34 protein-coding genes (1 of these 34 running past the window's edge) are annotated in these 57,671 nt (G+C 75.4%); 11 read left to right on the forward strand and 23 right to left on the reverse strand.

The window, feature by feature from the left end; genetic code table 11:
* The 8 genes from JE024_RS02705 to JE024_RS02740 form a co-directional block, all read right to left on the reverse strand.
* On the reverse strand, positions 1–151 hold the 5' portion of the coding sequence (locus JE024_RS02705; RefSeq protein WP_205372017.1) for an MFS transporter. 1,139 nt of this gene lie to the left of the window's left edge; only the first 151 of its 1,290 coding nucleotides appear in the window; its start codon is at positions 149–151; its stop codon lies off the left edge, out of view.
* A 391-nt stretch (positions 152–542) separates the two neighbouring features.
* Positions 543–905 (reverse strand): hypothetical protein, encoded by a 363-nt coding sequence (locus JE024_RS02710; protein ID WP_205372018.1) that lies wholly within the window; start codon positions 903–905, stop codon positions 543–545.
* On the reverse strand, positions 902–2,239 hold the full coding sequence (locus JE024_RS02715; RefSeq protein WP_205372019.1) for a glutamate synthase-related protein: 1,338 nt from the start codon (positions 2,237–2,239) through the stop codon (positions 902–904). Before JE024_RS02715 ends, JE024_RS02710 begins: the two co-directional genes overlap by 4 nt.
* A complete protein-coding gene (locus JE024_RS02720) occupies positions 2,236–3,240 on the reverse strand; it encodes an asparagine synthetase A (protein ID WP_205372020.1) in 1,005 nt (334 codons plus the stop codon). The genes JE024_RS02715 and JE024_RS02720 overlap by 4 nt, the downstream gene beginning before the upstream one ends.
* Before the next feature lie 61 nt (positions 3,241–3,301).
* A complete protein-coding gene (locus JE024_RS02725) occupies positions 3,302–4,627 on the reverse strand; it encodes a methylaspartate mutase (protein WP_205372021.1) in 1,326 nt (441 codons plus the stop codon).
* Positions 4,627–5,037, reverse strand: coding sequence for a cobalamin B12-binding domain-containing protein (locus JE024_RS02730; RefSeq protein WP_205372022.1), 411 nt, complete (start codon positions 5,035–5,037; stop codon positions 4,627–4,629). Before JE024_RS02730 ends, JE024_RS02725 begins: the two co-directional genes overlap by 1 nt.
* A 187-nt stretch (positions 5,038–5,224) precedes the next feature.
* Positions 5,225–5,440 carry an MbtH family protein gene (locus JE024_RS02735; RefSeq protein ID WP_205372023.1) on the reverse strand — a complete coding sequence of 72 codons (216 nt, stop codon included), beginning with the start codon at positions 5,438–5,440 and terminating at the stop codon, positions 5,225–5,227.
* The gene (locus JE024_RS02740) at positions 5,437–12,624 is read right to left on the reverse strand and encodes a non-ribosomal peptide synthetase (protein ID WP_205372024.1); all 7,188 of its coding nucleotides are present in this window, start codon (positions 12,622–12,624) and stop codon (positions 5,437–5,439) included. The genes JE024_RS02735 and JE024_RS02740 overlap by 4 nt, the downstream gene beginning before the upstream one ends.
* Before the next feature lie 355 nt (positions 12,625–12,979).
* Between JE024_RS02740 and JE024_RS02745 the strand changes: the two genes are divergently transcribed.
* From JE024_RS02745 to JE024_RS02755, 3 genes are all read left to right on the forward strand, one after another.
* The gene (locus JE024_RS02745) at positions 12,980–14,161 is read left to right on the forward strand and encodes a class I SAM-dependent methyltransferase (RefSeq protein ID WP_205372025.1); all 1,182 of its coding nucleotides are present in this window, start codon (positions 12,980–12,982) and stop codon (positions 14,159–14,161) included.
* Between the two features lie 192 nt (positions 14,162–14,353).
* Positions 14,354–15,007 (forward strand): DUF1796 family putative cysteine peptidase, encoded by a 654-nt coding sequence (locus tag JE024_RS02750; RefSeq protein WP_205372026.1) that lies wholly within the window; start codon positions 14,354–14,356, stop codon positions 15,005–15,007.
* Complete coding sequence (locus tag JE024_RS02755; RefSeq protein ID WP_205372027.1) at positions 15,004–15,753, forward strand: PIG-L deacetylase family protein; 750 nt, start codon at positions 15,004–15,006, stop codon at positions 15,751–15,753. The genes JE024_RS02750 and JE024_RS02755 overlap by 4 nt, the downstream gene beginning before the upstream one ends.
* A gap of 471 nt (positions 15,754–16,224) precedes the next feature.
* On the opposite strand, the gene JE024_RS02760 is transcribed toward JE024_RS02755, so the two are convergent.
* The 6 genes from JE024_RS02760 to JE024_RS02790 all read right to left on the reverse strand — a co-directional run bounded on the left by JE024_RS02760 (position 16,225) and on the right by JE024_RS02790 (position 36,814).
* Positions 16,225–21,708 (reverse strand): condensation domain-containing protein, encoded by a 5,484-nt coding sequence (locus tag JE024_RS02760; protein WP_244882549.1) that lies wholly within the window; start codon positions 21,706–21,708, stop codon positions 16,225–16,227.
* Positions 21,709–21,785: 77 nt separating this feature from the next.
* Positions 21,786–23,762: a non-ribosomal peptide synthetase gene (locus JE024_RS02770; protein WP_244882550.1), complete on the reverse strand. Its 1,977-nt coding sequence runs from the start codon at positions 23,760–23,762 to the stop codon at positions 21,786–21,788.
* A gap of 7 nt (positions 23,763–23,769) precedes the next feature.
* Complete coding sequence (locus tag JE024_RS02775; protein WP_205372028.1) at positions 23,770–24,804, reverse strand: TauD/TfdA family dioxygenase; 1,035 nt, start codon at positions 24,802–24,804, stop codon at positions 23,770–23,772.
* 123 nt (positions 24,805–24,927) lie between these two features.
* Positions 24,928–25,725 carry a thioesterase II family protein gene (locus JE024_RS02780; RefSeq protein WP_205372029.1) on the reverse strand — a complete coding sequence of 266 codons (798 nt, stop codon included), beginning with the start codon at positions 25,723–25,725 and terminating at the stop codon, positions 24,928–24,930.
* Complete coding sequence (locus JE024_RS02785) at positions 25,722–35,333, reverse strand: non-ribosomal peptide synthetase (protein WP_205372030.1); 9,612 nt, start codon at positions 35,331–35,333, stop codon at positions 25,722–25,724. Before JE024_RS02785 ends, JE024_RS02780 begins: the two co-directional genes overlap by 4 nt.
* Before the next feature lie 131 nt (positions 35,334–35,464).
* Positions 35,465–36,814, reverse strand: coding sequence for a helix-turn-helix domain-containing protein (locus tag JE024_RS02790; protein ID WP_205372031.1), 1,350 nt, complete (start codon positions 36,812–36,814; stop codon positions 35,465–35,467).
* Between the two features lie 329 nt (positions 36,815–37,143).
* Here JE024_RS02790 and JE024_RS02795 point away from each other — a divergent pair, with 329 nt between their 5' ends.
* Complete coding sequence (locus JE024_RS02795) at positions 37,144–37,437, forward strand: hypothetical protein (RefSeq protein ID WP_205372032.1); 294 nt, start codon at positions 37,144–37,146, stop codon at positions 37,435–37,437.
* A gap of 30 nt (positions 37,438–37,467) precedes the next feature.
* On the opposite strand, the gene JE024_RS02800 is transcribed toward JE024_RS02795, so the two are convergent.
* Positions 37,468–40,449 (reverse strand): AfsR/SARP family transcriptional regulator, encoded by a 2,982-nt coding sequence (locus JE024_RS02800; RefSeq protein ID WP_244883115.1) that lies wholly within the window; start codon positions 40,447–40,449, stop codon positions 37,468–37,470.
* A gap of 326 nt (positions 40,450–40,775) precedes the next feature.
* Here JE024_RS02800 and JE024_RS02805 point away from each other — a divergent pair, with 326 nt between their 5' ends.
* From JE024_RS02805 to JE024_RS02815, 3 genes are all read left to right on the forward strand, one after another.
* Positions 40,776–41,213, forward strand: a complete 438-nt coding sequence (locus tag JE024_RS02805) for a nuclear transport factor 2 family protein (protein ID WP_244882552.1) — start codon at positions 40,776–40,778, stop codon at positions 41,211–41,213.
* 315 nt (positions 41,214–41,528) lie between these two features.
* Positions 41,529–42,422 (forward strand): SigB/SigF/SigG family RNA polymerase sigma factor, encoded by an 894-nt coding sequence (locus tag JE024_RS02810; RefSeq protein ID WP_372449757.1) that lies wholly within the window; start codon positions 41,529–41,531, stop codon positions 42,420–42,422.
* A 135-nt stretch (positions 42,423–42,557) separates the two neighbouring features.
* Entirely contained in the window at positions 42,558–43,505 is a 948-nt protein-coding gene (locus tag JE024_RS02815; RefSeq protein WP_205372035.1) for a helix-turn-helix transcriptional regulator, read from the forward strand.
* Positions 43,506–43,530: 25 nt separating this feature from the next.
* Here the strand turns inward: JE024_RS02815 and JE024_RS02820 are convergent, their stop codons facing one another.
* On the reverse strand, positions 43,531–43,881 hold the full coding sequence (locus JE024_RS02820; protein WP_205372036.1) for an STAS domain-containing protein: 351 nt from the start codon (positions 43,879–43,881) through the stop codon (positions 43,531–43,533).
* 331 nt (positions 43,882–44,212) lie between these two features.
* On the opposite strand from JE024_RS02820, the gene JE024_RS02825 reads away from it, so the two are divergent.
* The 3 genes from JE024_RS02825 to JE024_RS02835 all read left to right on the forward strand — a co-directional run bounded on the left by JE024_RS02825 (position 44,213) and on the right by JE024_RS02835 (position 48,382).
* Complete coding sequence (locus JE024_RS02825) at positions 44,213–45,847, forward strand: ABC-F family ATP-binding cassette domain-containing protein (protein WP_205372037.1); 1,635 nt, start codon at positions 44,213–44,215, stop codon at positions 45,845–45,847.
* Between the two features lie 77 nt (positions 45,848–45,924).
* Complete coding sequence (locus JE024_RS02830) at positions 45,925–47,625, forward strand: ATP-binding cassette domain-containing protein (protein ID WP_244882554.1); 1,701 nt, start codon at positions 45,925–45,927, stop codon at positions 47,623–47,625.
* 490 nt (positions 47,626–48,115) lie between these two features.
* Entirely contained in the window at positions 48,116–48,382 is a 267-nt protein-coding gene (locus JE024_RS02835; RefSeq protein WP_205372038.1) for a GlsB/YeaQ/YmgE family stress response membrane protein, read from the forward strand.
* A gap of 5 nt (positions 48,383–48,387) precedes the next feature.
* Here JE024_RS02835 and JE024_RS02840 read toward each other — a convergent pair whose 3' ends face one another.
* The 7 genes from JE024_RS02840 to JE024_RS02870 all read right to left on the reverse strand — a co-directional run bounded on the left by JE024_RS02840 (position 48,388) and on the right by JE024_RS02870 (position 56,916).
* A complete protein-coding gene (locus JE024_RS02840; protein ID WP_205372039.1) occupies positions 48,388–50,400 on the reverse strand; it encodes an alpha/beta fold hydrolase in 2,013 nt (670 codons plus the stop codon).
* On the reverse strand, positions 50,397–52,181 hold the full coding sequence (locus JE024_RS02845) for an N-acetylglutaminylglutamine amidotransferase (RefSeq protein WP_205372040.1): 1,785 nt from the start codon (positions 52,179–52,181) through the stop codon (positions 50,397–50,399). The genes JE024_RS02840 and JE024_RS02845 overlap by 4 nt, the downstream gene beginning before the upstream one ends.
* 465 nt (positions 52,182–52,646) lie before the next feature.
* Positions 52,647–52,871: a DUF6479 family protein gene (locus JE024_RS02850; RefSeq protein WP_205372041.1), complete on the reverse strand. Its 225-nt coding sequence runs from the start codon at positions 52,869–52,871 to the stop codon at positions 52,647–52,649.
* 477 nt (positions 52,872–53,348) lie between these two features.
* Positions 53,349–53,723, reverse strand: a complete 375-nt coding sequence (locus tag JE024_RS02855; protein ID WP_205372042.1) for an STAS domain-containing protein — start codon at positions 53,721–53,723, stop codon at positions 53,349–53,351.
* A 159-nt stretch (positions 53,724–53,882) separates the two neighbouring features.
* Positions 53,883–54,161, reverse strand: a complete 279-nt coding sequence (locus JE024_RS02860) for a hypothetical protein (protein ID WP_205372043.1) — start codon at positions 54,159–54,161, stop codon at positions 53,883–53,885.
* A gap of 310 nt (positions 54,162–54,471) precedes the next feature.
* Entirely contained in the window at positions 54,472–55,023 is a 552-nt protein-coding gene (locus tag JE024_RS02865; protein ID WP_244882556.1) for a DUF6328 family protein, read from the reverse strand.
* A 219-nt stretch (positions 55,024–55,242) separates the two neighbouring features.
* A complete protein-coding gene (locus JE024_RS02870) occupies positions 55,243–56,916 on the reverse strand; it encodes an FAD-binding oxidoreductase (protein ID WP_205372044.1) in 1,674 nt (557 codons plus the stop codon).
* Positions 56,917–56,957: 41 nt separating this feature from the next.
* Here JE024_RS02870 and JE024_RS02875 point away from each other — a divergent pair, with 41 nt between their 5' ends.
* Complete coding sequence (locus tag JE024_RS02875; RefSeq protein WP_205372045.1) at positions 56,958–57,611, forward strand: TetR/AcrR family transcriptional regulator; 654 nt, start codon at positions 56,958–56,960, stop codon at positions 57,609–57,611.
* The last annotated feature ends 60 nt before the right edge of the window (positions 57,612–57,671 follow it).

A 57,671-nucleotide genomic window follows, 5' to 3' on the forward strand; every position in this document is an offset into this window, starting at 1 on the left:
CGAGCTGGACGGCCGTCCAGCTCATGGCGATCAGCAGGGCGAAGCTGCCCGCCTGTACGGCGGCCTGCCCGACGACGAGGCTGCTGACACGGCGCCAGTCGACGGCGGACTCTGAGCCGCCCGGTGTGCCGGCGGCGGGGTTCGATCCCATGGGTTCGGCTTTCTGTGCTCGAAGGACGGGGGGCGCGCCCGGGGGCGCGGGTTCGGGAGCTGCACGCCCGCGTGCGGGGCGCGGGTGCCCCTGGCGGGGCGGCGGGGCGGGTGTCCCGCGCCCCGGGGGCGGGACACAGCGGTGGTCCGTTGCAAGTGCCGTGCCGGGCGGGTCCGGTGGTCCGGTCAAGTGCCTCGGCGGGCGCGGGAGTCGGGGGTGGGCAGGTGGGGTGGGTGCGGGAGTCGGGCGGGTGCCCCTGGCGGGGCGGCGGGGCGGGTGTCCCACGCCCCGGGGGCGGGAGCCGTATAGGGCAGGGAACAACGGCGGCCGGGGCAAGTGCCGGGCGCGGGAGTCGGGGGCGGGCAGGTGGGGTGGGTGGGCAGGGGCGGGGTCAGGGGGTGCGGAGGTGGACGCGGGCGGTGCCCGGGTCGCCGCGGAGGGTGGCGGCCACCGCGAGGGCGACCGCGCGGTGGGCGGCGCGGCGGACCGCGCGTTCGGTGGCGCGGTGGCCGGTTCCGGGGTGGAGCGGGTGCCGGGCCGGGGGCCGGGGCGTGCGCAGTTCGACCCGGCCCCCGAGGTAGCCGCGCCCCGCGTCGGCGAGGGCGCGCTGTGCCGTGCGGCGGACCGCGGCGGCGAGTTCGCCGCCGACCGCGGCCCCGTCGTCGGGGGCCGTCACGGTGATCCCGGGGATCTCCCGCACCCGGAAGCGGGCGTGGACCGTGCGGCCGGTGCCGGGCCGGCGGTGGGCGCTCATACGGCGCCCCCCGCCGGCCGGGCGGCCTCCCCCGGTGCGGTGGTGACCGCCGCCGGGTGGCCGGTGCCGTCGTCCGCCGGGTGGGCGGGCGCGGCGAAGGATCCGTCGGGCCACCACAGGTCCTCGGGGCCGAGGGCGGTGGTGGCGTACTTGCCGAGCGCGCTGACGAGCAGGCGCAGTTCGAGGGCGAGGGCCTCCGCGAGGCGCTCCAGGCCGTGGTCGGGGTCCTCGTCGACGGCGACGAGGGCGGCCCGGCCGAGGCCGACCGCGCGGGCGCCGAGGGCGAGGGCGCGCAGCGCGCGGCCGCCCTCCCAGATGCCTCCGGTGGCGAGCAGACAGCCGTCCGGGCGGCCGATGCGGCGCAGGCACTCGGCGAGGGGCAGGCCGACCTGGTCGAGGAAGACGCCGGGTGCCCAGCCGGTGCCGCCCTCGGCGCCGTCGACGGTGACGGCGTCCGCGCCGGCGGCCCAGGCCGCGCGGGCGGCGCGGTCGACGTCGCGTCCGGGGTGGAACTTCACCCAGGTGCGCGCCTTGGGGAAGTTGTTGCGCATGAAGCGGAGCTGCTGGCGCAGGATCTCGTCGGTGAACGTGCCGGGGGTGGCGCAGCGCAGCCGGTGGGCGCTGTCCTCGCCGAACACGTCGCGCACGGTGAAGCGGCGGGCGAGCTGCTCGGCCTCGGCCCGGTCGACGACGGTCATCCCGCCGAGGCCGGGTTTGGCGCCCTGACCGGTCTTCAGCTCGAAGGCGAGGCGTCCGGTCTCCAGCAGCGGGCGGAAGGCGGGGTCGCTGTAGAGGAGGTTCCACACCTCGGAGTCGGCGTCCTCGGTGGACTGCTGGACGACGATCCCGCCGCAGCCGTCGGGGACTTCCGCCAGGTAGGCGTCGATGCGGGCGCTCAGTGCGGAGCGCACCGCGTCGCCGGCGCGGCGGTAGCCGTGGACGGGGACCATGTTCTCGCCGATGACCATGGGGATGCCGAGCCGGGCGGCCTGGCGGGCGGCGTGCACGGCGAGGTCGCCGCTGCCGGCGCGGGTGGAGCCGAAGGCGGAGAGGTAGAGCGGGAGGCGGGCGGTGAAGCCGCCGACGGAGGTGGTGAGGCCGACGTCGGAGAACTCGGGCTCGCGGGCGAGGTCGATCAGCTTCCCGAGGCGTTCGGGCATGAAGACGGGCGGGACGATCCGGGCGCGGTCGAGGGCGTCGGCGGGCGCGGCGGGGGCGGGTCCGTAGAGGCGGGTGCCGTATCCGGCGGGGTCGGGGAAGACGGCGGCGGTGCCGCCGCGGGCCCGGGCGCGGACGTGCTCCTCGGGGAAGCCGGGGGCGCTCAGCGAGCTCACGGGGCCACCACCCCGGGGAGCTTCGGGTAGGCGGAGACCTGCCAGAGGGCGTCGAGGCCGGTGAGGAAGCGCACCAGGCGCTGGAGGCCCATGCCGAAGCCGGCGCTGGCGGGGATGCCGTCGCGGGCCTCCTTGAGGTACCAGGCGTACTTGGCGGGGTTCTCGCCGCTCTCGCGCATGCGGGTGACGATGGTGGCGTAGTCGGCCTCGCGTTCGCTGCCGGAGACGAGCTCGCCGAAGCCGTGGGGGGCGATGAGGTCGAAGTTGCGCAGGACGCCGGGGTTGTCGGGGTCCTCGCGGTCGTAGAAGCCGCGGGAGCCCTTGGGGTAGTCGTTGACGAAGAAGGCGCGGTCGCTCTCCAGGGAGAGGAGGCGTTCGCCGGCCCAGTCGATCTCGCCGTCGGGGTTCTGCGGGTGGCCGGCCGCGAGGAGCCGGGCGACGGCCTCCTCGTGGGTGTGGACGTCGTACTTGCCGGCCCGGACGTCGGCGAAGTCGGTCTCGGCGCGGCCGAGTCCGGTGAGGATCCCGGGGACGGCGGTCCACACGTGCTCGGTGACGTGGGTGAGCAGTCCGGCGGCGATCTCCTGGGCGTCCTCGCGGCTCGCGTCGGCGATCTCCACGTCGATCTGGTGGAACTCGACGAGGTGGCGGCCGGTGCCGGCGGTCTCCTCGGGCTCCACGCGGACGTTGGGGGCGATGTAGAACAGCCGGGGGAAGCCGTGCAGGGACGCCTGCTTGTAGAGGATGGCGCTGGTCATCAGTTTGTAGGGGTGGCCGTAGTAGTCGACGTCCAGGGCCTTGGCGCCGCGGCCGCCGGGGTCGGTGACGGGGCCGACGAGCGGGGGCAGCAGTTCGGTGAAGCCCTCGCCGCGCAGATAGGCGCGGGCCGCGTACAGGGCCTCCTGCTGGACGAGCATGGCGGCGCGCAGCCGGGGCGAGCGCAGGTGTTCGCCGAGCGGGGGCGGGGTGGCCGGTGCGCCGGGGGCGGGGTGCTGGTCCATGGCGGGGCTCCTGTTCGGGTGGTCGCGTCCGGGGTGCGGTGGGGCGCGGGAGGTCGGTTCGTCAGACGGGGAGCGGGGTGGCGGGCGGGCGGTCGTGGCGGCCGTCGCCGTGTTCGGTGCCGGTGTCGTCGCGGCGCGGGCTGTCGTAGCGGTCGGCGACGTGGTTCAGGGCTCCGAGCAGGCCGGACGAGGTGAGCGGCGCGGCGCCGGCCGCGGCGTCGGCGCGCAGCGGCATGGCGCCGGTGCGGGCCCAGCGCAGCCGTCCGCCGGAGTCGATGCAGCCGAGCGAGCGGCCGGCGTTGTCGGGGTGGAGGCAGAAGGGCACGTCCAGCAGTCCGCGGGCGAAGGCCGCGGTGAGGGCGCGGGACAGGTCGGGGTGGAGGCCGAGGACGGTCTCCACGAGGGTCCGGGCCTCCTGGTAGATCTCGCCGTCCTCTCCGGTGCCCGTGCCGGGGGCGGCCGGTCCGGCGAGCGCGGCGGCCGCGGCGGCCGTCTCCAGGGCGCGGACGTTCTCCTCGACGGTGGGGATGCGGTGGGCCTCGGCGGCGGTCTTGACGATGAGGCGGCCCGCGCCGGAGCGCACCGCGAGGCGTGCGGACGCCTCCAGCAGCCGGGTGGCGCCCTGTTCGGTGCGCGGGTAGACGCCCATGTAGGTGTAGAGCACGACGTGGTGGTCGACGTCGCGGGGAAGGAACTCGCCGGCCAGGCGGTGCAGGGCGCGCAGGGCCTCCTCGTCCTGGCCGGCGTCGGTCTGCTGGGCGTAGCTCAGGGAGACGCTGCGCAGTCCGTACCGGGTGAAGAAGAGGCACTCCAGGACGCTCATGGCCACCAGCAGTCCGGGCGGGCAGAGCTGGCCGAGGAGGCAGCCGCCGAAGCTCTCCAGGTGCGGGACGGCACCGGGTCGGGCGCCGGTGGCGAGCAGTTCGCAGGCGCGGGCCCACGCGGCGACGGAGTCGCGCAGCGGGGTGCGGCCGTAGGGGAGGCAGTAGGAGACGGGGCCGCCCTCGGTGGCGTCGAGGCCGGCGGCGGCGAGGGCGCGGACGATGGGTTCGGGGCGGGCCGAACCGTGCCGAACCTGTACGGGGAAGTCGGGGCCGTGCAGTCCGTCGAGGACGCCCCGGGTGGTGTCCGGGCCGTGGGCGGCGATCGGGTAGCCGTTGAGGCGGGTGCCGTCGGCGACGGCGGCACGGGCGGTGGCCAGGTCGCCGACCCGGGTGTAGCTGTCGACGGTGAGCGTGCCCGCGGTGCGGGCCGTCGCGGCCCGGGTCCGGGCGAGGCCGTCCCGCATCCGGGCGGGGTCGCCGAAGCCCATGCGGGGCTGGACGACGAGGCGGCCGGCGGCGGACGCGGCGGCGACGAAGGTGCCGAAGGCGGGGGGCCGGTCCATCAGGCCGGCACCTCCCTGCGGGCCCGTGCGGCGAGGAAGCCGCGCAGGGCGTCGAGATCCTCCCCGAGCACGGCGTCGCAGCCGGCCTCGGTCAGCGCGCTGACGTCGGCCTCCTGGCGGTGGCCGGCGACGCCGAGTTTGCCTCCGAGGACCACGGGCAGTCCGGCGAGCGCGGGTTCCGCGCGCAGCCGGCGGACCGCGGTGAGACCGTCGCGGTAGCCGTGCCCGTTGACGCTGCTGAGCACCACCGTGTCGGGCGCGTGCCGCAGACAGCCGGCGACGAGCAGCTCGGCGTCGACGCAGGGGCCGAGCCCGACGACCTCGTGCCCCTGCTCCTCGAGGAAGAGACGGAGATACACGAGATTCCATGTGTGGGAATCCGATGCGGTTCCGCTCAGGAGAATCTTCATGCCTGAAGAATAGAATTCGGGGGCGGCAGGGAGGGGAAGTCAGAGCGGCAGCAACGACCGGCACTTTACCTGAGGAAAAAAGGCTCCCGCGCCCGGCGGGCGGAAAAGGGAAAAGGCGCCGCGCCCCGCTGGGTGAGCGGGGCGCGGCGCCTTTCGGGGCGGTGTCCGCCGGGGTGGCGCGGACGGGTCAGGCGTACTGGGCGACGAGGCTGCGCGGGCGGATGTCGGTCCAGTGAACGGTGATGTAGTCGAGGGCCTCGGTGCGCGGGCCCGGTCCCCAGACGCCGTTCCAGCCGGCCGGGACGTCCGCGAAGGCGGGCCACAGGGCGTGCTGGCCCTCGTCGTTCACGACGACGTGGAAAACACCTTCGGCCTGGTCGAACGGGTTGACGGACTCGCTCATGACTGACTCCTCGTTTCTTTCTTCTGCAGGGCGGAGATTTTCTCCGAGACAATTCTTCCGATGATTTCGAGAGGTTCCGGTTCGGCCATTCGCAGATGGCCGCATTCCAGGGTGCGGTTCTCCACCGTGCCCTCGGTGAAGGGGATCCAGGTGGCGGCGAGGGCGCCCTCGGGCTCGCCCTCCCTGCGGGCGGTGAAGAACAGCACGTCGGTGTCGGCGACGCCCGGCACATGGCGGGACATCAGCTCCGCGTGGGTCTCGGAGGCCCGCAGCACGGCGCGGAGTTCCGAGGCGGAGAAGCCGGCGAGGACGGGGTCCTCGCGGCGGACGCGCTCCATCGCCCCGGCGAGGCCGGCCGGCTCGGGGGCCCGCTCCTCGGGCGGCAGGACGCGGACGCTGCCGGGGCCGGTCTGGTGGACGTCCATCAGGGCGAGCAGCTCGACCTGTTCGCCGGCCTCCCGCAGGCGTACGGCCATGGTGTGGGCGACGAGGCCGCCGAAGGACCAGCCGAGCAGCCGGTAGGGGCCCCAGGGCTGGACCTCGCGGATCCGTTCCAGATAGGTGTCGGCCATCTCCTCGACGCTGCGCGGCCGGTGGGCGGGGTCGCCGAGGCTGCGCGCCTGGAGGGCGTAGAGCGGCTGGTCCGCGCCGAGGTGCCGGGCGAGGCCGGCGTAGGCCCAGCCGACGCCGGTGCCGGGGTGGACGCAGAACAGCGGGCGGGCCGTGCCGCGGCTGCTCAGCGGCAGCAGCACCCCGAGGGCTGCGGAGGCGTCGTCGTCCTCGGTGCCGAGCAGGCCGGCGGGGGTGGGCGAGCGGAACAGGTCGCGGACGGTGCGTTCGACGCCGAGGACGCGGCGGATGCGGTTGACCAGACGCACGCCGAGCAGCGAATGGCCGCCCAGGGTGAAGAAGTTGTCGTCGATGCCGACCCGGGGAACGCCGAGGACCTCGGCGAACAGGCCGCACAGCACCTCCTCGCGGGCGTTGCGGGGGGCCCGCCCGGCAGGGTCGGCGGCCGGCCGGCCGGGGGCCGGCAGGGCGGCGCGGTCCGGCTTGCCGTTGACGGTCAGCGGCAGCGCGTCGAGGACCACGACGGCGGCGGGCACCAGGTGCTCGGGGAGGTGGGCGCGGGCCTCGGCGAGGAGTTCGGCCCCGGTGACGGTGTCCTCGGCACGGGGGACGGCGTAGGCGACGAGGGCCTTGTCGCCGGGCCGGTCCTCGCGGACGACGACGAGCGCCTGCCCGACCGCGGGGTGGGCGGCGAGGACGCGTTCGACCTCGCCGGGCTCGATCCGCACACCGCGCAGTTTGACCTGGCCGTCGGCGCGTCCGAGGAAGCGGAGTTCGCCGTCCGGGGTCCACAGGACGCGGTCGCCGGTGCGGTACATCCGGCTGCCGTCGGCCTCGAAGGGGTCGGGGACGAACCGTTCGGCGGTGAGGCCGGGGCGGCCGAGGTAGCCGCGGGCGACATGGGCTCCGGCGACGTACAGCTCGCCGGGGACGCCGGGGGGCACGGGCCGCAGCGCCGTGTCGAGGACATGGCTGCGGGTGTTGTCCATCGGCCGTCCGAGGTGGAGTCCCGCGCCGCCGAGGGTGCGCTCGCCGGTGGTGAACCACTGGTTGTGGGAGGCGAAGGTGGTCTCGGTGGGGCCGTAGGAGTGGACGAGGACGGTGTCCGGGCAGTGGGTGAGGACGCGCTGCACGGCGGCCGGGGCGGCGACGTCGCCGCCGGTCCACACCTCGCGCAGCAGCCGCAGGGTGTCCAGGCCCTCGTCGGCCATGACGTGGAACAGGCCGACGGTGAAGTAGGCGCAGGTGACGCCGTGTTCGCGGACGGTGCGGGCGGTCTCGGCGAGGTCGGTGCCGTCGCCGCGCATCACGACCAGACAGCCGCCGTTCAGCAGGGGCACCCAGATCTCGAAGACGGAGGCGTCGAAGCCGGTGGCGGAGTGCACCAGCATCCGGTGCGGTCCGCCGCGCGCGGTGTCGCCGTCGGCGGCGAGTTCCCGCACGTTGCGGTGGGTGACGCCGACGCCCTTGGGCCGGCCGGTGGAGCCGGAGGTGAACATCACGTACATCAGGTCGTCGGCGTGCGCCGCGGTGTCCGCGGGCTCCGGCACGGGCGCGGAGGCCGGGGTGTCGGTGCCGTCGACGAGGAGCAGGGCGGTGCGGGCCGCGCCGCCGGGGGCGTCCGGGGCGTGGGCCGTGTCGGTGACGAGCAGCGCGGCGTCCGCGTCGGCGGTCATCAGGGCGATCCGGGCGGCGGGGAGCCGGGGGTCGAGCGGCAGGTAGGCGGCGCCGCACTTGAGGACGGCGAGCGCGCCGACCACGAGCGGCACCCCGCGTTCCAGCAGGACGCCGACGGTGTGACCGCGGCGCACACCGGCGGCGCGGAGCCGGGCGGCGAGGGCGTCGGCGCGGGCGTCGAGTTCCCCGTGGGAGACGGTGCCGTCGTCGGTGATCAGCGCGGGGGCGTCCGGGGTGCGGGCGGCACGGCGGGCGAGCAGCTCGTGCACGGTGCCCCGGGGGGTGACGACGGTGGCGGTGTCGTTGTACTCGCCGGTGAGGCGGAACCGGTCGGCGTCGGTGAGCAGGGGCATCTCCCCGATCCGCAGCCGGGGGTCGGCGGCGACGGCGCGCAGGGTGCGTTCCAGGTGGCCGGCGATCAGGGCGGCGGCGGGGGCGTCGAACAGGTCGGTGGCGTACTCCAGTCCGCCGGTGAGGCCGGCCGGTGCGCCGTCGGCGTCGCGCAGGTCGGTCAGGGCGAAGGTGAGGTCGAACTTGGTGGTGACGGTGGTCAGCAGGGCCGGGGCGTCGTCGCGGAACAGGCTCCGGGCGGCGTCCGCGCCGGGCACGCCGCCGGCGTAGTCGTGGTGGAGCTGCACGACGACCTGGGCGAGCGGGTGGTGGGCGGTGGTGCGGACGGGGTTGAGGTGTTCGACGACCCGGTCGAAGGGGAGCTCCTGGTGGGCGTAGGCGGCCAGGTCGGTGCGCCGGACGCGGTCGAGGAGGTCGGCGAAGGCCGGGTCGCCGGAGGTGTCGGTGCGCAGCACCAGGGTGTTGACGAAGAAGCCGACCATGGGGCCGAGGAGTTCGTCGTCGCGTCCCGCCGTCATGGTGGCGAGCGGCAGGTCGGTGCCGGCGCCGTGCCGGGTGAGGACGGTCGCGAGGGCGGCCTGGAGGACCATGAAGAGCGTGGCGCCGTTCTCGCGGGCGAGGGCCTCCAGGGCCCGGTGGGTGGCGGCGTCGAGGGTCAGCGGGGCGTGTCCGCCGCGGTGGGTCGCCTCGGCGGGGCGCGGGCGGGCGGCGGGCAGGTCGAGGACGGCGGGGGCGCCGGCCAGGGTGGTCTCCCAGAACACGCGGTGGGCGTCGGCCTCGGGACCGTCGAGGAGGTCCTGCTGCCAGAGGGCGTAGTCGGCGTACTGGACGGGGAGCGGGTCGAAGCCGGGGGCGCGGCCCTCGGCGCGGGCGAGGTAGGCGGTGGAGAGGTCGGCCAGCAGCGGTCCGGTGGACCAGCCGTCGGCGGCGATGTGGTGGACCAGCAGGACCAGCACCTGGCCGCTGCCGTCGTCCGGTTCGAGGAGCGTGGCCCGCAGCGGTATCTCGCCGGCGAGGTCGAAGACATGGGCCGACGCCTCGGCCGCGGCGGCCGCGAGCCCGGTGGCGGGGACGACGCGGACGTCGAGGACCGGGCGGGCGGCGGGCAGGACCTCCTGGTGGGGCTCGCCGTCGGCGTCGCGGTAGCGGGTGCGCAGCACCTCGTGCCGGGCGCAGAGGTCGGCGAGCGCGTCGGCGAGCGGGGCGGCGGCGAGGGGCGCGGCGGGCCGCAGGACGATCGGGATGTTGTAGGAGGCGCTGGGGCCTTCGAGGGTGTCGATGAACCAGAGCCGGCGCTGGGCGCGGGAGAGCGGGAGGCGCTCGGGCCGGTCGGCGCGCGCGGCGGGCCGGGGCCGGCCGGCGGCGCCCGCGTCGCCGGTGCCGTCGGCGCGGTGTCCGGCTCCGGCGATGCGGCGGGCGAGGGCGTCGGGCGAGGGGGCCAGGAACAGGTCGCGCACCTGGACGTGGACGCCGAGACGGGCCCGGATCCGGTTGGCGAGGCGGACGCCGCTCATGGAGTGGCCGCCGATGGTGAAGAAGTCCTCGTGCGGGCCGACCCGTTCGAGGCCGAGGACCTCGGCGAACATGCCGCACAGCGTGTCGGTGTGGGGGGCGGCCGGTCCGGTGGCGCCGCGGGCCGCCGCGGCGGCGGCCTCGCGGGCGGCGGCGCGCTCGGCGCCGCGGGTCCGCCGGGCGTCGAGGGCGCGCCGCTCGGCGCCGGGCACCAGGTCGGTGTCGCGGACGGGGGCGCCGGCGTCACCGGCGGCAGCGCGAAGGGCGCGTTCCAGTGCGGTGAGCAGGATCCGGGGCACGTCCTCGTCGAGGACGTCGCGGGCGTACTCCAGGGCGATCCGCAGTCCGGCGGGGGCGTCGTCCGCGCCGCGCAGTTCCACGCAGGCGGCGGTGAGGTCGAACTTGGTGGTGGCGGGGCCCTCCCCGGCGAAGCGCCCGGTGATGCCGGCGTCCGCGGCGCCGGTACCGGCGGCACCACCGCCGCCGTCGCCGCCGAAGCGGAAGGTCTCCTCGGCGGTGACGGCCGTGCGCAGGGTGAGCATCACCTGGAACAGCGGGTGCAGACCGGGCGCCCGGGGCGGGCTCAACTGCTCGACCAGCAGGTCGAAGGGGATCCCCTGGTGGGCGAAGGCGGCGAGGTCGCTCTCCCGGACGCGGTCGAGGAGGGCGGCGAAGGCCGGGTCGCCGGAGGTGTCGGTGGGCAGCACCAGGGTGTTGACGAAGAAGCCGACGAGGTCGTCGAGGGCTTCGTCCTCGCGCCCGGCTACGGGGGTGCCGAGGGCGAGCCGGTCACCGGCGCCCGCGGCGCGCAGCGCGAGGCCCAGGGCGGCCTGGAGGACCATGAGGACACTGGCGTCGTGCGCGGCGGCGAGGCGCACCAGGCGTTCGTGGACGTCCGCGCCGAGGTCGGTGTGGACGATCCCGCCCTCGTGGGTCCGGTCGGCGGGACGGGGCCGGTCGAGGGGCAGGGCGGTCTCCGCGGGAAGGCCGTCGAGCGCGGTGCGCCAGTGGCCGAGGCCGCGGGCCACGACGGAGTCCGGGTCGGCCGGGTCGCCGAGGACGTCGTTCTGCCACAGGGTGTAGTCGGCGTACTGGACGGGGAGCGGGTCGAAGCCGGGCGCGTCGCCTCCGGCGCGGGCCCGGTAGGCGGCGGAGAGGTCGTTCATCAGCGGAGCGAGCGACCAGCCGTCGCCGGCGACATGGTGGAGCAGCACGGCGAGGGTGGCGCCGGGGCCGTCGTCGGGGAGGAACAGCGCGACGCGCAGCGGGAGTTCGCGGGAGAGGTCGAAGGTCTCGGCGGTGAACCGGGCGACGCTGCACCGGAGTTCGCCCGCCGGGCACTCGACGGTCCGCAGCCGGACGGTGCCGGGGGCGAGCACGTGCTGGTAGGGCTCGTCGCCGGGTGCGGGGAAGACGGTGCGCAGCACCTCGTGCCGTTCGACGAGGTCGGTCACGGCGGCGGCGAGCGCCGCGCGGTCGGGGGCCGCGTCCAGGTCGAGGACGATGGGCATGTTGTAGGCGGCGGAGGGGCCGTCGAGCTGGTCGACGAGCCACAGCCGGCGCTGGGCGTGCGAGAGCGGGACCCGGTCCTCGGGCGGCAGCGGGTCCTCGTGGACGACGGGCAGGCCAGGGTCGGCGGTGCGCAGCACCTTGCGGTTGATCTTGCCGGAGGTGGTGCGCGGCAGGGAGACGACCAGGGAGACGGCGGGCACGGCGGCGGCCGGCATGCGGTCGCGGACCCAGTCGCGCAGTTCCTCGGGCGCGGTGCCGCCCTCGGTGACGGTGAAGGCGACGAGCCGCTTGACGCCGTCGGCGTCCTGCTGGGCGACGACGGCGGCCTCGCGGACCGCGGGGTGCCCGGCGAGCACGGAGTCGACGGCGGCGGGGTCGATGCGCTGGCCGCCGATCTTCACCTCGTCGTCGAGGCGGCCGTGGTAGAGGATCTGGCGGTCCTCTCCGATGGTCACCAGGTCGCCGGTGCGGTAGGCGCGTTCGCCGTCGAGTGCGGTGAACCGGCGGGAGTTCAGCTCGGGGCGGTGGAGGTAGCCGCGGGTGAGGCCGCCCCCGAGCAGCCACAGTTCACCGGCGACGACGGCGGCCCGGACGCCGGGCAGCGGCCGTCCGATGGGGACGGGGCCGGGCTCGTGGCGGGTGAGGTCGGCGACGGTGGCGACGACGGTGGTCTCGGTCGGGCCGTAGGCGTTGAGCAGCCGGACCCGCTCGCCGGCGAGGGCGCGCCACTGCGCGATCCGCTCGGGCAGCGCGGCCTCGCCGTAGATGATGACGGTGCGCAGCGCCTCGGGGAGGCGGGCGGAGCCGGTGGCCAGGACGTACACGAGCTCGTGCCAGTAGGCGGCGGGCAGGTCGAGCAGGGTGACGCCGTGGCGGGCGCAGCCGTCGAGGAGTTCGCCGACGTCGAGCATGTCGTCGGTGCGCAGCACGAGGGTGCCGCCGGCGCCGAGGGTAGCGAAGATCTCCTGGATGCTGGCGTCGAAGTGGAGCGGGCTGAACTGGAGCACCCGGTCGTCGGGGCCGATGCCGTAGGCGGGGGTGGCCCCGGCGATGAAGTGGGCCAGGGAGTCGTGGGCGACGACGACACCGTTGGGGGTGCCGGTGGAGCCGGAGGTGTAGATGACGTAGGCGGCGCCCTCGCCCGCGCCGGGCCCGTCGAGGACCACCTCGCCGCGGCGGGCGACCTCGGCGGGCGCGGGGGCCGTGTCGCCGCAGGCGTCCCGCAGGATCGCCTCGTTGCGGGCGTCGGGGGCGCGGACGTCGAGCGGCAGGTAGGCGGCGCCGGTGGTGAGGACGGCGAGCAGCCCGACGATCGCGTCGACGCCGCGCGGCCGGTGCAGGGCGACGAGCCGTCCGGGGCCGGCCCCTTCGGCCGCGAGGGCGGCGGCCCGTTCGCGCACGGCGGCGGCGAGGGCCGCGTAGGTGAGGGAGGTGTCGCCGTGCACGAGGGCGGTGGCGCCGGGCCGGGTGCGCACCTGATGGTCCATCAGGTCGAGGACGGGCGGGGCGGGGTCGGGAGAGGGTCCGCCGTCGAGCAGGTCGTCCGTTCCGCTGGGGGGCATGCCGAGTTCCTCCGGTAAGGGGCCGAGAGACCGGGGCGAACGGTTCCTCTCGCCTCCGTGGGCCTCCACGCTAGGGGCGGGTCCCGCGCTCCCGGGGCAGTCCGCCCGGCAGCTCGGGGCGGCAGAACGCGGGCCCCGGGAGCTGCCGGTCGGGGGCGCGGCACTCGGGAGCGCCGGGCGGCCCGGGTGGCCGAATCGCGGTGGGCCATGGCCGAGTTACTGGTCTAGACCATAGGTCGGTGCGGTGACTACCGTCGCTCCCGGGAGCGCGCCGGCCGATTCCCCGTGAACCACCGGGCCGGCGCGCGCCCCTGCCCGCAGACGCCCCACCGCCCTCCCCCGGAAGGACCCGCTCGTGAACGACATCCTCGTGGTGCTCAGAGCCGAGGACGCCGTCGTCGACTTCCTCTCCCTGCTCGCCCCCGCGGGCGGCACGGCCGCCCGTGTCCTGCTCTGCGACACCGGGGAGACCCTGTCGTTCGCCGCCGGAACGGGCAGTGCAGAACGCCTCACCGCGCTCGCCGCCCGCGTCCGCCCGGCGGACGGATCCGCGGCCTCGCCCGGCACCGCCGACCTCACGGAGCGGCTCCGCCGGCTCGGAGCCGACGGCGGCACACGGGTGTGGACCCACTCCCCCGCCGACACCCGGCGCAGCCGCGGGCGCGTCGGACGCGACACCGCGCTCGCCGCCGACACGCTCGGACTGCCGGTCCGGCACGCCGTCGGGCACTCGCCGTACCTCCAGTTCGTCAGCGACCTGGACCACCCGCTCGGCCGCCGGGAGTGCGCGGCCAAGCTCCGCTTCGTCAACACCCACTGCGCGCACCTGCTCGACAGCGACTCGCCGGAGCACCTGCTCACCACCGGCCGGGTGCCGGCCACCGAGCGCTTCTTCGCCTCCGGCGCCGAGGAGCGCGAGCGCCTGTACGCGCTGATGGCGAGCCTCGACGACGAGGCGGCCGCGGTGCCGGACCCCTGGGAGTTCGCCACCTCTCCCTACGAGCAGCGGCGGCTGGACGCCACCACCGCCTGGGTCGCCCGCACGCTCGCCCCCGGCGACGGACGGCTCGTGGAGGTCGGCGCCTGCGAGGGCGCGCTCACCGCCCGCCTGCTCGACAAGGGCTACGGCGTGGCCGCCACCGAACCCAACCCGGCCTTCCGCGAGCGCCTCGCGCGCCAGGTGCGCTCCGACCGCCTGGGCGTCCACGCCCACGGGCTGGAGGACCTCGCCGGGGGCGGGAACGGGGGCGGTGCGGGCGGGGGCGGGCTGCCGGGGGCCGCGTACCTGCTGATCGAGATGCTCTACTACGGCCAGGACCCGGGCCTGCTCGACACCCTGCCCACCGATCTCGTACTCGTCGCCCTCGAACCGGAGGCCCTGGACACCCGGCTGCGTCCCTGGCTCGACGGGAACGGCGTCTGGGAGTGCACCGACGAGACCGTCCTCGTCCGCCCCGCGCTGGAGGCCGTCTGCGGCGGGCGGGCCCATCTGCGCAAGCGCGGCAGCACCGGGCTGGTCCTGCGCCGCCGGGCCTGACCGCCGCCGTCGCCACCACCGCCCCGTCCGCCGTGTCCGCGGTGTCCGCCGTGTCCGCCGTGTCCGCCGCTGTGCGTCACGTTCGCCGCGGGCCGTCGCGACCACCCCGTCCGTCGCGACCGCCGCCGGGCTTCACGGCGCCCGGCGGGCGGGCAGCCCCGCACGATCCCCCACACACCGAGGAACGTTCCCGTGTACGACCTCTGCGTCGGGCTCGGCTACCACTGCGAGTCCACCCACCAACTGCGCCGCCACACCGGAGACGGGCGTGCCCACTTCTTCGACTGGCTCGACCTGGACCTCGCCTCGGTCGTCGACGCCGTCCGCTCCGACTTCCGCGACGTGCTGCGCACCGGCCCCGTCGTCCCCTGCTCCGAAGGCCGCTGCGCCCTCGACCGGCCCTCCGGCATCCGGTTCTTCCACGACTTCCGCGCCGCACCGGGATCACCTCTCACGGCGTCCGACATCGCCGAGCAACTGCCGCGCGTGCAGGCCAAGTTCGCCCACCTGGCGGACCGCTGGCGCACCATGGCCGCCTCGTCCGCCCGGGTGCTCTACGTCCACCACGACGCCTTCGACGAGAGCGGCACGGCCGAGGTGCTGGACCTGCACGCGGCACTCGCCGAGCAGCACCCCGGACACCGCTTCGGCCTCCTCTGGCTGCGGCGCACCCCACCGCCCGGCACCACCGCCCTGCCGCCCCACCTCCACACCGGCACCGTGCCGCTCGTCCCCGGCCGCTGGGAGGGCGACGACGACGCCTGGGACCGCGTCCTGTCCGCCCTGCCGCTGCGCCCGCGGACCGCGCCCGGCCCCCACGACCGAACCGAGGACCCCCGCCCATGACACCCGCCGCCACCGCGAACGCCCCGCGCACCGTCGTCCTCTCGCCCCACTTCGACGACGCCGCCCTCTCCCTCGCCGGTCTCATCGCCGGCCTGCCCGGACCCGTGGACATCGTCACCGTGTACGGCGGCGCCCCCGCGGCCGGCGCCTCCGTCTCCTGGTGGGACAGCAACTGCGGGTTCTCCTCGCCCGAGGAGGCCCACCGCGCCCGGCTCGCCGAGGACGCCGCCGCCTGCGCGCTCCTCGGAGCCCGGCAGGTGGTGCTCGACCACCCCGACGGCCCGTACGCCGCGCCGGGCGCCGAACCGGACCTGCTCGACGGCTACCTTGCGGGCCTGGAACCCGGCACCGAGATCCTCGTCCCGCTCGGCAGCAACCAGCCCGACCACGAAGCCGTCCGCCGCCGCGCGCTGAATGTCCTCACGGACCTCGGCGCCCCGCCGCCCACCGTCTACGCCGACCTGCCCTACACCGGCCACCTGCCCGAATGGGGTCTCCCGGAAGCGAGCGAGGCACTGGCGCGCAGCGCCCGGTGCGGGCTCGCCTACCAGGACCTGCTGCGCGGCTACCGCACCACCGTCCGCGACGCGCTGACCCTCGACGACCGGCAGTGGGCCGCCAAGCGCGCGGCCGTGCTCTGCTACGGCTCCCAACTCGCCCCGGTCTCCGCCGACCACGGCCCGTTCCTCGCCCGCCGGGGGCCACTGGCGTGCGAACTGACCTGGACCATTGCGCCTCTCCTTTAGAGGCTCGGTTCGCCTCCGGGGCGCTCAAGACGGCGCCGACGGTCGACCGTGCCTGTTTTCCTCGGGCTCGGTTCGCCTCCGGGGCGCTCAAGACGGTCCCGACGGTCGACCGTGCTCGATCCCTCGTTCCTCGGGACCTCCGCGCGCTCTCCCTTTCGGCACCGCCCGCGCCCCTTCGGCTCACTCGCCACACGAGGGCCCCGCGCTCTCCCCTTCGGCTCACTCGCCACGGGCGCACCGCCCTCCCTCCTCCAGCCCACCTGCCGAAGGGCGCACCGCCCGCGCCCCTTCGGCCCACCCGCCCCACGGGGCACCGCCGGGCTCCCCGCCCGGGCACCCCGCCCTCCCCGGGAACGCGGCACGGGCGACCGGCCCCGGGGCAACGCGGAAGCCGCGGACGGGCGCACGGAAGCAGCCCCACGCCCCGACCGGCCCCGGGATGCGCGCACCGGGGCCGGTCGGGGTCGTGGGTCAGGTGGCGGAGCGGGCGCCGGCGCGGGTGCGGCGGCGGAGGGTCGGTGCCGGGGACGGGGGACGCGGCGCGGCCGGGGCCTCGGTGCGGGTCTCCGTCTCGGCGAGGCGGCGGGCCAGGGCGCGCGCGGACGGGTTGCGGAACAGGTCCCGGAGGGTGAGGTCCCGGCCGAGCTCGGTCCGGATCCGGTTGAGCAGCCGCACCGCGAGGAGCGAATGCCCGCCCGTGCGGAAGAAGTTGTCCTCCGGGCCGACCTCCCGTCCGCCGAGGACCTCGGCGAAGAGGAGCAGCAGCCGGTCCACCCGGTCGTCGGCGGGCGCGGCCGGGGCCGCTTCCTCCGCGGCCGGGGCGCCGGTGGCGAGGATCCGGGCGGGGGTGAGGTACTCGGGCAGCCGCTCGGCCGCCCAGGCCCGCAGCTCCGCCTCGGTCGCCGTGCCCGGGGCGCGGGTGACCCGGGCGTGCAGCACGCCGTCGTGGACCTCGGCGACCGCCGCCGTCACGGCGGGGTGGGACAGCAGGGCCGCCTCGACGCGGCCGGGTTCCACGGGGTAGCCGCCCGCCGTGAGCGTGGCGACGGGGCGCAGGGTGCCGTCGGCGGCGCGGTAGGCGCGGCGGCCGGTGGGGTGCGGGGTGCCGTCGGCGGTCCGGGTGTGGACCTCGCCCGGGACGCGGACGGCGGCGGGGCGGCCGCGCTCGTCGAGGACGGTCTCCTGCGCCGCCGGGCGGGCGGGGGTGTCCGGGCCGGCGGGGGCGTCGGAGAGCGGCAGGCCGGGGTCGGCGGCGAAGGCCTCCAGCGCGAGGGCCAGACGCCCGGTCAGGAGCCGTGCGGTCTCCTCGTCGTAGAGGGCGGTGGCGTACTCCAGGACCCCCCGCAGCCCGCCGGGCGCCCCGTCGGGGCCGGCCAGTTCGGTGACGGCGAAGGTGAGGTCGCTCTTGGCGCCGGTGCTGCGGAATCCGACCGCCTCGCCGTCGAGGACGGACGGGGTGTCCGGGCCGGTGGCGGCTGCGTGGACCTGGAGCATCACCTGGACGAGCGGGGCGTGGGCGGCGGAGCGGTCGGGGCTGAGGTGCTCGACCAGCCGGTCGAAGGGCAGGTCCTGGTGGCTGTAGGCGGCGAGTCCGGTGGCCCGGACACGGCGCACCAGTTCGCCGAAGGCGGGGTCGCCCGAGGTGTCGGTGCGCAGCACCAGGGTGTTGACGAAGAAGCCGACGAGCGGGTGCAGGGCGTCGTCCGCGCGTCCGGCGACGGTGGTGCCGATCGCCACGTCGGTGCCGGCGCCGTGCCGGGTGAGCACGGCGGCCAGGGCGGCCTGCACCACCATGAACAGGGTGGCGCCGTGGGCACGGGCGCAGCGCAGCAGTTCGCGGTGGACGCCGGCGTCGATCTCGAAGCCGGTGAGGGCGCCCGCGCCGTCGCTCTCCAGGGGGCGGGGCCGGTCGGTGGGGAGGGCGAGGAGCGGCGGCATGCCGTCGAGGGCCGTGCGCCAGTGGGCGAGCTGCTCCGGGGCGATGCCGTTCTCGCCGTCGAGGAGGTCGTGCTGCCAGAGGGTGTAGTCGGTGTACTGGACGGGCAGCGGCGCCCAGCCGGGGGCACGGCCCCGGACGCGGGCCCGGTAGGCGGTGTCGAGGTCGGCGAGGAGGCAGCCGGTGGACCAGCCGTCGCCCGCGATGTGGTGCACGAGCAGGACCAGGGTCTGCCGGCCGTCGTCTTCGGTGACGAGCCGGGCCCGGAACGGGATCTCGGCGGCCAGGTCGAAGACGTGCCCGGCGGCGGTGTCGACGGCGGCGCGTACGGCGTCGGGCCCCTCGGCGCGGACGAGTTCCAGGACGGGCCGCGCGTCCGCGACGACCCGCTGGTACGGCTCCCCGTCGTGTGCCGGGCAGACGGTCCGCAGCACCTCGTGGCGCTCGGCGACGTCGCCGAGCGCGGCGGCGAGGTGGGCCGGGTCGAGCGGCCGGTGGAGCCGGGTGACGACGGGGATGTTGTAGGTGGCGCTCGGGCCCTCCAGACGGTCCATGAACCACAGGCGCTGCTGGGCGGCGGAGAGCGGGATCCGCTCGGGGCGCAGGGCCGGCGGGACGGGCCGCGGGGCGGGGCGTGCGGGGCCGTCGGCCTGTGCGGAGAGGCGGCCGAGGAGCTGCCGCGGGGTGGGGGCGAGGAACACGTCGCGGATGGCCGCCTCGGTGCCGAGCGCGGCCCGGATCCGGTTGGTCAGCTTGCCCGCGAGCAGGGAATGGCCGCCGAGCTTGAAGAAGTTGTCGTCCGGGCCGGCGTCGTCGCGGCGCAGCACCTCGGCGAAGAGGCCGCGCAGGATCTCCTCACGGGGGTCCGCCGCGGCGGAGTTCGGGGTCTGCCGGGTGCCGTCGGTGTCGGCGGCGCTGCTGCCGCGGGCGTTCTCCAGTGCCTCGTGGCGGCGGTCGAGGGCCGCGCGACCGGCGTCGTCGAGCAGGTCGACGGCGCTCAGCGGGGTGTCCCCGGCCTGTTCGGCGAGGGCGAGGAGGGCGCGCCCGAAGAGGCCGAGGAGCAGGTGGGCGGTCTCCTCGTCGTAGAGGTCGGTGGCGTACTGCAGGCCGATGAGCACGGCGGCCGGTTCGCCGTCGGGCGTCCAGGTCTCGGCGCAGTGGAAGCCGAGGTCGAACTTGGCGGCGGCGAGGTCGGCCCCGTCGAGGGTGCCGCCGGTGCCGCCGAGGCGGACGGTGGTGTCCTGGGCGGTCTGGGTGCTGACCATGACCTGGAAGAACGGGTGCCGGCCGAAGGAGCGCTCGGGGTTGAGGTCCTCCACCAGCAGGTCGAACGGCAGGTCGTCATGGGCGAAGGCGGCGAGATCGGCGTCCCGGACCCGGTCCAGCAGCCCGGCCAGTGTGGGGTCGCCCGACAGGTCGGTGCGCAGGGCGAGGGTGTTGACGAAGAAGCCCACCAGATCGTGGAGGCCCTCCTCCGGACGTCCGGCCACCGGGGTGCCGACGACCTGGTCCTCACCCGCCCCCGCGGCCCGCAGCGCCATCGCCAGCGCCGCCCGCACCACCATGAAGAACGTGGCCCGCCGCTCACGCGCCACCCCCAGCAGCGCCCGGTGGACACCGGCCCCGAGGTCCGCCGACACCACCGCCCCCCGGTGGCTCGGCTCCACCGGCCGCGGACGGTCGGCCGGCAGCCGGGTCTCGGCCGGGACGCCGTCCAGCGCCGCGCGCCAGTGGGTGAGCTGGTCCCGGGCGGTCGGGTGGGTGTCGCCCAGAAGTTCGTGCTGCCACAGGGCGTAGTCCGCGTACTGGACGGGCAGCGGTGTCCAGCCCGGGGTGCGGCCGTCGGTGCGGGCCCGGTAGGCGGTGTCGAGGTCGGCGAGGAGGCAGCCGGTGGACCAGCCGTCGGTGGCGATGTGGTGGACGTTGAGCACCAGCGACGCCGTGCCGTCGTCGGCGGCGAACAGGCGTGCGCGCAGCGGCGGTTCGGTGGCGATGTCGATCGGGAGGCGGGCGAAGGCGGTGACGAGGCCGGCCGCCTCGGCGGCCGCGCAGGCGACCCGGTCGACGGTGACCCGCGGGTCGTCCAGGATGTGCTGGCGGGGCTCGCCGTCCGTGGCCGGGTAGACGGTGCGGAGCACCTCGTGGCGTTCCACGACGTCCCGCAGCGCCGCCGCCAGGAGCGCCTGGTCGGGGAGCGCGTCCATGCGGAGCACCACGGGCGCGTTCCAGGCGGCGGAGGGTCCCTCCAGGCGGGTCTGGAACCACAGCCGCCGCTGGGCGTAGGAGAGCGGGATCCGCTCGGGACGCAGCGCGGGCGGTACGGGCCGCAGCACGGGGCGGTCGTCGCCGGCGGCCCGGGTGCCGAGCCGCTGGAGCAGCCGGCGCGGCGTCGGGGCGAGGAACACGTCGCGGATCGCGGCGCGCAGACCGAGCGCGCCGTGGACGCGGTTGGCGAGCCGGCCGGCGAGCAGCGAGTGGCCGCCGAGCTTGAAGAAGTTGTCGTCGGGGCCGTACGTCTCGCGGCCGAGCGTCCCGGCGAACAGGCCGCACAGGATCTCCTCCCGCGGATCGGCGGCCCCGGCGACGGTCCACCGGCCGGGTGCGGGGTCGGGCGCGGCGCCGGGGTCCCGGCGCCGCGCCGCGTCGAGGGCGCGGTGGCGCCCTTCCAGGGCCTCGCGTTCCCCGGCGTCCAGGAGGCCGAGCGTGTCGATCCCGGTGGACTCCGGCTGTGTGGCGACGGCGGTGAGCGCTCGCCCGAACAGCCCGAGGAGCAGGTGCGCGGTCTCCTCGTCGTACAGGTCGGTGGCGTACTGGAGTCCGAGGGTCAGTCCGCCGGGATCGCCGGCGGGTGTGGCCCTTTCCTGGCAGGAGAAGCTGAGGTCGAACTTGGCGGCGGCGAGGTCGGCGTCGTCGAGCTCGCCGGCGACGCCGCCGAGGCGGACGGAGGTCGTCTGCGCCGCCTGGGCGCTGACCATGACCTGGAAGAACGGGTGCCGGCCGAAGGAGCGCTCGGGGTTGAGGTCCTCCACCAGCAGGTCGAACGGCAGGTCCTCATGGGCGAAGGCCGCCAGGTCGGCGTCCCGGACCCGGCCGAGCAGGTCGCCCAGCGTCGGGTCGCCCGACAGGTCGGTGCGCAGGGCGAGGGTGTTGACGAAGAAGCCCACCAGATCGTGGAGGCCCTCCTCCGGACGTCCGGCCACCGGGGTGCCGACGACCTGGTCCTCACCCGCCCCCGCCGCCCGCAGCGCCAGCGCCAGCGCCGCGCGCACCACCATGAAGAACGTGGCCCGCCGCTCACGCGCCACCGCCAGCAGCGCCCGGTGGACACCGGCCCCGAGATCCGCCGACACCACCGCCCCCCGGTGGCTCGGCTCCATCGGCCGCGGACGGTCGGCCGGCAGCCGGGTCTCGGCCGCGACGCCGTCCAGCGCCGCGCGCCAGTGGACGAGTTGTTCGTGCGCGAGGCTCTCGGGATCCTCGGGGTCGCCGAGCATGTCCCGCTGCCAGAGGGCGTAGTCCGCGTACTGGACGGGCAGCGGCTCCCGGTCGGGGGCGCGGCCGTCGGTGCGGGCCCGGTAGGCGGTGTCAAGGTCGGCGAGGAGCAGTCCGACCGACCAGCCGTCGGTGGCGATGTGGTGGACGTTCAGCACCAGCGCCGCCGTGCCGTCGTCGGCGGTGAACAGCGCTGCCCGCAGCGGCGGTTCGGTGGCGATGTCGATCGGTAGGCGGGCGAAGGCGGTGATCCGTGCCGCCAGGTCGTCCCCCGCGGCGCACTCCTGTGCCTCGAACGGCGGCCGCGCGTCCGCCTCGATCCGCTGGTACGGCTCCCCGTCGGCGGCCGGGTAGACGGTGCGGAGCACCTCGTGCCGTTCCACGACGTCCCGGACCGCCGCCCGCAGGGCCGCGGGGTCCGGGTGGGAGGCCAGCCGGAGCACCACGGGCGCGTTGTAGGCGGAGGAGGGTCCCTCCAGGCGGGTCAGGAACCACAGCCGGCGCTGGGCGTAGGACAGGGGGATCACGGTTGCTGCTCCTCGGGAAGGGCGGGGGCGGGTGGGTGAGCCGGTGACGGGGGCCGCGCCGCCGGCGCGGCCTGCGGTCAGGCATCCTGCGCGGCCGTCAGCTCCTCGATGCGGGCCGCGAGGTCGCGCAGGCGCGGGTTGGCGTAGACGGCCTTGACCGGCAGGCTCACGGAGAGCTCGGCGCGCACCCGGGAGACCAGCTTGATGGCGAGCAGCGAATGGCCGCCCAGCTTGAAGAAGTTGTCGTCGGGGCCGATGGAGGCGGCGCCGAGGACCTGGGTCCAGACGCGGGCGATCAGCTCCTCCGCCGGGCCGTTCAGGGCGCCGGCGGCGGGCGCGTGTGCGGTGTCCCGCGCGGGCTCCGGGGCGGTGACGAGGGTGGCGAGCGCCGACCGGTCGAGCTTGCCGCTCGGCGTGGTGGCGAAGCGTTCCGCGGCGACGAACGCGGACGGCACCATGTAGGCCGGCAGGGTCTCGGTGAGGGCGGCGCGCAGGGCCTCGGCGTCGCCGCCGCGGTGGTGGGCGATCAGGCAGGCGGTGCCGGAGGCGTCCTCGCCGAGGACGACGGCGGCCTCCCGGACCCCGTCGGCGCGCAGCAGCGCGGCCTCGATCTCGGGGAGTTCGATGCGGTGCCCGCGCAGCTTGACCTGGCCGTCGGCGCGGCCCAGGTAGGCGAGGCGCCCGCCGGGGAGCAGCCGGCAGCGGTCGCCGGTGCGGTACATCCGGGCGCCCGCCGGGCCGGAAGGGTCGGGGACGAAGCGCTCGGCGGTCAGCGCGGGGCGGCCCCGGTAGCCGCGGCCCACGCGCGGGCCGGCGAGGTAGAGCTCGCCGCTCTCCCCCGGGCCGGCCGGGGCGAGGTTCTCGTCGAGCAGCCGCATGCGCAGGCCGGGCAGCACGGCGCCGATGTGCGGCTCGCCGGGCTCGTCGATCCAGCCGGCGGTGGCGTCGACGGTGCACTCCGTCGGCCCGTAGACGTTGAGGGCGCGCAGCAGTCCGGAGCGGTGGGCGGCGGCCAGCCGGTCCCACAGCGAGGGGCTGATCGCCTCGCCGCCGACGAGCAGGGTCAGCGGGCGGGGCCCGCCGCCGGCGGTGATCAGGTCGAGCAGCGGGTCGGCGTGCGAGGGGGTGATGTCCAGGTCGGTCAGGGCCTGTTCGTCGACGAGGGCGGCCAGCAGCGCGGGGTCGCGGCGGGTCTCCTCGTCGATCATGACGAGGGTGTCGCCGCGGCAGACGCGGACCCACTGCTGCACGGAGGCGTCGAAGGACGGCGAGGCGTTCCAGCCGACCCGGCGGGCCTCGCCGGTGGCGGCGCCGGCCTGCTCCAGCTCGCGCAGGAGCAGCGAGGCGGCGCCCCGGCCGATCTCCACGCCCTTGGGGCGGCCGGTGGAGCCGGAGGTGTAGATGACGTAGGCGAGGGTGCCGGCGGTGACCGGCACGGGGGCGAAGGCGGCCCGGGGCTCCGCGGGTGCCGTCAGTTCGGCGAGGGCGACGGTCCGGACTCCGTCGGCCGGGGGGTTGGCGCCGTCGGTCGTGACGACCAGGTCGGCGCCCGAGTCCTCGATCAGGTAGCGGCGGCGCTCGGCGGGCAGCGCCGGGTCGACGGGCAGGTAGGCGGCCCCGGCAGCGAGGGTGCCGAGGATCGCGGTGACCAGCCCGGCGCAGCGCGGCAGGCCGAGCGCCACGACGCTCTCGGGGCCCGCGCCGAGGGCGGTGAGGCGGGCGGCGATCGCGGCCGCCTCGGTGCGCAGTTCGTCGAAGGTGAGACTGCGGTCACCGGCGACCACCGCGGTGCGGGTGCCGGGGGCGGCCGCCAGGCGGGCGAGCAGGTCGGCGGCACCGGTGCCGGCCGCGCACGCCGTGCAGGTGCAGGCGTCCGGGGCGCCGGCCGCGCAGGCGGCGCAGGCGCAGGCGTCCGGGCGGGCGGTGGTGCCGCCCGGGCCGGCGGGGGCGGTGGCTGCCGCGGCGCGGCAGTCGACGGCCGGTGCGGAGCCGGCGTCGGTGGCGGTGGCCGGTGCGGTGTCGGCGGTCGTGCGCTCGGGGAGTACGGCGGTCATCTCGGGCTCACATTCCGTACGGGGAGGCGGAGGGGGCGGTGGTCGGGGAGCAGTCGGACAGCGGCACCGGCTCGCCCATCGCGACGAGGATCTTGCGGGCGCCGCCGAACGCCTCGCGGCCGTGGGCGCACAGGATGTTGTCGACGAGCATCAGGTCGCCCGCCTGCCAGGTCTCGCGGACGGTGACGGCCTGGTAGGCCTCGTTGACGGCGTCGACCTCGGCGTCGGTGAGGGCGGTGCCGTCGCCGAGGCGGGTGTCGAAGGGCAGGCCGTCGGGGCCGAAGGTCTCCGTCAGCACCTCGCGCACGTCCTCGTCGAGGCTGCGTGCGTTCCAGAAGGCGAAGTGGTTGAACCAGGCGCGCTCGCCAGTGACCGGGTGGGTGATGATCGCCGAGCGGAGCTGACGGGTGCGCAGGGTGTCCTCGTCCAGCCACTCGTAGCCGATGGCGTGCTCGTCGCAGTACTCCTCGGCGCCCGCGGGGTCCTCCGAGGAGAACGCCTTGCGCCAGGGCATGCCGGCCAGGTCGGAGTAGTTGCGCACGAGGAGCCAGCCCGCCTTCTCGAACCGCGCCACGAGCTCCGGCGGGAGGAGGGCGAGCGCCTTGCGCATGTCGCCGACGGTGGTGGCGCCGCCGGTCTCCGGGGCGGTGATGCAGCCGAAGAGCAGGACACCGGGGAAGTCGAGGGTGTAGCTGTTCTCGTTGTGCAGACGGATCGGCTGGGCGGCCGGCAGGTCGGTGGAGGAGAAGACGCCCTCGCCGAAGTCGGTGCGCGGGGTGGCCTTCTCCTTGTAGCCGGCGCGCTCGCTGACGAGCGCGTCACGGGCCTCGGCGAAGGTCGCCGCGTCGGTGACCGGCAGTCCGCGCAGCATCAGCGCGCCCGAGCGGTGCAGTTCGGCCTGGATGGCGGACCGCTGCCCGGTCAGCCAGGCGGTGGCCTCCGCCATGCCGGCGAAGCGCGGCACCTGGACGAGCGCGGGCTTGCCGGGCTCGCGTACGACGGTGATGCCCGCGGCGGCCGGGGTGGGTGCGAAGGTGGTCATCGTGGTTCCTCGTCTTCCGTGTCTTCCGTGGATGTGCGGAGCGGTGGTGTCCGTGGCTGTGCGGAGCGGAGTCCTCCGTGGGTGCGCGGGAGGGGTGGCGCCGCGGCCGTGCGGAGGCCCGGGTCAGGCGGCGGTGGCCGCGCTGCCGTGGAGGGCTTCGAGGACCGGGGTGAGCCGGGCGAAGAAGCCGGGCAGGTCCTGCTGGAAGTAGAAGTGGTCGCCGGGCAGCACCTCGGGCTCGGTCTCCTGACCGGCCACCAGGGACCAGCCGCCGAGCATGTCGACGGGGACGATCGGGTCGGCGTCGCCGCCGAACACCGCGACGGGGCAGTCCAGCCGCACGCCGGGTGCGGTGCAGCGGTAGGCGTCGTCGATGGCGAAGTCGGCGCGGATGGACGGCAGGACGATCTCGCGGAGCTCCGGGTCGTCGAGGATGCCGTCGTCGGTGCCGCCGCGCTCCTTGATGGCGGCGACCAGCTCGTCGTCGTCGAGCCGCTCCGGGTGCACGGGCGCCTGGTTGGGCAGGACGGGGGCGCGGCAGGCGGAGGCGATCAGCCCGCGCGGGGTGCGCCCGGCGGCCTGGAGGGCGCGGGTCACCTCGAAGGCGACCAGGGAGCCCATGCTGTGCCCGAGGACCACCAGGGCGCCGGTGTCGGCGGGCAGGGCGTCGACGACGGGCAGCGCGAGGTCGTCCACCGAGGCCGGCAGGTCCTCGCAGTAGCGGGCGCCGCGGCCCGGGTACTGGCCGATCAGCAGCCGTACGTCGGCCGGCAGGTGGTCGCGCCAGACGCTGTACGCGTGGGCGTTGCCGCCCGCGTGCGGGAGCACCAGCAGCGACAGGCGGTGCGGCGCGTCCCCGGGCAGGTCCCAGACGACGTCCTCGGGTGCGGGCGTCGGGGAGGTCGTGGCGTCGTTGCTCATGAGCTGATCCGATCTGTCTCGGTGCGGCGGCGGAGGGCGGGTCGGGCCTTCCGCGCCGGGGCGGCCTTGAGGGATTCGATGTGTGCGGCGAGCCGGGCCGGGGTCGGGTGCCGGAAGACGTCGCGGACGGTGAGGCGCACGTCGAGGGCGCCGGCGATGTGGTTGGTGAGGCGGGCTCCGAGGAGCGAGTGGCCGCCGTGGTGGAAGAAGTCGTCGTCGACGGTGAGGGGGGCGGTGGTGGCGAGGGTGCCCCGGAAGAGGGCGAGCAGCGTCTCCTCCAGCGGGGTGCGCGGGGCGCGTCCGCCGGTGGCGAGGGGGGCCGGATCGGGCAGGGACCGCTTGTCCACCTTGCCGTTCGGCGTCAGCGGCATCCGCTCCAGCACCGTGAGGTAGGTGGGGACCAGGTGCTCGGGCAGCCGCTCCGCCACATGGCGGCGGATGTCGTCGGGCTCGGTCACCCCCTCGGTGACGAGGTGGGCCGCGAGCCGGTCGCGGTACACGGTGACGACGGCCTGGGTGACGGAGGGGTGGGTGAGCAGGGCGGCCTCGGTCTCGCCGGGCTCGACACGGAAGCCGCGGATCTTGATCTGGTCGTCCGCCCGGCCCTCATAGACGATCCGGCCCCCGGTGTCGAAGCGCGCCAGGTCACCGGTCCGGTAGAGGCGGGCGCCCTTGGTGCCGTACGGGTCGGGCACGAAGCGGGAGGCGGTCAGGTCGGGGCGGCCGAGGTAGCCGTGGGCGAGGCCCTCGCCGGCGAGGTAGAGCTCGCCCGTCACACCGGGCGGGCACAGGTTCAGATACGGATCGAGGATGTAGGCGCCCTTGTTGACCAGCGGCACCCCCACGGGCACCAGGGCGGGCGGGGCGTCGCCGCGCGGGATGGCGTGGGTGGTGGTGAAGCCCATCGACTCGGCCGGACCGTACCCGTTCACCACCTCGACACCGGGCCGCAGGCGCTGGAGCTTGTGGACATGCGCGGGGGACGCTGCCTCGCCGCCGGTGAAGGCGACCGTCACCGACTCGAACGCCTCGGGATGCTCGTCCACCAGGAAGTTGAACAGGCTCGCCGACAGCTGGAGCATCGTCACCCCGTGCCGGCGCGACAGCTCAGCGATCAGCGCCGGCTCCGGACGCTGCCCCGGCTGGAGCACCGACACACCGCCGTGCAGCAACGCGCCCCAGAACTCCAGACTGAACGCGTCCCACGACACCGGCGAGCACTGGAGGAACACCTCCTCCGCACCGAACCGGCCGTAGGACTGACCGCTCACCGTCGACACCAGATTCCGGTGCGACGACAGGATCCCCTTCGGACGCCCCGTCGAGCCCGAGGTGAACATCACGCACGCCGTGTCGTCGCCGGTGACCTCCAGGCCGAGGTCGTCCGCCGCGAGGGCGGTCAGGTCGGCTGCCGAGGCGGTGACCGTGGTCCACGGGCCGTCGACGCGGGGGGCGAGCGCGGTGGTGGTGACGAGGTGGCCGATCCCGGCGTCCCCGGCGGCCGAACGCAGCCGCTCGTCGGGGAAGTCCGGGTCCAGCAGCGTGTAGCCCGCCCCCGTCTTGACCACCGCCACGACCGCCGTCGCGAAGTCCGCACCCCGCTCCAGCAGCACCCCGGCCAGATCACCGCGCCCCAGCCCCTGCGAGCGCAGATGCCGCGCCAACCGGTTGGCAGAAGCGTTCAGTTCGGCATACGACACCTGCCGGTCACCGTCGACCAGCGCGACCCGATCCGGCCCCGCGGCCACCTGCGCCTCGAACCGCCGCACCAGCGACAGCTCCCCCGCCTCCGCCACCGACCCGGCCCACGAACCGGTCAACAGCTCCCGCTCGCCGGACGACAAGGTCTCCAACCGCGACAACCGGACCTCCGGCGCCTCCAGCACCTGCCCCAGCACCCGCCCGAGGACCTCCGCCATCCGCCGCACGGTCACCTCGTCGAAGAGGTCGGCGGCGAAGATCACGGTGGCTCCGAGGGCCGTGCCGTCGTCCGAGCGCAGGAAGAACTCCAGGTCGAACTTGGCCGATCCGCCGGCGACGGTCCTCACCTCGGCGGTGGGCAGCCCGTGCAGGGCGAGCTCCGGCACACCGCCGGTCTCCAGGGTCAGGCAGATCTGGAAGAGGGGGTGGCGGGAGAGGGTCCGGGAGGGGTTGGCCGCTTCCAGGACCAGGTCGAACGGCGCCTCCTGGTGGGCGAAGGCGTCCAGGTCGGCGGACCGGACCCGCGCCAGCAGCTCACGGAAGGTCGGATCACCCGCGCTGTTCGTCCGCAGCACCAGCGTGTTCACGAAGAACCCCACCAGCTCGGCGAGCGCCTCGTCGGTACGGCCCGCGACGGGCGAGCCGATCGCCAGATCCGCCCCCGCCCCCAGCCGCGACAACGCCGCCACCAGCGCCGCGTGCACCACCATGAACGGCGTGCACCCCTCCGCCCGCGCGAACTCCCCGACCCGGGCGAACAACTCCTCCCCCAGGTCCAGTTGCACCTGACCGCCCCGGTGCGACGCCACCGCCGGACGCGGACGGTCGAGGCCGAGACCGTGCTCCTCCGGAAGGCCCTTCAACGCCTCCCGCCAGAAGGCGAGGTCACCGCCGAGCACACTGCCCGCGTCGTCCGCCGACCCCAGCACCCTGCGCTGCCAGGCGGCATAGTCCGCGTAGTCCACCGCCGGAACCTCCAGCACCGACACCGCCGCCCCCGCGACCCGCGCCGCATACGCGCGCTCCAGGTCGGCGAAGAACGCCGCGTTGGACAGACCGTCCGTCGCGATGTGGTGGAGGACGAGGGACAGGACCTGGGCGCGGTCGTCGGCGAGGTCGAGGAGCGTGGCGCGCAGGGGTGTATCGGAGCCGAGGTCGAAGGGCGTGCCGGCCAGTTCGGCGAGGGCGGCGTCGAGATCGGCGGAGTCGATCCGGCGACGTCGTACGACGACCCGGGCCTCGTCCGGCGACAGGATCCGCTGCCGCGGCTCCCCGTCCACCGCCTCGAACACCGTCCGCAGCGGAGCATGCCGCCCCACCACATCACCCAGCGCCGCCGCCAGCACACCGACATCCAGCCCACCCGCACACCGCACCACCAACGGCACGTTGTACGCCGCACTCCCACCCTCCAACTGCGCCAGCAACCACAACCGCCGCTGAGCGAACGACGCCACCGGCAGCACACCCGCCACCGAAGCCCCCTCCCCCGGCACCAACGGCGGCAGCACCACACCACCCGCGCCCTCCCGCCCGGCCACCACCTCCGCCAGACCCGCCACCGTCGGACGCGCGAACACATCCCGGATCGTGAGGCGGACACCCAGCGCCTCGGCCACCCGATTCGTCAGCCGCGCAGCCAGCAGCGAATGACCGCCCAGGTGGAAGAAGTCGTCGTCGACGGTGAGGAGGGCGGTGGTGGCGAGGGTGCCCCGGAAGAGGGCGAGCAGCGTCTCCTCCAGCGGGGTGCGCGGGGCGCGTCCGCCGGTGGCGAGGGGGGCCGGCTCGGGCAGGGACCGCTTGTCCACCTTGCCGTTCGGCGTCAGCGGCATCCGCTCCAGCACCGTGAGGAAGGTGGGCACCAGGTGGTCGGGGAGCCGGTCGGCGGTGTGCCGGCGGATCTCCTCCGGCTCGGCCACCGCGTCCAGCACCACATAGGCGGCCAGCCGCTGCTCATGCACCGTCACCACCGCCTGCGTCACCGCCGGATGACCCAGCAGCACCGCCTCCGTCTCGCCGGGCTCGACGCGGAAGCCGCGGATCTTGATCTGGTCGTCGGCGCGCCCCTCGTAGACGATCCGGCCCCCGGTGTCGAAGCGGGCCAGGTCACCGGTCCGGTAGAGGCGGGCGCCCTTGGTGCCGTACGGGTCGGGCACGAAGCGGGAGGCGGTCAGGTCGGGGCGGCCGAGGTAGCCGTGGGCGAGGCCCTCGCCGGCGAGGTAGAGCTCGCCCGTCACACCGGGCGGGCACAGGTTCAGATACGGATCGAGGATGTAGGCGCCCTTGTTGACCAGCGGCACCCCCACGGGCACCAGGGCGGGCGGGGCGTCGCCGCGCGGGATGGCGTGGGTGGTGGTGAAGCCCATCGACTCGGCCGGACCGTACCCGTTCACCACCTCGACACCGGGCCGCAGGCGCTGGAGCTTGTGGACATGCGCGGGGGACGCTGCCTCGCCGCCGGTGAAGGCGACCGTCACCGACTCGAACGCCTCGGGATGCTCGTCCACCAGGAAGTTGAACAGGCTCGCCGACAGCTGGAGCATCGTCACCCCGTGCCGGCGCGACAGCTCAGCGATCAGCGCCGGCTCCGGACGCTGCCCCGGCTGGAGCACCGACACACCGCCGTGCAGCAACGCGCCCCAGAACTCCAGACTGAACGCGTCCCACGACACCGGCGAGCACTGGAGGAACACCTCCTCCGCACCGAACCGGCCGTAGGACTGACCGCTCACCGTCGACACCAGATTCCGGTGCGACGACAGGATCCCCTTCGGACGCCCCGTCGAGCCCGAGGTGAACATCACGCACGCCGTGTCGTCGCCGGTGACCTCCAGGCCGAGGTCGTCCGCCGCGAGGGCGGTCAGGTCGGCTGCCGAGGCGGTGACCGTGGTCCACGGGCCGTCGACGCGGGGGGCGAGCGCGGTGGTGGTGACGAGGTGGCCGATCCCGGCGTCCCCGGCGGCCGAACGCAGCCGCTCGTCGGGGAAGTCCGGGTCCAGCAGCGTGTAGCCCGCCCCCGTCTTGACCACCGCCACGACCGCCGTCGCGAAGTCCGCACCCCGCTCCAGCAGCACCCCGGCCAGATCACCGCGCCCCAGCCCCTGCGAGCGCAGATGCCGCGCCAACCGGTTGGCAGAAGCGTTCAGTTCGGCATACGACACCTGCCGGTCACCGTCGACCAGCGCGACCCGATCCGGCCCCGCGGCCACCTGCGCCTCGAACCGCCGCACCAGCGACAGCTCCCCCGCCTCCGCCACCGACCCGGCCCACGAACCGGTCAACAGCTCCCGCTCGCCGGACGACAAGGTCTCCAACCGCGACAACCGGACCTCCGGCGCCTCCAGCACCTGCCCCAGCACCCGCCCGAGGACCTCCGCCATCCGCCGCACGGTCACCTCGTCGAAGAGGTCGGCGGCGAAGATCACGGTGGCTCCGAGGGCCGTGCCGTCGTCCGAGCGCAGGAAGAACTCCAGGTCGAACTTGGCCGATCCGCCGGCGACGGTCCTCACCTCGGCGGTGGGCAGCCCGTGCAGGGCGAGCTCCGGCACACCGCCGGTCTCCAGGGTCAGGCAGATCTGGAAGAGGGGGTGGCGGGAGAGGGTCCGGGAGGGGTTGGCCGCTTCCAGGACCAGGTCGAACGGCGCCTCCTGGTGGGCGAAGGCGTCCAGGTCGGCGGACCGGACCCGCGCCAGCAGCTCACGGAAGGTCGGATCACCCGCGCTGTTCGTCCGCAGCACCAGCGTGTTCACGAAGAACCCCACCAGCTCGGCGAGCGCCTCGTCGGTACGGCCCGCGACGGGCGAGCCGATCGCCAGATCCGCCCCCGCCCCCAGCCGCGACAACGCCGCCACCAGCGCCGCGTGCACCACCATGAACGGCGTGCACCCCTCCGCCCGCGCGAACTCCCCGACCCGGGCGAACAACTCCTCCCCCAGGTCCAGTTGCACCTGACCGCCCCGGTGCGACGCCACCGCCGGACGCGGACGGTCGAGGCCGAGACCGTGCTCCTCCGGAAGGCCCTTCAACGCCTCCCGCCAGAAGGCGAGGTCACCGCCGAGCACACTGCCCGCGTCGTCCGCCGACCCCAGCACCCTGCGCTGCCAGGCGGCATAGTCCGCATAGTCCACCGCCGGAACCTCCAGCACCGACACCGCCGCCCCCGCGACCCGCGCCGCATACGCGCGCTCCAAGTCGGCGAAGAACGCCGCGTTGGACAGACCGTCCGTCGCGATGTGGTGGACGACCAGCGAGAGGGTCGTCGCCCCGTCGTCGGTCTCCAGGGCGACCGCACGCACCGGCAGGTCCGTCGCAAGGTCGAAGGGCGTGCCGGCCAGTTCGGCGAGGGCCGCGTCGAGATCGGCAGCGCCGATCCGGCGACGCTCCACGACCACCCGGGCCTCGTCCGGCGACAGGATCCGCTGCCGCGGCTCCCCGTCCACCGCCTCGAACACCGTCCGCAGCGGAGCATGCCGCCCCACCACATCACCCAGCGCCGCCGCCAGCACACCGACATCCAGCCCACCCGCACACCGCACCACCAACGGCACGTTGTACGCCGCACTCCCACCCTCCAACTGCGCCAGCAACCACAACCGCCGCTGAGCGAACGACGCCACCGGCAGCACACCCGCCACCGAAGCCCCCTCCCCCGGCACCAACGGCGGCAGCACCACACCACCCGCGCCCTCCCGCCCGGCCACCACCTCCGCCAGACCCGCCACCGTCGGACGCGCGAACACATCCCGGACGGTGAGGCGGACACCCAGCGCCTCGGCCACCCGATTCGTCAGCCGCGCAGCCAGCAGCGAATGACCGCCCAGGGAGAAGAAGCTGTCGTCGATGCCGACGGGGCCGGTGGCGTCGAGGGTCGTGGTGAACAGGCCGAGCAGGGTCTCCTCGGTCCGGTTGCGCGGGGCGCGGATCGCGGCCCGGAGCGCGACGGGTGCGGGCAGGGCCCGCTTGTCGATCTTTCCGTTGGGGGTGACGGGGAGGCGGTCGAGAACGGTGAGGTAGGTGGGGACCAGGTGGTCGGGGAGCCGGTCGGCGGTGTGCCGGCGGATCTCCTCCGGCTCGGCCACCGCGTCCAGCACCACATAGGCGGCCAGCCGCTGCTCATGCACCGTCACCACCGCCTGCGTCACCGCCGGATGACCCAGCAGCACCGCCTCCGTCTCGCCGGGCTCGACGCGGAAGCCGCGGATCTTGATCTGGTCGTCGGCGCGCCCCTCGTAGACGATCCGGCCCCCGGTGTCGAACCGCGCCAGGTCACCCGTCCGGTACAGACGCCCCCCGCCGGCACCGAACCGGTCCGGCACGAAACGCGAAGCGGTCAGATCGGGACGGCCGAGATAGCCGTGGGCGAGGCCCTCGCCGCCGACGTACAGCTCGCCCGTCACACCGGGCGGGCACAGGTTCAGATACGGATCGAGGATGTAGGCGGGCTTGTTGACCAGGGGCAGGCCGACGGGGACGGCGGCGCGGGCGGTGTCGTCCTCGTCGACGGTGTGGGTGGTGGCGAAGATCATGACCTCGGCGGGGCCGTATCCGTTGAGGACGCGGATGCCCGGCTTCAGGCGGCGGAGCTTGTGGACATGGGCGGGGGACGCCGCCTCGCCGACGGTGAAGGCGGTGGTGACCGACTCGAACGCCTCGGGGTGCTCGTCGACCAGGAAGTTGAACAGGGTGGCGGAGAGCAGGAGCGTGGTGACGCGGTGCCGCCGGGTGAGCTCCGCGACCAGGGCGGGTTCGGGCTTCTGGCCGGGCTGGAGGACCGCCCGCCCGCCGTGCAGCAGCGGCGCCCAGAGCTCCAGGCTGAACGCGTCCCAGGAGACGGGTGAGGACTGGAGCCAGATCTGGTCGGGGCCTTCGGGCAGATAGGGCTGGCCGACGAGGGTGGCGACGAGGTTGCGGTGCGAGGAGAGGATGGCCTTCGGCCGCCCGGTGGAGCCGGAGGTGAACATCAGGCAGGCGGCGTCGTCGGGCGCGATGCGCACCCCCAGGTCGGCGGCTTCGTCGTCCACCGCCGTGCCGTGCGGCCCGAGACCGGCCGCTTCGTCGTCCACCGCCGTGCCGTGCGGCCCGAGACCGGCCGCTTCGTCGTCCTCGGGGCCGGCCGGCCCGGGAGCGTGGACGGTCCAGGGGCCGGTCAGGCGTCCGGCGAGGGCGGGGCGGGTGACGAGATGGCTGATGCCCGCGTCCTCGGCGGCCGAGCGCAGCCGCTCGTCGGGGAAGTCCGGGTCCAGCAGCACGTGTCCCGCGCCGGTCTTGAGGACGGCGAGGAGCGCGGTGACGAACGGGATGCCGCGTTCCAGCAGGACGCCCGCCAGGTCGCCGCGTCCGAGGCCGCGGGCGCGCAGTCCGCGGGCCAGGCGGTTGGCGCAGGCGTTGAGTTCGGCGTAGGTGACCGTGCCCGCCGTGTCCATGAGTGCCGTGCGGCCGGGGTGGATCCGGGCCTGTTCCTCGAACAGCTCGACGAGGGTGGCCTCCACAGGCTCGGCGGACGGTCCGGCCCACGGCCCGGTGAGCCGGGCGTGCTCCCGCGGGGTGAGGACGGGCAGACCGGCGACGGGCAGCGCGGTGGGGGCGTCGGAGGCGAGGACGGTGGAGAGGAAGGCGGCGAAGCGGTCCTGGTGGGCCGCGACGGCGCCGGGGTCGATGCCGTCGGCCGGGGTGTCGAAGTCGATGCGCAGCCCGTTCGCGGCGCCCAGGTCGAGGACGGCGACGGAGAGGTCGTCGACGGGGCCGTTGCTGATGTTGTGGTTGACGGTCGGGTGGCCGCAGACGGTGAGTTCGCCGTGGAAGCCCATGATGTTGAGGACGGGTGAGGCCAGGCGGCGGGAGCCGTCGATGACGCCGGCGTCGCGGCAGAGGTCCTCGTAGCGGGTGAGTTGGTGGCGCAGGCCGTGCTTGACCTCGGCGGACACCGTGCGGACGAGGTCGGCCAGGGGTGCGCCGGGGTCGACCCGGAGCCGCAGCGGCACCACGTTGGACGCCATGCCGGGGGTGCTGCGGGCCGCCCGGGTGGTGCGGCCGGTCACGGGGAGGGCGATCACCAGTTCGTCGCGTCCGGTGACCCGGTGGAGGTAGACAGTGAACAGGGCCACCAGCAGCACGGACCAGGTGACCCGTTCGCCGCGGGCGACGGTGCGCAGCCGTTCGGCGTCCTCGGCGGTGAGGTGCACGCTGCGCCGGGCGAAGGCCAGGCCGCCGTGGGCGGGGGCGGTGTGCCCGGTGCCGCGGACGAGTCCGGCGGGGGCGTCGGGGGCTCCGGCCAGGTGGTCGCGCCAGGCGGCCCGGGTGGCCGCCGCCTCCGGGGACGCGCGGTAGGCGGCTTCCTCGGCGAGCAGGTCGGCCAGGCTCCCGAACGGCGTCTCGCCGAACGGCTCGCCCGCCACGGCGCGTTCGTACAGCTCGACGAGGCGGGAGAGGGCCATGGAGACGCCGACGCCGTCGACCACGAGGTGGTGGAAGCCGTAGAAGTAGAAGTACCGCTCCTCCCCGAGCCCGATCAGCGCGCAGCGCACCGGGGGCGCGCCGGAGAGGTCGAAGGGGGCCGTGATCAGTGCGTCGATCAGCCGCCACGCCGCCCCCTCGGGGTCGTCGGCGCCGCTGACGTCCGTGTAGGGCAGGTGCCGGTCGCCCGCGTCGGGGTCGACGATCTGCCACACCCGCTCGCCGTCGTCCTCGAACCGGGAGATCCGCAGGAAGTCCGCCTCGTCGACCAGCCGGCGCCAGGCGGCGTCCATCAGCGCCGGGTCGACGGGGCCGTTGATCTCGCGGCACTCGGCGACGTTGTACTTCACACCGCTCGGGTCGAGGGCGTGCGCCGTCCAGATGTCGCGCTGGGCGACGGAGAGCGGCAGCCGGGCAGGGGCCTGTGCGGGTGCGACGGGCGGGTCGAACGGCATGGGGGCTCCTGGAGAGGTCACGTCTGCTGCTGCTCGGGAAGGGCGGGGCTGCGCCCATACAACCCGTGGGCGGGCGGCGGGAGCGGCAGTTGATCCGGCGGTACGGGAGCGGAACGCGGCGGCTGCGGCAGTCAGGCGGCAGCCGAGGGGGCAGCAACGGCCGCGGGGGCGGCGGCGGGGAGCGCGGCGCGGACGACGCACAGCACGCGGAAGGCGGAACGGCCGCCGTCGGTGCTGGGTCTGACGACGCCGCTGATGAGCAGGTCGCGGATGACGCGGCCGCAGTGCGGCAGGGGTCCGCCGGTGAGGCGCAGCACGTCCTCCAGGACGAACTCGTCGGCGCCGGCGGCGCACAGTCCGGCGAGGAGCTGCCGGTGGCCGGCCGGCAGCGCGGCGAGGGTGCGGGCGACGCGGTCCTGGAGGCTGGGGCCGGAGCGGCCGTCGGCGAGCGGGTCGAGGAGGGCGGCCGGGTCGGAGTCGACGATGCCGCGCAGGGTGCGCAGGTCGCAGACGGTGAGCCAGGAGGCGGCGGCGGCGAGGGCGAGCGGATGCCCGTCGAGCCGGTGGCAGACCCAGGCGATGTCGGCGAGGTCCCGTTCGCCGGGGACGAGATCGGGGCGCACCCGGCGCAGCCGGCCGAGGAAGAGGCGTACGGCGGGGGCCTCGGGGCGGACGCCGGCGGCCGGGTCGGGGGCGTCGAGGGGGGAGACGAGGAAGAGGCGTTCGCCGGGGACGTTCCACGGTTCGGCGGCGGTCAGCAGCAGCCGCAGGCCGGGGATCTCCCGCTGGAGGCGGGCGAGCCGGGGGAAGACGAGCTCCGCGGGGTCGACGCCGTCGAGGACGAGGAGGGCGCCGCGGTCGCCGAGGGCGGCGGCCGGGGAGGGCGGCAGGTCGTCGGCGGAGCCGTCGCCGCGGAGGTAGTCGGCGCAGTCGGCGGTCAGGGCGGCGACGGTGTCGTCGGCGTCGGGGAGGCAGTCGGCGACGGCTCCGGGGGCGGTGTGCCACAGGACGGGGAGGCCGGCGTCGTGCAGCCGGGCGGCGGTCTCCAGGGCGAGCCGGGTCTTGCCGACGCCGCTGAGACCGACGAGGGTGACGAGGCGTTCGGTGCCCGAGCGGAGTTCGTCGGTGAGGACGGCGGCTTCCGCCTGCCGTTCGATCAGCGGGTGGAGGGGGGCGGGGGGCGCGGCGCGCTCGGCCGTGCGGCCGGCGGCCGGGCCGCGGTGCCCGCGTCTGACCGCTTCCTCCAGGGCGGTGCGCGCCCGTGGTCCGAGGCGCAGCCCGTCGGCTATCAGCCGGATGGTGTCGGTGCGGGGGCGCTGGGCCTTGCCCTTCTCCAGGTCGCGGATGGCGCGGACGCTGATGGTGGAGAGGTCCGCGAGTTCCCGCTGGGTCAGGCCGATGCGGATCCGGTGGCCGCGGATGAGGGTGCCGAGGGCGGCGATGGCCGCCGTGGTGCCCTCCGGGGAGAGGCCGGTCGTCATGTGTGCTCCCGCTGGTCGAGTGGGGGCGAGGGCCGGGGACGGGCCCGAGTCGGGCCGCTGTGTTCCTCGCCTGCTGCACTCACTCATCCTCGGCACCCGGCTATCGGAGGGGCATCCCGTCGTTAACCGGCCATGAAAGGGGTGTACGGGGCCGTTGTGATGGCTGGGACGTGTGGGTGATAGCGGCCGCGGGCCCGTGATAGCGGAGCGGCGGAAGGCGGGTTCCGTGATAGCGGGGTGATAAGGCAGCGAGCGGTGCCGTGAATCCGGCCGTTCCTAGCGTGGTGGTCACAAGGAAACGCCACCCCGCAGAAACCAGGGAGAGCCCGATGTCGAAGACCGCCGCCACCCGCAACGCCCTCCGCGCCGCCGCCGTCTCCGCCCTGATCGTCCTCGCCACGGGCGCCGGGATCCAGGCCGGCTGGGCCGCCGAGGCGCCGGCCGCCACCGTCGCGGCCGCCGCGCAGGACACCCCCGCCGACGAGGGCGAGGGCGGCTCCACCGGCGCGACGGGCGGCACGGGCTCCACCGGCTCGGGCTCGACGGACGGCTCGGGCTCCACCGGTGGCACCGGCGGCACCGGCTCGACCGGCGGCACCACCGACAACAACCCCTGGGACTGAACGGACGCCGGACACCGGCGTCCCGCGGGGTCAGCCGACCCCGAGCAGCCGCTCCGCCTCGGCGAGCTCCCGCACCATCCGGCGTTCACGGAAGACCTCGACCGCCGGCGTCAGCACCTCCCGGGCACGCCCCGGACGCTCGGTCCCCAGCCGGGCGAGATCCAGGCGCGCGAGCGCGCCCCCGCTAAAATCCATGATCCGTTCCCGTGCGGCCACGGCACGGTCGTAGAAGTCGCCGGCCCGGTCCGGGCGTCCCATCACACTGAACGCCCGCCCCAGATCGTGCAGCAGGTGCCCCTCGCCGATCACGTCGCCGGACTCCCGGCACAGCTCCAGCACCTCGGTGAAGGTGAGGACCGCGAGATCGCTGCGGCCCTGCTCCAGCAGCAACTGCCCGACGCGCCGCAGGGTCCGCGCCCGTCCCCCCGTGTATCCGATGCCCTCGTAGATGTCGAGCGCCTCGTCGAGCTGCTTCTGCGCCGCGTCGATCTCGCCCCGGCGCATCCGGATGTGGGCGCTCTGGGTGAGGACGATCGCCCGTCCCACCACGTCACCGGCCCGGTCGAAGTCGGCGAGTGAGCGGCCGTAGAGTTCGAGCGCGCCCGGGTCGTCGCCGCTGGTGCGGGCGATGAGCGCGAGGTCGCGCCGGCACAGCGCCTCCCCCATGGGCTCGTCGAGGGCCTGGAAGACGTCGAGCGCCGAGGTCAGCGACTGGCGTGCGGTGTCGTACTGGTTGCGGCTCATGTAGAGCGAGCCGAGCGAGGCCCGGATCGCCGCGGTGCCGCGCAGGTTGCCGGCCTTGCGGACGGCGGACAGGGCGCTGAGGTGGGTCTGCTCCCACAGGTCGTAGTGGCCGCGGACCTCGAAGAGGGTGACGAGCGAGGTGGCGAGGTCCCAGCTCAGATCGTGCAGCCCTTCGTCCGCGGCGTGGGCGACCATGCCGCACAGGGCGGTCTGCTCGGCGTCGAGCCAGGCCAGCGGGTCGGCGAGGACCTCGTCGGTGTGGGTGGACGGCGGCTCCCAGCGCGGGGCGTCGCCGTGCAGGACGGTGAAGTCGCCGCCGTAGACCTTGCGGTGGGCCTGCTGGGCGAGGTGCATCCACCCGCCGGCCATGCGGGCGAAGGCGGCCTGCCGCTCCCCGGCCGGGTGCTGGGCGGCGAGCTGTTCGCGGGCGTAGACGCGGATGATCTCGTGGAAGCGGTAGCGGAAGCCGCCCGCCGGTTCGACACCGGCGACGTCGAGCATCTGCACGTCGACGAGGGGTTCCATCAGGTCGGACGGGAAGGGGCGGCGGTCGTCGAGCAGGGCGCCCGCGAGCCAGCTCGGCAGGGTCGGCGCCTGTGCCATGGACAGCAGCCGCAGCAGGCCCCGGTCCCCGGGCGCCAGTCCTTCGTAGGTGAGCGAGAGACTGGCCCGCATGGTCATCTCGCCGTGGGCGAGTTCGTCGAGCCGGTGCCGTTCGTTGGCGAGGCGCTGCACCATCGAGGCGAGCGGCCAGTGCGGCCGGGCCGCGAGGCGGGCGGCGACGATCCGCAGCGCGAGCGGGAGCCGGCCGACGGTGCGGACCAGGGCCTCGGCGGCGACGGCCTCGTTCGCGACGCGTTCCCGGCCGACGATCCTGGCGAGCAGTTCGAGGGCGCGGTCCTCGTCGAGCACGTCGAGTTCCACCCGGTGGGCGCCGGGCAGGGCGGTGAGCCGGGCCCGGCTGGTGACCAGGACCGCGCAGCCGCGGCTGCCGGGGAGCAGCGGGAGGACCTGGCTCTCGGCCGCGGCGTCGTCGAGGACGACCAGCACCCGGCGGGAGGCGAGGCGGGTGCGGTACATCTCGGCACGCTCGTCGAGCGATTCGGGGATGAGCTGGCCGGGGATGCCGAAGGCGCGCAGGAACCGGCCGAGGACCTCGACGGGCGGGGCGGGGGTGCCGGTGGTGCCGCGCAGGTCGCAGTAGAGCTGTCCGTCGGGGAAGCCGGTTTCGGCGAGGGCGTGGGCGACGTGCACGGCCAGGGCGGACTTGCCGGTGCCGGGTTTGCCGGTGACGGCGGCGACGCCGACGCTGCGGCCCTGGCCTCCGGTGAGCGCGTGCTCCAGGGCGGTGATGCGGTCCGGGTCGGCGACGAAGTCGGCGATGTCGGCGGGGAGCTGGTGGGGCACGTCGTCGGAGGACGGTGTCTCGGCGGGCGGCGCCGGTTCGGGGGCCGGTGTCCCCTCCCCCCTCTGCCGAACCGTTTCCTCGCCGGGTCTCTCCGCTGCGGCGCGCCGGGGGACGGCGCCGGCCGGCGGCGGGAGTTCGCCGGCGAGGATCGCCGACTCCAGGTCGCGCAGCTCCCGGCTGGGCTCCAAGCCGAGTTCCTCGGCGAGATAGGTGCGGGCGGTGCGGAACGCCTCCAGCGCCTCGGCCTGCCGGCCCGACCAGTAGAGGGCCTGGATGAGCAGGCCGTGCAGCTTCTCGCGCAGCGGGTGTTCGCTGGTGAACCGCTGGAGCTCGCCCACCAGGCGGTCGTGGCGGCCGAGTTCGAGTTCGAGGCGGATGCGCAGCTCGACGGCGGCGAGGCGTTCCTCGTTGAACTGGCGGGCCTTGTTGGCGAGCGGGCCGCTGTCGAGCCCGGAGAGGCAGTCGCCCTGCCACAGGGCGACCGCGTGGCGCAGCAGCCGCACGGCCTCGTCGGGTTCGCCGCGCTCGCGCAGGCCCCGGGCCTGCTGGACGAGGCCGGTGAAGAGGGCCGCGTCCACGTTGCCGGTGTCGGTGTGCAGGACGTATCCGGGCGGGCGGGTGGTGATCGAGGCCTCGCCGCTCGCGTCGGCGAGCAGCTTGCGCAGCCGCGAGACGCAGATCTGCACCTGGGTGCGGGCGGTCTCGGGCGGGTTGTCCTCCCAGATGAGGTCCACCAGGTGGCTGGTGCTGACCACCCGGTTGCTCTCCAGGAGCAGCGCCGCGAGGATCACCTCCTGGCGCCCGGGGGGTACCCGCAGGGGACGCTCGCCGGCGCCCTGGACCTGTAACGGCCCCAGCACGCGGAAGGTGAGCGGCGGCGTCCCGGTGCGTTCCCGGTGTCTCTCCGCGATGTCGTCAGCCACTGATTCCCCCACGGAGATATGAGTCGACAGGCCACGATCGCGCCGGCACGCCGGAATGTCAGGATCAAGTGAGGACAGTCTCCACATCTCTCCCCTCCGTGTCCATGCCGTGAAGATCCCGATGTGCGGCCCCCTCGGGGACAGGGTGCGAGGACAGGCGCGGGGGCGGGGCGCGGGGACAGGGCGCAGGGATAGGGCGGCGATAACGCGGAGTTGGGGCGCGGGGCCAGGATCGGCACGGAACGTGAAAGGAGGCTCGACAGGTGAACAGCCATGACGACACGTCAACCGCCCTGTGGGGTCCGGTGGATCTCGTCACCGCGGCGGGGATCGACCATGTGCGGCTGGTCTACGACTATCTCGACGCCGGCGACCGGGACGGGTGCGCGTCCCTGCTGCACGACGGTGTGGTCTTCGAGCTGCCGGGCCTGGCTCCGGCCCACGGCCGGGCGGCTGCCCTGGAGGCGCAGCTCCGGCACACCGTGCCCGCCGCCCGGCACGAGATCGACCGGGTCGTGGCCCAGGACCGGAACGTGGTGGCGGCGGGCCGGCGGGTCGTCCCCGGCCGCGAGGGACCGGGGCAGCGCTTCGTCGACGTCTTCACCATCGCCGACGACGGCATGGTGAGCGGTTGCACCCGCTACTACCACCTCGCCCCGGCGGACCCGTCCCCCGGCGGGCCCGGGACGCCGCCGCGCTGACGGGCGGGGCGCCGGCCGCGGGCGGCCGGACGGTCCCCGGAACGAAACCGCGGACGACGGCTGAGCGAACGAGTCGGCGCCGGCGGCCGTCGGCCCGGTGTGGCGGGCCGACGCCGGGGCAGGCCGATACATCGAGCACACCGTCCCCGCGCCCGGCGCGGGAACGGCGACCCGATGTCCTGTGCGCTCCGGCGGGCCGCCCCGCCCGCCCGCTGCGACGGTCCCACCCCGGCAGCGGGGCACGACAGGGCTGAACAGCAGCGACGCACGGTGAGCGGCACGCACACGCCGGCTCGCCGGGAAGGAACACTTCACGTGACGACGCACGTCGACCACGGTGTCACCGCCCGTGCCGAGGAGACCTCACCCCGTACCGACGAGACGGACCTCGCCGCCGCCCTGCCCCCGGGCGCGGCCGACGGCCTGGCCGTGGCGCCCGCGGACGCCCGCCGGCTGTCCCGGGTCTTCCTCCGCCGCCTGCGCCGCCTCGACGAGGGAACAGCCCGCTACCAGTACACCCGCAACACGCTCATCGAGATGAACGTGTCCCTGGTCAAGTTCGTCGCCGGTCGCTACCGCAACCGCGGGAACGGCGATCTGGAGGACGTCGTCCAGGTGGGCACCATCGGTCTGATCAAGGCCATCGACCGCTTCGACCCCGAGCGGGAGACCGAGTTCACCTCGTTCGCCATCCCGTACATCAACGGCGAGATCATGCGGTACTTCCGGGACACGAGCTGGGCCGTCCATGTGCCCCGCCGCCTCCAGGAACTCCGCAGGGAGCTCGTCACGGCGACCGAACTGCTCGCCGCCCGGCTCGGCCGGGAGCCCACGGTGGCCGAGCTGGCGGCGCACCTCGGCCTCCCCCGCGAGGAGGTCGCCGAGGGGCTGAAGGCCAAGGCGGCCTACACGGCGTCCTCCCTCGACACGCCTTCCACGGACCACGACGGCCCGCGCGACGACAGCCGGGCGCTCGCCGAGACACTGGGCCTCGACGACGAGCGCCTCGGCCTGTTCGAGGACCTCCACACCCTGGCGCCGCTCCTCGGCTCCATCTCGCCCCGCGACCGCGACATCCTGCGGATGCGGTTCGGCCAGGACATGACCCAGCGGGAGATCGGGCTGGAGCTCGGCATCTCCCAGATGCACGTCTCCCGCCTGATCGCCCGGGCGCTGGAGACCCTCCGCGCGGGGCTCCTCCAGGACTGACCGGCCGCCCCGGCCGCGGCCCGGCTCCCGCCCCCGCCCGCGCGTACCGGCCCGCCCGCCGCCACCGCCCGCGCGTACCCGGGGCGCGGCGGGGCAGGCTCGGGCAGGGGGCGGAGACACGACGGGACACAGGTGATGGAGACACTCTCCTTCGACAGCAGCAGCCTCGACGCGACGGAGGAGTTCCTCTCGCGGGCGTACACGCCGATGCGCATCGGCGGCCGCCCGCAGGAGACCGGAGCCCGGATCGAGCGGCGTGCCGTCGGGGAGCTGGTCGTCGACAAGCTGCACTTCGACTACACGATGGCCTACGACGCGGGCAGCCTGGGCAAGGTCTGCCTGATCACGCTGCACCGGGGCACCCTGGCCGACACCACCGACGGCCGCGACGAGGTCTACGGCCCCGGCGACACCTTCCTGGTCGCCCCGCCGGACCGCCCGTACACGGGTGAGGTGCGCGCCGCCCGCTACACGATCACCATGTTCGACCCGGCGCTGCTCGACCAGGTCGCCGTCGTGGGCGCGGACCGGGCCGGACCGGTCGCGCTGACCGGCGCGCGGGCGCGGGACGCGGCGTCCAACCGGCGGCTGGGTTCCACCGTCGCGTTCCTGCGCGACCATGTGATCGACACACCGGACGCGGGCGGGCTGGTGGTCGCGACGGCGGCCCGGCACCTGGCCGCGGTGACCCTCTCGGCACTGCCGAACTCGGCCGCGGACGACGAGCCCCGGCCGGCGGACAACCGTGACGCGGGCACCCGGACCCTGCGCAGGGCGATCGACTTCATCGAGGAGAACGCCCACCGGGACATCGGCCTCGCCGACATCGCGGCCGCCGCGTTCGTCACCCCCCGGGCCGTCCAGTACGCGTTCAGCCGCCACGCCGGCACCACGCCGCTGGCCCACCTCCGGCTCGTCCGCCTGGCCCGCGCCCACCGGGACCTGCGGGCGGCGGACCGGCGCACCACCGGGGTGATGGAGGTGGCGGCGACCTGGGGCTTCGCCCACCCGGGGCGCTTCGCCGCGGCCTATCGCGCGGTCTACGGGACGGCGCCGTCGGCCACGCTCCGCGAAGGCTCCTGACCGGGGGCGTACCGCGCCGGCGGTGTCAGCCGAGTGCGGCCAGCGCGGAGGGCAGGTCGGGGAAGTAGCGGAACGCCCGGTGGTTCCCGGTGAGCGCGATCAGCCGCCGCGGCTCCACCGCGAGCGCTCCCGCGACCCAGATCTGGCCTCCGCCGGGCGGCGGTTCGAGGAGTTCGTGCAGCGGGACGAGGTCGAGGAACTGAAGGCCCGCGACGTCCAGGACGAGCTGCTTGCCGCTGGCCCGCGCCGCTTCCATCGTCAGGCTCAGGCGGGGGGCGACATCGATGTCCACCTCGCCGACGAGCCGGACGACACAGGCGCGCTCGGTCTCGAACATGTCGGACGTCGACTCGAAGCCGGCCGGGTGGGCTGTCATCGCACCACGCTGTCACACCGGCAGGGTGCGGTCACCCGTGCTCCCCCTCCCCGTCCGGGAAACGAAGACGGCCGACGCGTGAGCGAAGGCTCCCGGGCCGGACGGGCCGGACTGTTAGACTGGCCGGGACCTTGATCGTTTCCCGGCGAGCCCCGACGAGGAGCACAGACATGGTGGTGGACGACGACATCTCCGGGTGAGACCCGGAGCTGACAGGCCACCGGCCGGTGCGTGGAAGCGCCGCCGTCGTGGCCTCGCTGTCGTCTCCTCTTCCCCTGTCCGTCACCGGGCGGGAGTCTCCTTCCTGCCCTCTGCCTTCGAGGTCACCTCCATGTCCGACGCCTCCGTCGTCTGCTCCCAGCTCTCCTTCTCCTGGCCGGACGACACCCCCGTCTTCCAGGACCTCTCCTTCACCGTCGGCCCCGGCCGCACCGGGCTCGTCGCGCCCAACGGCAGCGGCAAGAGCACGCTGCTCCGGCTGATCGCCGGTGAACTGCGGCCCACCGCCGGGTCGGTGACCGTGTCCGGCACCCTCGGCCACCTCCCCCAGACCCTCCCCCTCACCGCCGGCCTCACCACCGCGGAGGTGCTGGGCGTCGCCCCGGTGATCCGGGCCATCGACGCCGTGGAGTCGGGAGACGTCGACGAGCGGCACTTCGAGACCATCGGCGACGACTGGGACATCGAGGAGCGCACCCGCGCCCAGCTCGACCGTCTCGGCCTGGCCGGTCTCGCCCTGGACCGCACCCTGGGCACCCTCAGCGGCGGCCAGGTCGTCTCCCTCGGCCTGGCCGCGCAGCTGCTGCGCCGGCCGGACGTGCTGCTGCTCGACGAACCGACCAACAACCTCGACCTCGACGCCCGGCACCGGCTCCACGACGTGCTGGGCGACTTCGGCGGCTGCCTGCTCCTGGTCAGCCACGACCGGGCCCTGCTCGACCGCATGGAACGCATCGCCGAGCTCGACCGCGGCGAACTGCGCCTGCACGGCGGGAACTTCACGGCCTACGAGCAGGCGGTGGCCGCGGAGCAGGAGGTCGCCGAGAAGAACGTCCGCAACGCCGAGCAGCAACTCAAGCGCGAGAAGCGGGAGATGCAGCAGGCCCGCGAACGGGCAGAGCGCCGGCAGAGCAACGCCGCCCGCAACCTGAAGAGCGCCGGTCTGCCCCGGATCTTCGCCGGCACCATGAAGCGCGGCGCGCAGGAGTCCGCGGGCCGGGCCGGGCAGATGCACGCCGGGCGGGTCGGCGAGGCGCAGGCCCGGCTCGACGAGGCCGGGCGGGCGCTGCGCGACGAGCAGCGCATCACGGTGGACCTCCCGGACACCCAGGTGCCCGCGGGGCGGAACCTCTTCATCGGCAGCGGGCTGCGCGTCAGGCTCGGGGACACCGACGTGTTCACCGGCGAGGGCGCCGACCTGACCGTGCGGGGGCCGGAACGCATCGCGCTGACCGGGCCCAACGGCGCCGGCAAGAGCACCCTGCTGCGGCTGCTGAGCGGCGGACTGACGCCCGGCGGTGGCGAGGTGCGGCGGGCCGACGGCCGCGTCGCCTACCTCTCGCAGCGGCTCGACCTGCTGGACGAGGGCCGCACCGTCGCCGAGAACTTCGCCGACCACGCACCGCGGCGGCCCGAGGCCGAGCGGATGAACCTGCTCGCCCGCTTCCTCTTCCGCGGGCCCCGCGCGCACCTGCCCGTCGGCGTCCTCTCCGGCGGGGAACGCCTGCGCGCCACCCTGGCCTGTGTGCTGTGCGCGGAACCCGCTCCGCACCTGCTGCTCCTGGACGAGCCGACGAACAACCTCGACCTGGTCGGCACGGGACAGCTGGAGAGCGCGCTCGACTCCTACCGGGGCGCCTTCGTGGTGGTCAGCCACGACGAACGGTTCCTGCGCGAGATCGGGGTGAACCGGTGGCTGCGGCTGGCCGGCGGCGAGCTGACGGAGACGGGCGCCCCCGAGGTGTGAGCCGCCGGTGCCGACCCGGCCCGCGTCCGAGGCGTCAGCCCCCGCGGGCCCCGCACCGATCCACCGAGGACGGTCCCATGCCTCCCTCCGCCGCCATGTCCGCGTCCGCATCCGCGTCCCGTCACGCCCTGATCGCCCAGGACCTCGTCCACACGCTCGGCGGCCGCCGGGTGCTCGACGGTGTCGGCCTCACCGCGCCGCCGGGACGGCGCATCGGCCTGATCGGGGAGAACGGCTCCGGCAAGTCGACCCTGCTGCGCCTGCTGGCCGGGGTGGAGAAGCCCGACGCCGGCACGGTCACCCGCCCGCCCGACACGGGCTTCCTGCACCAGGAGATCCCGTACGACACCGCCGCGACGATCGCCGACGTGCTCGACGACGCGCTGCGCGAATCCCGGGAGGACCTCGCCGCACTGGACCGGCTCACCGAGGAGCTGGCCCGCACACCGCAGGAGGCCCCCGGCCACCCGGCGCTGCTCGACGCCTACGGCGAGCGGCTCGAACAGGCCCGTGAGCGGGAGGCGTGGGACGCCGACCGGCGCGCCGAGCTGGTGCTCGGCGGTCTCGGCGTCGGCGCCCTCCCCCGCGAACGGCCGCTCGGGTCGCTGTCCGGCGGGCAGCGCGGCCGGCTCGCGCTGGCCGCCCTGCTGCTGCGGCGGCCCGCCGCGCTGCTGCTCGACGAGCCGACGAACCATCTCGACGACGCCGCCGCGGCGTTCGTCGAGGAACAGGTGCGCGCGCTGCCCGGGACGGTCGTGGTCGCCAGCCACGACCGGGCCTTCCTGGACGCCGTGTGCACGGACCTCCTCGACCTCGATCCGGCGGTCGACGGCCCGGTCCGGTACGGCGGCGCCTACACCCCCTACCTGGCCGAGCAGCGCGCCGCACGGGAACGCTGGGAGCGCCGCTGGGCCGAGGAACGCGAGGAGGCGGCGGCGCTGCGGGTGCTGGCCGGGGTCACCGCGCACCGGGTGGCCCCGAACCGGGGGCCGCGCGACAACGAGAAGATGGGCTACGGCCACCGCGCGGGGCGGGTGCAGAACCAGATCTCCCGGCGGGTGCGCAGCGCGACCCGCCGGCTGGAGGAACTGGAACGGTCCGCGGTCGGCGAGCCGCCCAGGCCGCTGCGTTTCGCGGGGAGGGCGCTCGCGGCGGGCGGTGCCGGTGACGGCGACGGCGCGGGTACGGCGCTCGCGGCGGACGGTGCCGGTGACGGCGGAGGTCCGCTGGTGGCGCTGGACGGCGCACGGGTCCCGGACCGGCTCGCGCCGCTGACCCTGGAGGTGTCGGCCACCGACCGGCTCCTCGTCACCGGCGGGAACGGCACGGGCAAGTCGACCCTGCTCGATGTGCTGGCCGGACGCCTCGCACCGGCGGGCGGGATCCGCCGGAGGGCCGGGCTCTCCGTGGGACTGCTCGGCCAGGACACCGTCTTCGACCGCCCGGAGCGCTCCTGCCGGGACCTCTACGAGCAGTCCCTGGGCGCCGAGCGGGCGGAGTCGGTCCCGCTGCGTTCCCTGGGACTGCTCCACGAGACGGACCTGGACAAGCCCGTCGCCCGCCTCTCCGTCGGCCAGCGCCGCCGCCTCGCACTGGCCCTGCTGGTGGCGCGTCCACCGCAGTTGCTGCTGCTCGACGAGCCCACCAACCACCTGTCGCCGCGCCTCTGCGACGAACTGGAGTCGGCACTGGCCACGGGCCCCGGAGCCATCGTCCTCGCCTCCCACGACCGCTGGCTCCGCCGGGCCTGGCGGGGGCGCGAACTCCGCCTCGCCTGAACCCTGCTGCGCACGCGGGCCCGGTGCACCCCGGTGGTCGCAGCACCGGTGCACCCCCGTGGCCCAACACCGCGCTGCGCACGGTGCCCTCAAACGCCGGACGGGCCGGCCTTTCAGCCCCGCCGGCGCTTGAGGCGCGGGGCTCGGGGCGGACCCCTGCCGGACCGGGGCCCGGTGCACCCCGGCACCGCGCCGCGCACAGTGCCGTCAAACGCCGGACGGGCTGCCCTTTCAGCCCCGCCGGCGCTTGAGGCGCGGGGGTGTGGGGGCGGAGCCCCCGCCGGACCGGGCCGCGCACACAGGGCCGGTACACCCCGGTGGTCGCAGCACCGCGCCGCGCACGGTGCCCTCAAACGCCGGACGGGCTGAAGTGGCCCCGCCCTGACGCGCCCCGAGGGAACGCCCGCACCGGGCGGAAGCCGGTTCCGGGGCATCCGGGGGGTGTCGGGGGGTAGTCGGAGGCGGAGAGGTCGTTCGTGAAGGAGCCGTCATGGATGTGTCGGGAGTGCTCAGCGCGCTCGTCGCCGGAACCGCCGTCGGCGCCCTCGGGCGCCTTCTCCTGCCCGGGCATCAGCACATCGGTGTGCTGTGGACCCTGGTCGCCGGCATCGCCGCCGCACTCCTCGGCTCGCTGCTCGCCGCGGCCTTCGGCCTCGGCGACGGCGCGGGCGGCGACTGGCTGGAGTTCCTGATCCAGGTGGTGGTCGCGGGCATCGCCGTCGCCGGCCTCGACCGCTGGCTCCGCGCGAGCCTCTGAGCCCGTCAGCGGGCCTCCGCCCCGGTGAGGTGGCGCTGCATCCAGTCCCCCGCCGTGCGGCGGAACAGCCGCCGGGTGTGAGCGTGCCGGAAGTCGTGGCCCTCGTCGGGCAGGACGAGCAGCTCCGCGGCGAGACCGCGGCTCTGCGCCGCGCGCACGATCTGCCGGGACTCCTGCGGCGGCACGTTGGTGTCGTGCTCCCCGTGCACGGCCAGCAGCGGCACACGCAGGGCGTCCACCCGGCTCATCGGGGAGAGCGCCCGCAGCAGTTCGCGGTCGCGCTCGGGGTGGCCGTACTTGTGCGCGGCGGACTCGGCCAGCCACGGTTCGGTGCCGTCGAAGAAGGTCCCCAGGTCGGACATGCCGCAGACGCTGATGCCGGTGCGGAACAGCTCGGGGTGGTGCACGAGGGACGCCAGGGTCAGGTAGCCGCCGTAGGAGTGGCCCATGACGGCCAGTCTGGTCGGGTCGGCGAGGCCGCTGGTGACGGCGTGCGCCGCGCAGTCGGCGACGTCGTCGATGGCGGCGAAGCGCCCGGTGCCGAGGTCCGCGTCGACGAACGACCGGCCCCAGCCGGAGGATCCGCGCACGTCGGGGGCGAAGACGTCGAGGCCCCGGCCGAGCAGCTCGTGGTAGAGCGGGTCGAAGACGGGCCGCTCCTGCTCCTCCGGTCCCCCGTGGAGATGGATGACGCAGGGCGCGGGCTCGCCGGGGCCCCGGCCGGGGGCGCGGTAGTACCAGCCGCCGAGGCGCAGGCCGTCGCGGGCGGACGGACGCTGCGGGGTGGGCCGGACCGGCGGCCGGCCGGGCGGGACGGCGTCCGCGTCGCGCGAGGACCACGGGGTGCGGGCGGGCGGGGCCGCGTGGGGCACCAGCCAGATGCCCGGCCGCCGCTGGGAGCCGGAGAGTGCCAGCAGCATCCCGGACGGGCCCGCCGGGGCGACCCGGGTGACGACCTCGTGCTCCAGGGAGATCGGGCGGGGCGGTCCGTCGCCGTTCAGCGCGAGGGTCTCCAGCTCACACGCCCCGGCGGTGTTCCAGGACACGGCGGCGCGGTGCCCGTCCTCGGGAAAGGCCAGCAGGTCCATGTCGGAGTCCTCGCGTGCGGCCGTCACGGACAGCCCGGCGGGCTCGCCGTGCTCGTCGAGGGCGAGTGCCATCAGGGCCGCGAACTCGCGGTCGTGGTCGCTGCGCAGCCAGACGGTGCGCCCGTCGGCCGAGAACCGGCCGATCCACGGGTCGCCGTCGGCGACGGCCAGCGTGCAGGTCGCCCTGCGGCCCGCGGTGTCCCAGACGACGGCCCGGCGGCGCCCGCGCGGGCCGCCGCGCAGCAGCGCGAGCCGGCCGTCCGGGGTCAGGTCGCAGACGCGCAGGGTGGCCGCCTCCGGCTCCGCCGCCAGGAGCACGGGCGAGCGGGTGCGGTCCGGGTCGATCAGATAGGCGCTCAGCCGCCCGGCGGGCGCGCCGGCGGGATGCCGTGCGCGGCCCTCGGCGGCGTGCGCGTCGTCCAGCAGCACGGCGGTGCCGTCCCGGTGGGCCCATGCCTCGTCGGCCCGGCTGCCCGTCGTCTCGGCGGGGGCGTTCTCGCCGACGGGCTCGGCGACGGTGACGGCGAGGGCCGATCCGTCGCGGGTCCAGCATCCGAGGTGGGCCGAGCTGCCGGGCACGGCGCCGGCGACCTCGCGGCGGCCGGTGCCGTCGGGGTGCACGCACAGCACCCGGGTGTGTCCGCTGCCGCCCGGGGCGACGGTGTAGGCGATCCAGCGGCCGTCGGGCGACCAGGACACCTCGGTGACGGGCTCGGGGTTGGCGTCGAGGAGCCGCGCCTCCCCCGTGCCGGGCGGCCCGGCCCACAGCCGGGGGACGCCGCCGCGGTCGCAGATGAACGCGACCTGCCGGCCGGCCGGGTCGGCCGAGGGGTACCAGCAGCCGTGTGCCGTGCGCGACGCCGTGTCCCGTCCGCCCGCCGTGTCGGCGAGCAGGGCGGGTACGGGGGCGCCGGACGCGGCGGGGGTCATCGGATCCCGTGCGTCTGGAGCCACATCTCCAGCAGTGCCACCTGCCACAGGGCGTTCTGGCCCCGGTGGGTGCGGTGGTCGTCGGGCCGGCTGAGCAGGGCGGCGACGAAGTCCTCCCGGTAGATGCCGCGGGAGCGGGCCTCCGGCGCGGACATCGCCTCCTTGACGCGTGTCAGCACCGGGCCGGCCATGCGCCGGATCGCGGGCACGGGGAAGTAGCCCTTGGGCCGGTCGACGACGTCGCGGGGCAGGACGGTGCGGCCTGCCTCCTTGAGGACCCCCTTGCCGCCGTGCGCGAGTTTGAGCTCCGGCGGACAGGCCGCCGCGAGCTCCACCAGCTCGTGGTCGAGGAACGGCACCCGGGCCTCCAGGCCCCAGTCCATGGCCATGTTGTCGACCCGCTTGACGGGGTCGTCGACGAGCATGACGTGGGTGTCGAGGCGCAGCGCGGCGTCGAGGGCGGTCTGCGCGCCGGGCGCGGCCATGTGGTCCTCGACGAAGGCGCCCGACACGTCGTGGCCGGGCAGCACGCCGGGGCGCACGATGCGGGCGAGTTCGGCGTGCGGGCGGTCGAAGTAGACCTCCGCGTACCGCCGCGGTTCCTCCTCGCGCGCCGCCTCGGCCATCGCCGGGTACCAGCGGTAGCCGGCGAACACCTCGTCCGCGCCCTGTCCGCTCTGGACGACGCTGACCTCCTTGGCGACGCGTTCGGAGAGCAGGTGGAAGGCGACCACGTCATGGCTGGTCATGGGCTCGCTCATGGCGGCGACGGCGCCGTCGAGGGCGGTGGACACCCGGTCGGACGGCACCATGAGCTGGTGGTGGTCGGTGGCGTAGCGCCGTGCGACGAGGTCGGACCACGGGAACTCGTCGCCCTCCTCGCCGCCTTCGGAGTCGAAGCCGACGCTGAAGGTCGCGAGGCCGTTCTGACCCTCCTCGGCGAGGAGGGCGACGATCAGGCTGGAGTCGAGGCCGCCCGAGAGCAGGACCCCGACGGGGACGTCGGCGACCATCCGGCGGCGCACGGCGGTGCGCAGCGCCCGGAGCACGGCGTCGCGCCAGTCCCGGGCGTCCATGCCGGCGTACTCGGCGCGCCGGGTGTAGGACGGCTGCCAGTAGAGGTGGTCGCGGTGGGTGCCGTCCGGTTCGACGACGCGGACGGTCGCCGGGGGGAGTTTGCGGACGCCGGTGAGGACGGTCCGGGGAGCGGGGACGGTGGACTGCCAGCTCAGGTACTGGTGCAGGGCCACCGGGTCGAGCGAGGTGTCGACGCCGCCGGCGGCGAGCAGGGCGGGCAGCGTGGAGGCGAACCGCAGCCGGCCGGGGCTCTGCGCCAGGTAGAGCGGCTTGATGCCGAGGCGGTCGCGGACGAGGATCACCCGGCCGGTGTCGCTCTCGACGATGACGATGGCGAACATGCCGACGAGGTGGTCCACGAAGTCGGTTCCCCAGTGCCGGTAGGCCTTGAGGATCACCTCGGTGTCCGAGGTGCTGGTGAAGCGGTGTCCGAGGCCGCGCAGTTCGTCGCGCAGCTCGCGGTAGTTGTAGACGCAGCCGTTGAAGACGCCGGTGAGGCCGTTCTCGGAGTCGGTCATGGGCTGGGCGCCGCGCTCCGACAGGTCGATGATCTTCAGCCGGCGGTGGCCGAGGGCGACCGGCCCCTGGGACCACAGGCCCCGGCCGTCCGGGCCGCGGGGCGCGAGGCGGTCCGTCATCCGCTCCACCGCCGCCAGGTCCGGACGTCCTCCGTCGTAGCGGATCTCGCCGCTCAGGCCGCACATGGTCCACCCTTTCCGTCACCGGTCATCCGTACCGTGGGCATCGTGCCCGGCGTCCCCGTGCCGCCCCGGGAAGAAACGCCGTGACGCGGCCGTCGGGGAAGCGGCGCCCGCGCGCCGACCGGGCGCCCCGCACGGCCTCGGTCCGGCCCGGGAAGCGGGGCGTCTCCCTTCGGAGTGCCCGGATCGGCCTGATCCACGCCCGAGGCCGTGCGCCGGGCGCGCGGCGCACGTTCCGGCGCGCCGGAACGCGCCCGCTCACGGGCGGTCGTCCGGGCCGGGTCCCGCACGCGGGCGGTCTTCGGGCACGGCGTCCGCTTGCGGACCGCCGCCGCTCCGGATGCCCGCATACGGGCGGACGCCGGGCCGGGCGCCCGCGCACAGAGGGGTGTCGAGCCGGACACCGGCTCACCGGCCGTCGTCGCAACGGGCGCCGCATCACGGGCCGTCGCCGCGACGGATGTCCGCTTACGGGCGGTCGTCCGGGCCGGGCGTCCGCCAGGAGTCCTTGCGGGCCGCGGCGGGGCCGGACTGGTCGGCGGTGGTGGGACGGGGTGCCGGGTCCTTGCGCTGGGCGGCGCGACGGCTGCCGAGCCGGAACGCGCCCAGCAGCAGGGCGACGACCACGACACCCACGATGATCAGAAGGAGCGACGAGGAGCCGCCGGCTGCGAGGGAAGTGGTTGCGATCATGACTGCCGTCTACCCTCCATCGGCCGGGACAGGCGGGCCGGTCGCGGTACCGGGCCGCGAAGGCGGCGTCCGCGGGGGCGGCGTCCGCGACGGTCGCGTCCGTGGGAGCCGCCTCCGCAAGGACCACGTCCGTGGGGACGGCCTCCGCAAGGAGCGCGTCCGTGGGGACGGCCTCCGCAAGGAGCGCGTCCGTGGGAGCCGCCTCCGCAAGGAGCGCGTCCGTGGGAGCCGCGTCCACACGGACGGCCTCCGCAAGGACCACGTCCGTGGGGACGGCCTCCGCAAGGAGCGCGTCCGTGGGGACGGCCTCCGCAAGGAGCGCGTCCGTGGGAGCCGCCTCCGCAAGGAGCGCGTCCGTGGGAGCCGCGTCCACACGGACGGCCTCCGCAAGGACCACTTCCGCGGGGGCGCGGCGGCCGGGGCCGCCGCGCCCCGCCGTGGGCGGCCGGGTGCGTGCACGGGCGGCGGCCCGCCGGCTCATGCCGCCCGGGCCGCCGGCGGCTCGGCCAGACTCGCGCACGCCCGCTCCACGCTCGGGTGCACGGGGATCGACGCCTCGCCCCCGGTGAGCGCGAGCAGGCGCCGGACCTGCTCCGGCGGCGAGACGAGCGCGAAGGCGCCGCCCCCGTCCAGCACCGCGCGGCGGTAGAGCCGCAGCAGGGCGTTGAAGCCGGAGGAGTCGCAGAAGTGCACCTCCCCCAGGTCGAGGACGAGCGCCGTGCCCGTCCCGACGGCGTCCAGGCCCCGCCGGTAGAGCAACGGGGCGGTCTGGAGGTCGAGTTCGCCCCGCGCGGCGAGCACGACGCAACCGTGCTCGTGCCGGACGAGTTCGATGCTGACGGAACTGTTCATTCAAGGCCCTTCCGCCCGAGATGACGCGACACCGGAGTCCGCGCGCCCCGGCGCACGCCGGGGCACCGCTCGGCAGTCGTCTACCTCGGTCCTGATGTTCCACACCTTCGCGGGCGCCCCGGATGCACACGGCGGGCCGCGCCCCGGGTGCCGGCGGGCTCAGCGCCCGTAGCGGGTCGGCGGGAAGGGGTCGCGTTCCCCCCGGCCCTGCGCGGTGGGCATCTCGCCGTTCCCCACCTGGCGTTCGACCTCGGCCCGCGCCTCGCGGTACACGGTGTCGGAGTCCTCGGGGGCCCTCACGGTCAGCCCGGCCTCGCGCCGGTCCCGCAGCGTCCGCCGCTCCAGCTCCGCCTCGTCGGGCCGCCGGGGCAGCCCCCGGCCGTGGCCGTGCAGCGGGTCGCTCCCGACGTCCCGGTTGGGCTTGTGGTGATGCGCCATGCGTCCGCTCTCCTCACCGGGCCCCGGCCGTGCCCGGGCGCCGTCCGTCCGTCGTTCCATCGTGCGCCGCCCCCGGCCCGACCGCGCGGGCACGGCTCCGGCCTGCGCAAACGCGGCGCGGATGTGCGGGGACAGGCGGGACGGCGGAGACGGACGGAGACGGACGGGGACGGACGGGGAACACGACGGCGCGGCGACCGGGCGTGACGGTACGGGCGCGGCCGGTCAGCGGTTCCGGCGGCCCGGTCCGCCGCGAGGTCACGGCGGCCGGTCGGCCGTTCCGGCGGTGGTCGGTCGTTCCGGCGGCCGGTCAGTTGTTCCGGCGGCCCGCCTTGAAGCGGATGCGTACGGGGATGAGGACCCAGCAGACGGCGAACCAGAACATGACGGTGCCGACGAGCGCCGCGGCGGCGGCGCCGGGCAGGACCACGTCGAGTATCAGCATCAGGGTGCAGCCGATGGTCAGGGCCAGCATGACCATGCCGCAGGCCATGAACCGCCCGGCGGCCTCGACGACTTCGTGCTTCATCCGCAGCCCGGACAGGAAGCGGTGCATCGCCACGGGCGCTATCAGCGCGGCGGTAGACGAGGCGCCCAGCACGACGGTGACCACGTACAACCCCCGGTCGAAGGGGTCGAGTTCACGGAAGAGCGGGGTGAAGGCGACGCTCAGCAGGAAGCCGAAGAGGATCTGCACGCCGGTCTGGGCGACGCGGGTCTCCTGGAGGATCTCGTTCCATCGGCGGTTCACCCGCTCGTGCGGGCTCTCCGGATGGTCGCGGTCCGCACCGTCGTCCCCGGCGCCGGGGGCGTGCGGCTCCGCGCGCCGGGTCTCTCTCTCCGGGTGGTCTGTCATGGTCATGGGGTCCTCCTCCAGGTGTCTCAGCGGATACCCGGACCCCCGCCCGGTACGCCCTCCCGGTACGCCCTCCCGCCGTCGCTCACCGGCACTCCCCCGCCCGGCACGCCCTCCCGCCCCCGCTCACCCCGTACTCCCCGGGCCGGTACGCCCTCCCCACCTCCGCCCACCCGTGCTCCCCCGCCCGGCACGCCGTCCCCGCCCGCGCCCGCCGTCACGCGGTCACCGGTACTCCCCCGCCGGCTCCGGACCGGCCGCGTCCGGCGGCGCGTCGACGAGGACACCGGGGTTGAGGATGCCCGCGGGGTCGAGCGTCCCCTTCACCGCCCGCAGGGCGGCGGCGAACAGCTCGGGGCGCTGGCGGTCGTACCAGGGCCGGTGGTCGCGGCCCACCGCGTGGTGGTGGGTGACCGTGGCACCCGCGCCGATCAGCGCGTCGGACACCGCCGCCTTGATCTCGTCCCACTGCTCCACCGTCCGGCCCCAGGTGCCGGCGGCGTAGACGCCGAAGTACGGTGCCGGGCCGTCGGGATAGAGATGGGTGAAACGGCAGGTGACGACTCCGGTGACACCGGCCCGGCGCATCGCGTCCCGGGCCGCGTCGTCGACGGCGGCGCGGACGGCGTCGAAACGGTCCCAGGTGCAGGCGGTCTCGAAGGTCTCCACGATCATGCCCTGGGCCGCGAGCGCGTCGCGCTGGTACGGCATCCTGAGGAACGAGGAGCGCCAGGTGTCGGCCGCGGTGCCGCCCCCGGGCCGCTCCCCGGCGTCGTCGGCGACGCGCAGCGGCTCCGCCGGGGTCCCGCCGTGGTCGCGGCAGATCTCCAGGGCGCGTTCGGCCCAGGCGGTGACGGGGTGGTCCGCGGACTCGAAGCCGAGCACCAGGACGGACGTCGGGGAGCCGGCGTTGAGCAGGGCCTCCATCGGGTCCAGGAGACGGCAGTTGGCGGGGTTCAGCCCGGACTGGGCCAGCGCCCGCACGGCCTCCACGCCGTCCTCGTACCGGGCGAAGCCCACCGACGCGCCCGCCCGGTGGCGGGGGCGGTCCTGGAGGCGCACCCATGCCTGGGTGATGACGCCGAGGGCGCCCTCGGAACCGAGGAACAGCCGGTCGGGGGACGGCCCGGCGCCGGAGGCCGGCAGCCGGCGGGACTCCACGGCACCGGACGGGGTGACGACCCGGAGCGATTCGGTGAGGTCGTCGACATGGGTGGGCCCCGTCGCGAAGTGGCCCCCGGCCCGGGTGGCCAGCCAGCCGCCGAGGGTGGAGAACTCGAACGACTGGGGGAAGAAGCGCAGGGTCAGGCCGTGCGGGCGCAGTTGCCCCTCCAGACCGGGGCCGAGGACACCGGCCTGGACGAGCGCGGCCCGGCTGGTGCGGTCGACGTCGAGGACGCGGTTCATGGCGGTGAGGTCCAGGCTGACGGTGCCCCGCCAGTCGCCGCCGACACGCGGTTCGACGCCGCCCACCACCGACGAGCCGCCCCCGAAGGGCACGACCGCCACCCGGGCTCCGGCGCACCAGTCCAGCACCTGCACGACCTCGGCCTCCGACGTGGGGCGCACGACGAGGTCGGGGACGTGCGGCAGCCGGCCGAGCAGCGCCCCGACCACGTCGCGGAAGGCCTGCCCGTGACTGTGCGCCAGCCGGTCCCGGACGCCGTCGGACACGAGCGGCGCCAGCGCCCGCGGGGCCCGGACACGGCTCGCTCCCACCCCGAACGCCTCGACGGGCGGCGGCCGGTGCACGGTCAGGTCCGCGCCCGGCAGCAGCTGGGCGACCCGCCGGGTCAGCGCGTCGCGCTCCGCGCCGGTCACCGCGTCCTCGACGTTTCCCCATCCCCACCAGGAGCGCGTCCCGCCTCGCACGATCCGTCCACCGCCGATCTGAACCATGGGTAAATTACCGAGCGGTCAATCTGGCATAGGATGGCGCCATGAGCAAGGAGGAGAGGGCCGGCGGGCGCGGTGGTGCGGGCACCAAGGGCATGCCCCGCCGGGAGCGCGAGCTGCTGATCCTGGACGCGGGGGCCGAGGAGTTCGGCACCAAGGGGTACGCGGGCGGTTCCACGGCGGTGGTGGCGGCGCGCGCGGGGATCAGCAAGCCCATGATCTACGAGTACTTCGGCTCCCGGGACGGCCTCTACCGGGCCTGTATGGAGCGGGCGGGCTCCCGGCTGGTCGCCGCGGTGGCGTCGGCCCAGGACGGTTCACCGGACGCGGGGCGCGCGGCGCGCACCATGGGGGCGCTCTTCCGGGCGCTCGAATCCCGCGTGCACGACTGGGACCTGGTCCACGACACCACGCTGCCCGAGGGGAGCGAGCCGTACGCGGCGGCCGCCGTGCACCGGCGGGAGCTCAACCACATGGGGGCGGCGGGTGTGTCGGAGGTCCTCGGCGCCGCGGCGATCACCGAGCCGCTCGACGCGGACCTCGTCACCCATCTCTGGTACGGGACGGTGGGCGCGGCGATCCGCTGGTGGCGGCACCACCCCGAGCAGACCGCCGAGGAGATGACCGCGCGCTTCGGGCGCGTCACCGCGGCCCTTCTCGCACCGGCCGGTGGCGCCGGAGGTCCCGCGAAGGGGTGAGGGGCGCGACGGACGCCCGTCGGCGGACGGCGCCGGACACGGCGACGGGCGGGGCCGAGG

Source organism: Streptomyces zhihengii (assembly GCF_016919245.1).
Classification (GTDB): Bacteria; Actinomycetota; Actinomycetes; order Streptomycetales; family Streptomycetaceae; genus Streptomyces; species Streptomyces zhihengii.

What these genes read in the sequence shown, in the direction of transcription:
- JE024_RS02710 (WP_205372018.1), bottom strand. Translation starts at nt 905, where the DNA reads ATGAGCGCCCACCGCCGGCCCGGCACCGGCCGCACGGTCCACGCCCGC.
- JE024_RS02720 (WP_205372020.1), bottom strand. Translation starts at nt 3,240, where the DNA reads ATGGACCAGCACCCCGCCCCCGGCGCACCGGCCACCCCGCCCCCGCTC.
- JE024_RS02725 (WP_205372021.1), bottom strand. Translation starts at nt 4,627, where the DNA reads ATGGACCGGCCCCCCGCCTTCGGCACCTTCGTCGCCGCCGCGTCCGCC.
- JE024_RS02730 (WP_205372022.1), bottom strand. Translation starts at nt 5,037, where the DNA reads ATGAAGATTCTCCTGAGCGGAACCGCATCGGATTCCCACACATGGAAT.
- JE024_RS02735 (WP_205372023.1), bottom strand. Translation starts at nt 5,440, where the DNA reads ATGAGCGAGTCCGTCAACCCGTTCGACCAGGCCGAAGGTGTTTTCCAC.
- JE024_RS02740 (WP_205372024.1), bottom strand. Translation starts at nt 12,624, where the DNA reads ATGCCCCCCAGCGGAACGGACGACCTGCTCGACGGCGGACCCTCTCCC.
- JE024_RS02755 (WP_205372027.1), top strand. Translation starts at nt 15,004, where the DNA reads ATGACACCCGCCGCCACCGCGAACGCCCCGCGCACCGTCGTCCTCTCG.
- JE024_RS02770 (WP_244882550.1), bottom strand. Translation starts at nt 23,762, where the DNA reads ATGACCGCCGTACTCCCCGAGCGCACGACCGCCGACACCGCACCGGCC.
- JE024_RS02775 (WP_205372028.1), bottom strand. Translation starts at nt 24,804, where the DNA reads ATGACCACCTTCGCACCCACCCCGGCCGCCGCGGGCATCACCGTCGTA.
- JE024_RS02780 (WP_205372029.1), bottom strand. Translation starts at nt 25,725, where the DNA reads ATGAGCAACGACGCCACGACCTCCCCGACGCCCGCACCCGAGGACGTC.
- JE024_RS02785 (WP_205372030.1), bottom strand. Translation starts at nt 35,333, where the DNA reads ATGCCGTTCGACCCGCCCGTCGCACCCGCACAGGCCCCTGCCCGGCTG.
- JE024_RS02790 (WP_205372031.1), bottom strand. Translation starts at nt 36,814, where the DNA reads ATGACGACCGGCCTCTCCCCGGAGGGCACCACGGCGGCCATCGCCGCC.
- JE024_RS02795 (WP_205372032.1), top strand. Translation starts at nt 37,144, where the DNA reads ATGTCGAAGACCGCCGCCACCCGCAACGCCCTCCGCGCCGCCGCCGTC.
- JE024_RS02815 (WP_205372035.1), top strand. Translation starts at nt 42,558, where the DNA reads ATGGAGACACTCTCCTTCGACAGCAGCAGCCTCGACGCGACGGAGGAG.
- JE024_RS02820 (WP_205372036.1), bottom strand. Translation starts at nt 43,881, where the DNA reads ATGACAGCCCACCCGGCCGGCTTCGAGTCGACGTCCGACATGTTCGAG.
- JE024_RS02825 (WP_205372037.1), top strand. Translation starts at nt 44,213, where the DNA reads ATGTCCGACGCCTCCGTCGTCTGCTCCCAGCTCTCCTTCTCCTGGCCG.
- JE024_RS02830 (WP_244882554.1), top strand. Translation starts at nt 45,925, where the DNA reads ATGCCTCCCTCCGCCGCCATGTCCGCGTCCGCATCCGCGTCCCGTCAC.
- JE024_RS02835 (WP_205372038.1), top strand. Translation starts at nt 48,116, where the DNA reads ATGGATGTGTCGGGAGTGCTCAGCGCGCTCGTCGCCGGAACCGCCGTC.
- JE024_RS02840 (WP_205372039.1), bottom strand. Translation starts at nt 50,400, where the DNA reads ATGACCCCCGCCGCGTCCGGCGCCCCCGTACCCGCCCTGCTCGCCGAC.
- JE024_RS02845 (WP_205372040.1), bottom strand. Translation starts at nt 52,181, where the DNA reads ATGTGCGGCCTGAGCGGCGAGATCCGCTACGACGGAGGACGTCCGGAC.
- JE024_RS02850 (WP_205372041.1), bottom strand. Translation starts at nt 52,871, where the DNA reads ATGATCGCAACCACTTCCCTCGCAGCCGGCGGCTCCTCGTCGCTCCTT.
- JE024_RS02855 (WP_205372042.1), bottom strand. Translation starts at nt 53,723, where the DNA reads ATGAACAGTTCCGTCAGCATCGAACTCGTCCGGCACGAGCACGGTTGC.
- JE024_RS02860 (WP_205372043.1), bottom strand. Translation starts at nt 54,161, where the DNA reads ATGGCGCATCACCACAAGCCCAACCGGGACGTCGGGAGCGACCCGCTG.
- JE024_RS02865 (WP_244882556.1), bottom strand. Translation starts at nt 55,023, where the DNA reads ATGACCATGACAGACCACCCGGAGAGAGAGACCCGGCGCGCGGAGCCG.
- JE024_RS02870 (WP_205372044.1), bottom strand. Translation starts at nt 56,916, where the DNA reads ATGGTTCAGATCGGCGGTGGACGGATCGTGCGAGGCGGGACGCGCTCC.
- JE024_RS02875 (WP_205372045.1), top strand. Translation starts at nt 56,958, where the DNA reads ATGAGCAAGGAGGAGAGGGCCGGCGGGCGCGGTGGTGCGGGCACCAAG.